Genomic DNA, 57,671 nt, shown 5'->3' on the forward strand with positions numbered 1-57,671 from the left:
AAAGATGGTCAAGCCGGGCGTTACAGTCGAGTTCACCGACTGACCTATCCTACCCGTTCCACCACCAAAAAATGCGCCCCAACGGGCGCATTTTTGTTTTGCGGACAATTTCTGCTAGGCGGCCGAGCGGATCAGCGGGCCAGTGCTGCGCGCCGGCTCCGGAAGCTTCACCGGGACCTTGCCCATGATCTCTTCAGCAAAACAGCGAGCGTTCTCCCGCGCCTTGTCGAGGTTGCTGACGCGAACGGGATCGAGGGAGTACAGCGTACCGCCGCAATCAAAGAGATCGCGGAAGGCCGACCGCTCGATGATCGCGGTATCGAGCACCGGAACCTGCCGCTCGCTCAGTAGTGACTTGACGATCGAGAGTGCCCGCGTCGTCACCATCGAGTTGACGCGCGTCAGCACGACCGAGTGCCCGATGCGGATACCGGCCTTCTCATCGAGATATTGCAACAGTTCGAGGACCTGCGCGCCTCCCCGGGCGTCCATGGCGCATCCCTGTATCGGGATCAGGACGTGGTCGGAAAGCCCAATCGCCGTCGCAAGCAGCGGGTTCCGCGCGCCCGGAAGATCGATGATGAAGTAGTCCGTATTGTGCTTGTTTTCCGAAATGTGCAGCGGCAGCGATGCCGACGTGACGAAATCGATCACCGAGATATTCGCCACGTGCCCGGACACCTCATGCCATCGCGTGATCCAATGCTGTGGATCGGCATCGAGGATTGTCACCCGATAGCCCTTCTGGGCAAGTTCGGTAGCGAGAAGAAGAACGGCTGTCGTCTTGCCGGCGCCGCCCTTGGTGTTTGCGAAAGTGATGACTGGCATGGTCGGTCCTCGAAGGGATGTGAGCCTCTCTATGGCTCTGTCGCGCACTCTCGGAAGCATTGTGCGGTTAACGCATCCTTTCCAATCATGGTTAATAACTTCTAAACGCAACACCTGAAATTGCGGCCGGCATTTCTTGCACTCGCGCGAATGGCCACGCGCTAGGACAAAAAAATCCCGGAAAGCAAGGCTTTCCGGGCCACTTCAGGTCCGCCATCTTCTCTAAGCTCAGAAGCAATCCTTAAAGAGCGCCTTGGTATTTTCGAGCGTCATCTTGACCGGATTACCGCCGGCGCTTGGATCTTCGATCGCCATTGCCGAAAGTTCATCGATTCGATCCGGCTTGATTCCCATCGCGGACAGGCTGTCGGGAACGCCGAGTTCGGAGCGGAGCTGCAGCACGTAGCTATAAAAGCCGTCGAAGCCTCCGGTGATGCCGAGATAGGCCGCTGCACGCGCGATCTTCTCCTCGATCGCCAAGCGGTTAAAGCGCAGCACAGCCGGCATCACCACAGCATTCGTCATGCCATGGTGGGTGTTGTAAACGGCGCCGATCGGGTGCGACAGCGCGTGGATGGCGCCGAGGCCCTTCTGGAAGGCGACCGCGCCCATGGCGGCAGCCGACATCATGTTGGCGCGGGCTTCGAGATCGGTGCCTTCTTTGTAGGCGCGCGGCAGGAATTCCTTGACGAGGCGCATGCCTTCCAGCGCGATGCCTGCTGACATCGGATGATAGAAGGGCGAGGAATAGGCTTCCAGGCAGTGCGCGAAAGCATCCATACCGGTACCGGCGGTGATGATCTTCGGCATGCCGACCGTCAGTTCGGGATCGGCAATAACGACGCCCGGCAGGAACTTCGGGTGGAAGATAATCTTCTTCACATGCGTTTCGGAATTGGTGATGACGCTGGCGCGACCGACTTCCGAGCCGGTGCCCGCCGTCGTCGGCACCGCCACGATCGGCGCGATGCCCTCGACGCTGGCGCGCGTCCACCAGTCACCGATATCCTCGAAGTCCCAGACGGGCCGCGTCTGGCCGGCCATGAATGCTACGCATTTGCCGAGATCGAGGCCAGAACCGCCGCCGAAGGCAACCACACCATCATGGCCCCCATTCTTGAAAGCCTTGACGCCGGCCTCGAGGTTCTTGTCGTTCGGGTTCGGATCAACGTCGGCGAAGATCGCGCGGCCTAGACCGGCGTCTTCGAGAATGTCGAGCGCCGTCTTGGTGATCGCCATCGACGCCAGGCCGCGATCGGTGATCAGCAACGGCTTCTTCATACCGAGGCTCTTGCAAGCGTCCGCCAGTTCCTTGATGCGCCCCCGGCCGAGCTTGAAGGCTGTCGGATAGCTCCAGTTAGCTGTGATGTTGCTGCTCATGCTGTGACTTTCTTCAGATGATAGGATTTCGGACGTGTCAGATTGTGGAAGCCGATGATCGACAGTGAGCCGCCACGGCCGGTTTCCTTGACGCCGGTCCAACACAGCGCCGGATCGAGATAGTCTGCGCGGTTCATGAACACAGTGCCGGTTTCGATCTCGCGACCAAGCCGCCCTGCCCGCTCGGGATCCTTCGTCCAAAGCGAAGCCGTCAGGCCGTACTGGCTGTCGTTCATCAGGGCGATCGCTTCGTCGTCGCTCTTCACCTTCATGATGCCGACGGCAGGGCCGAAGGTTTCTTCCCGCATGAATGCCATCGAGTGGTCGACGTTGACGAGGACTTGCGGGGCGAGATAGGCGCCGCCATCGTCCTGGGGAAACAGCTTCGGATCGACCAGCGCCTTGGCACCCTTGGAGACCGCATCGGCGATCTGCTCGCGCACGACCTTGGCGAAACGCTTGTTGGCCATCGGGCCGAGCGACGTTTCCCGATCAAGCGGATTTCCGAGCTTGTAGTTCGAGACCCATGCGACCGACTTCTCGACGAAGCCGTCATAGAGCGATTCATGCACATAGATGCGCTCGATACCGCAGCAGCACTGCCCGGAATTATAGGTCGCACCGTCCATCAGCGTATCGACGGCAGCGTCGAGGTCGGCGTCCTCCATGACGTAGCCCGGATCCTTGCCGCCAAGCTCGAGACCAAGACCGGTAAACGTGCCGGCCGCCGCCCGCTCCATCGAGCGACCGCCTTCGACCGAACCGGTGAAGTTGACGAAGTTGAAGCTACCAGCGGCAATCAGCGACGACGTCGTCTCGTGATCGAGGAACACGTTCTGGAAGACATCATCAGGAACGCCAGCCTCGACGAAGGCCTGCACCAGCCGCTCGCCGACCAGCAGCGTCTGCGACGCATGCTTCAGCACAACCGTATTGCCCGCCATCAGCGCTGGCGCGATCGTGTTGATCGCCGTCATGTATGGATAATTCCACGGCGCCACGACGAACACGACGCCATGCGCATCGCGCTCGATGCGGCGCTCGAACTTGTCGCTCTCTTCGACGACCAGCGGCGCCAACGCGTCGGCAGCGATCGATGCGACATAGTTGGAACGCTCGTTAAAGCCCTTGTACTCGCCGCCATAGCGGATCGGGCGACCCATCTGCCAGGCAAGCTCGGGTACGACGACGTCGGACATTTCATTGAGCCGTGCAACGCCCTTCAGCACAAGCTGAACACGATCTTCCAGCGGTCGCTTCGCCCAGGCCTTCTGCGCTTTGCGCGCACGCGCCACCGCCTCCTTCGCGGCTTCCAGCGAAAGCGCCGGACGCTCGGCGTAAACCGATCCGTCGACCGGTGAAATGCATTGGATCATTCCCATGATCTTCATCCTATGTTTTCGCGTGCCGAAACCGGCGGACACCCCAAACAATCTCCTCAGATGGAAATCGTGTGACGGGACGCCATCCGGCCTTGGCTACGCCTATTATGCTCTTTCGAAACCGCGCGCCACTTCCCAGTCGGTGATGCGACGATCGTACTCTTCCTGCTCCCACTCGGCAGCACGGGTATAGTGGTCGATGACGTCATCGCCGAAGGCACTGCGCAGCATCTTCGATTTCGTCATGGCAACCGTTGCCGCGCGCAGCGTGCGCGGGATCTCGCGGACGCGGCGAGCGCCGTAGGCGTCACCGACAAACGGCGCCTCGAGTTCCATCTTGTTCTCGATGCCATCGATGCCCGCGGCAAGCAGTGCCGCGAAGGCGAGATAGGGATTGAGGTCCGAGCCGCCGACGCGGCACTCGATGCGGATCGCCTTAGTCTCGTCGCCGCAAAGACGGTAACCGGCGGTGCGATTGTCCTTGCTCCAGATCGCCTTTGTCGGCGCGAATGTACCGGCCATGAAGCGCTTGTAGGAGTTGATGTAGGGCGCGAGGAAATAGGTGATCTCACTGGCGTGGGCGAGAAGGCCGGCAATGTAATTTTCCATCAACGGCGACATGCCGTATTTGCCCTTCTCGTCGGCAAAGAGCGGCGTCTTGCCGTCCGCGCTCCAGAGAGACTGGTGAATGTGCGACGAGCTGCCCGCGGCGTTGTAGTGCCATTTGGCAAGGAAGGTGATTGCTCTGCCCTTTGACCAGGCAATCTCCTTACAGCCATTCTTGATGATCGCATGGCGGTCGGCCATCGTTAGCGCGTCGGCATAGCGGACGTTGATCTCTTCCTGACCGGCGGATGCTTCGCCTTTCGAATTCTCGACAGGAATGCCGGCTCCCTGAAGCCCGGTGCGGATTGCCCGCATGACCTCTTCTTCCTTGGTCGTCTGGAAGATGTGGTAGTCCTCGTTATAGGCGCTGGCGAGCTTCAGGTTGCGATAGCCTGAGGCATGCGCCGACTCGTAGGTCTGGTCGAAGAGGAAGAATTCGAGCTCGGAGGCCATGAAAGCCTTCATGCCCATGTCTTCGAGGCGCTTGACCTGCTTCTTCAGGATGGCGCGCGGCGAATGCGGCACCTCTTCGTGCGTGTGGTGGTCGAGCAGATCGCAAAGCACGAGCGCCGTGCCTTCGAGCCACGGAATACGGCGCAGCGTTGAGAGATCCGGCTTCATCGTATAGTCGCCGTAGCCCTTCTCCCAACTCGTCGCCTTGTAGCCGGATACAGTTTCCATCTCCATGTCGGTAGCGACTAGATAGTTGCAGCTATGGGTTTCCTTCCATGCGCTCTCGAGGAAGTACTCGGCCTGGAAACGCTTGCCCATCAAGCGGCCCTGCATATCCACCTGGCATGCCAGAACCGTGTCGATGCGCCCGTCGGCAACATCCTGCTTGAGATCGTCGAGAGTATAGATGCTCATATTGAATCCGCCTGAACCTTGAACTGAAAAATCGGGGCAACGAAAGAGCATGCCGCGAACGGACGCGCCGTATCTCATGCGTTTTCGTTGAGCCGGGATACGGGGCCGCCAGAGCGGCCCCGCGGCTATAGAGGGAAGTCGAAACCTCAGGCCTCGCCGACGGCCTTTTCGGCAGCCGCAATCTCGGCCTGACGGCGCGCGACTTCGTCGCCAATCGGCGGCCCCTTGAAGCGGCGGCTTTCGAAGCCGAACCATACGATCGCAGTCAGCAAGAGGAAACCGACGGTAACGTAAAGCGCAGCGCCGTTCGGCGGCTGGATGCCTATGACGAAGATCAGGACCATCGCGATGATCGACAAGACTGCAAACAGCTTGAACATGCCTTCACCGAGGTTCCACGGACCCATCTTGTCCCACTTCGATGTGCCCCAAGCGACGAGGCCGAGCGTGATCGGGATCGCGAAGGAGAAGAAGAGGAAAATGACCGTGCACGAGACAACGATCGTGTAAACCGGCGTCTCACCGATCTTCATGAAGTCGAGTGAGGTGAACCAAACGAACAGTACCGACAGGATCGATCCCGTCCAGATGGCCGCGACCGGCGTGCGATGCTTCGGGCTGACCTTCGACAGCGCCTTTGAGGCCGGCAGACCGCCGTCACGCGAGAAGGCGAAGATCATGCGCGAAACCGACGTGACCGTTGCCAGACCGCACAGCCACTGGCTGACGAAGATGGCAAGGTAGAGCAGATCCTTGACGACGGGGTTTACCTGACTGTCCATTGCCCAGAAGAACACGTTCCAGCCCTGCTTTGCCGCATCGTCCATGTTCGGCAGCATCAGCACGAAGGCGCAAAGCATGATGTAGCCGAAGAGCGCAGACCACAAAACGGAAGAGACCATACCGCGCGGAACGGAATGAGCGGCCTTGACTGTTTCTTCCGACGTGTGCGCCGAAGCGTCGTAGCCGGTGATCGTGTAGATCGGCAGCAAAAGGCCGAGCAGGAATACCCAAGTGCCCGAAGTCGACGGCCAGACGTTGCCGCCCGCTTCGCCTGAATAGTTGGCGAAGGTGAAAAGGCGGGCCAAATCGTAGGACGGAGCAGCGAGCAAGCAGACTGCGGCAAGAGCGATTGCCGTTGCGAAGATCAGATAGCCCGAAAAGTCTGTGAGCTTCGCAGTCAGTCCGATCCCCATGTGGTTTACCAGCGCCTGAGCGCCGGTAATGACAACCAGGAAGAGGATGCGAACTGTCGTCGTATCCGTCAGACCGAAGTAGCTCGTCCCGAAGGAGCCCATGAAGAAGTAATAGGTACCGACGTTGATCGCGCCGAGAACCGTGACGAGACCGAGCAGGTTGAACCATGCGGTGAGCCAGCCGGTGAAGCGGTTGCCGAGGATTGAACCCCAGTGGTAGAGGCCGCCCGCGGTCGGATAGGCCGAGCTGATTTGCGCCATGGCCACGGCGAAGACCAGCGAGACGAAGCAACCGACCGGCCAGCCGATACCGATGGCCGCACCGCCGGCACCCGCCGTGGCTTGCGCCAGCGAGTTGATACCGCCGGAAAGAATGCAAATGATGGAAAACGAGACGGCAAAGTTCGAGAACGAGCTCATCCGCCGTTCCAGCTCCTGGGCATAGCCCATGGAATGCAGGATATGCATATCCTGCTTCTTGTCGTGATCCGTGTAGTCGGACATGACTTCCCCCTGTTTAGCGATCAGCCGCGGAATTGCGGATGATCATCCAGTGCCAAAGTGCCCGTGACGTTTTCGCCTACGGGCGATCGCAGTTAGACTGCTCCCTGGGGTCTTTTTCTTTGTTTTCAGGCGTCCAGGCTTTGCCGGAGAAGCCCTGTCAGATAGTCGGCCATGACCCCTTGACCGTCTTGATCTGAGATGAGGTCGTTGCGGACCTCGATCATTACATTGCGCAGCCCGTTCGAAAGCCCGTGCAGAACCAGCGTGTGCGTCACGCCATCCGCAGGGCCATAGGGCTCGTTGCGTTCGATTTTGTAGAGAGGCGAGCCGGTCAACGCCACGTTCAAAACGCTGTCGGCGAAACGGCTGTCTTCGTCATGCAATATACCAATTTCCACGGCCCGCATCTTGCCGTGGTACACCGGAGTGAAGCTATGGATCGTCGCGATCACCGTCTCCTGCCCCCTCGCCTTGCGATCGCGAATCAGTGCGCGAATGCCGTCGTGGAAAGGAATATACAACGCTTCGGTTCGCGCGAGGCGTTCTTCCGCATTGAGGTGGGCGTTGCCCGGTATTTCGTAGATTTCGCTCTTCTCGGGCATGGCGCCAGCTGACTCCGGCGGCCTGTTGCAATCGTAGATCAATCGCGAAAATCGCTGGTGGATGAGAGTGGCATCGAGGGCTCTGGAAATCCCGCGTGCAACGGCCAACGCGCCCGGATCCCATGCGATGTGGCTTTCCAACGCCTCGGCTGACAGACCGAGTGTCCCGTACCGCTCAGGAAGCAACCGGGACGCATGTTCGCAGATCACCAGTAACGAGCTCCTGCCGTTCGGCCGTTCGACCGCAACGCACTCGCCTTCCGCTTCGCTTAGGACCTTGAACTGAGCAGGCACCACAGCCGCATCCCGATCATTAATAAAAAATGTATAAGAAAAGAATTCTTCAGGTTCCGACGACTGTCAAGCGCGCCCTGAAAATTTCTTTTCATGACAGCAGTTGACATGGATTGTGACAGCGTTGTTAACTTTCAGTGGGAAAGTGGCACAAGACCAATCCCGGGGAGCAAGTTAGCGTGACCGCTGCGTCGAAGACAGTTTCGGACGTAATCCATTCGCATTTCGGCACGCTCACGCGGGCCGAAAAGCAATTGGCAGAGAGCCTATTGGACAACTACCCCGTCTCCGGACTGGGGAGCATCACGACGATTGCGGAGAACGCCGGTGTGTCGACACCGACAGTCGTGCGCATGGTTCAAAAGCTCGGTTTCAAGGGCTATCCCGATTTTCAGGCGCACTTGCACCAGGAAGTCGAAGCGACGATCTCAAACCCGATCACCAAACATGACCGCTGGGCCTCCAACGCGCCGGGCACACATATTCTCAACCGTTTCGCCGACGCCATCATGGGCAACCTGCGCCAGACACTGAGCGCGCTCGATACCGCAACCTTCGACAATGTTGCCTCGTTGTTGTCCGATCGCAAGCGCAGCCTCTACTTTGTCGGCGGACGCATCACCGGCGCGCTGGCCGAGTACTTCTTTACCCATATGCAGGTCATTCGGCCGAACACCGCGCTGCTGTCTTCCAACTCCAGCAGCTGGCCGCAATACGTACTCAACATGAATCCCGGCGACCTCCTGGTTATCTTCGATATCCGTCGCTACGAGCAGGAAATGGTCAGTCTCGCGACGGCCGCCCGCAAGAGCGGAGCCGAGATCGTCGTCTTCACAGATCAATGGGGGTCGCCAGCCGCCAAGCTCGCGCGTCACACGTTTCGTGTGCAGATCGAGGCGCCATCGGCATGGGACTCTTCCGTCGTCACTCTCTTCATCGTCGAGGCGCTGATCGAGGCCGTTCAAAGCTCGACCTGGGATGAGACGAAGGAACGCATGAAGACCCTGGAGGGTCTGTTCGAGCAAACCAGGCTCTTCCGCAAACTTAGTTAGGAGGGAAAATAAGACAGACAGATGACGTGAAGCATTTGAGCGAACAACGTGTCGTAAACGAAGCATCGCCGCCAACTGCCTGCTATACAAAGAAAAAAGAAGGTCATCAAACTGTCACGAAAGCTTCACGTTACGTCAGTAACAGCATCGTCGGACACTGAAACCCGAAGGAGAACAACAGTGATCTCTAATATTTCAAAAATGCTCTCGCTTTCTACTGCGATTGTCGTTGCTTCTACTGCAATCGCAGCTGCTGAACCAAGCGCTGAACTCATCGCTGCCGCCAAGAAGGAAGGCACGCTGACGACGATCGCGCTTCCGCACGACTGGTGCGGCTACGGCGACGTCATTGCCGGCTTCAAGGCCAAGTACGGCCTCGAGGTCAACGAGCTGAACCCGGACGCAGGCTCGGGCGATGAAATCGAAGCAATCAAGGCCAACAAAGGCAACACCGGCCCGCAGGCTCCTGACGTTGTCGACGTCGGCCTCTCCTTCGGTCCGTCGGCCAAGGCCGACGGCCTGATCCAGCCGTACAAGGTTTCCACTTGGGACTCCATTCCCGACAGCGCCAAGGATGCTGACGGCTTTTGGTACGGCGACTACTACGGCGTTCTCTCCTTCCTCGTGAACAAGGACCTCGTCAAGGAATCTCCGGCTGACTGGGCTGACCTGAAGAAGAGCGACTACGCCAACACTGTTGCTCTTGCTGGCGATCCGCGCACTGCAAACCAGGCCGTTCAGGGCGTATTCGCTTCCGGTCTTTCGGCGGCAGGTGGCGATGCTGCAAAGGCCGGCGAGGAAGGCCTGAAGTTCTTTGCCGAACTCAACAAGAGCGGGAACTTCGTTCCGGTCGTCGGCAAGGCCGCACCGTTTGCTCAGGGCTCGACGCCGATCATCGTCGCCTGGGACTACAATGCCCTTTCCTGGGGTCAAAGCCTGAAGGGCAATCCTCCGTTTGAAGTCGTCGTTCCGAAGACCGGCGTTGTTGCAGGCGTTTACGTCCAGGCGATCTCGGCCTTTGCTCCGCATCCGAACGCAGCAAAGCTCTGGATGGAATACCTCTACTCCGACGAAGGTCAGCTTGGCTGGCTGAAGGGCTATTGCCATCCGATCCGCTTCAACGATCTGGCAAAGAACAACAAGATCCCGAAGGACCTTCTTGACAAGCTCCCGCCGGCCGCCGCGTATGAGAAGGCAATCTTCCCGACGCTCGAGCAGCAGAAAGCGGCCAAGGAAACCATCACCAAGAACTGGGATTCCGTGGTCGGCGCCAACGTCAAGTAATGTTTGAAACTGCCTCTCCGCCGCGAGGCGGAGAGGCGTCCAGTCAGTTGCCCGATAAGGCCGTCCGTCTATGAGCAGTGTTTCAACCGCCGTCGTCAGCACCACGCCCCTGATAAACCGTGACAGAGTGATCGACTGGCTCGGCATCGCGCCATTCATGATCTTCGCGCTGATGTTCTTGATCATCCCGACGGTTTATCTGGTAGCGGGCGCTTTCCTTACGCCCGAAGGCGACCTGACCCTCCGGAACATTGCCGACCTGTTCACGCCGTCGATCCTCAGTGCCTACTGGATCAGTATCAAGGTGTCGGTGGCATCGGCCCTCGGTGGCGCGGTGATTGGCTTCTTTCTCGCCTGGGCAGTCGTGCTCGGCGGCCTACCGAACTGGGTTCGCTCAGGCCTCCTGACCTTCTCCGGTGTTGCCTCCAATTTCGCGGGCGTGCCCCTCGCCTTCGCCTTCCTCGCCACGCTCGGACGCACCGGTCTCGTAACCGTTTTGATGCGTGACTGGTTTGGCTTCAATCTCTATTCCACCGGCTTTAACCTGCTGAGCTTCTTCGGTCTCACCATCACCTATATGTACTTCCAGATCCCGCTGATGGTGCTGATCCTGACGCCGGCGCTCGACGGCATGAAGAAGGAATGGAAGGAAGCAGCATTGATCCTCGGCGCGACCAATGGCCAGTACTGGCGCATGGTCGCCTTCCCGATCCTCTGGCCGAGCCTGATGGGCACGACACTGCTTCTCTTCGCAAACGCCTTCGGTGCGATCGCCACCGCGTATGCCTTGACCGGTAGCTCGCTCAACATCGTGCCGATCTTGCTCTATGCGCAGATCCGCGGTGACGTGCTTCACAATGCCAACCTCGGCTACGCCCTTGCGCTTGGCATGATCGTCATCACCGGTCTGTCCAACCTCCTCTATATCCTGCTGCGCATGCGCGCCGAACGGTGGCAAAAATGAAGACATCACGCCTTGGAGCTTGGATCGCCATTGCGATCGGCGCGATCTACTTTGTCCTGCCGCTCATCGCCACCGTTGAATTCTCGCTGCGTATGCGCCGCGGCACGTACAGTTTCGACGCCTACGCTTCGGTTTTCTCCGATGCGCAATTTCGCGAGACCTTCGGCTATTCGATGCTGATGGCGTTGCTGACGATCGTTTTCGGCATGCTGCTCGTGGTTCCGACGGCCTATTGGGTGCGGCTGCGCTTGCCGCAGATCCGTCCTATCGTCGAGTTCATCACGCTGCTGCCGCTGGTTATCCCGGCAATCGTGATCGTGTTCGGTTACCTCAGAATGTATAATTCGTCGTCGATCCTCCCGCTCACCGGCTCGACCTCGGGTACGAATATCCTGCTCGTCCTGTCCTACATGACGCTGTCGTTGCCCTACATGTACCGCGCCGTCGACACCGCCATGCGCGCAATCGACGTCCGTACGCTCACCGAGGCCGCGGAAAGCCTCGGCGCAAGTTGGACGACGATCATGTTCAAGTGCATTTTCCCGAACGTCATGAGCGGCGTGCTCTCGGGCGCCTTCATCACACTTGCAATCGTCATGGGCGAATTCACCATGGCCGCGCTCCTCAATCGTCCGGCCTTCGGGCCATACCTCCAGCTGGTCGGCGCCAACCGCGCCTACGAGCCGTCGGCCTTGGCTGTCATCGCCTTCTCGATCACCTGGCTCAGCATGGGCCTCCTGCAACTCGTCTCCCGCTTCCACAAAGCCGCCCCGGCTAAGTCGTAAGGTATCTGGTTTTCATGGCTTTTCTCGAACTCGCAAACCTCAAGAAATCCTTCGGCAACACGCAGGTCGTGCATGACTTCAACATGCAGATCGAGAAGGGTGAATTTATCTCCTTCCTTGGCCCATCGGGCTGCGGCAAGACGACCGTTCTGCGCATGATCGCGGGCTTTGAAACGCCTTCGGGCGGCCGCATCGCGATCGGCGGCAAGGAGCAGAACAATCTGAAGCCCAACAAGCGCAATATCGGCATGGTCTTCCAGGCTTATGCGCTGTTTCCCAACATGACCGTTCACGACAATGTCGCCTTCGGCCTGAAAGTCGCCGGCACGCAACCCGCCGAGATTGATGCCCGCGTCAAGGAAATGCTCGGGCTGATCAAGCTCGACCATCTTGCCGACCGCTACCCCTATCAGCTCTCCGGTGGCCAGCAGCAGCGTGTTGCGCTTGCCCGCGCGCTTGCCGTGCGTCCGCAGGTCCTGTTGCTTGACGAACCACTGTCTGCTCTCGACGCCAAAATCCGCGTATCGCTTCGCGAGGAAATCCGCGCCATCCAGCAGAAGCTCGGCATCACCACCGTCTTCGTGACACACGATCAGGAAGAAGCTCTCTCGATCTCCGACCGCATCGTCGTCATGAACGCCGGCCGCGCCGACCAGATCGGCACGCCGTTCGAGATCTACAACACGCCGGCGACGCGCTTCGTCGCTTCCTTCGTCGGAACGCTCAACATGATCGAAGCGAAAGTCGTTGATCCGGCCGCCAACCGGATCCAGATCGGCGATCAGGGCGTGACCTTGAAGCAGTCGGTCGCCGCCTTCAACGCCGGTGATACCGTATCGCTGGCGCTCCGTCCGGAAGCCGGCTCACTGGCCGAGGGAACGCCGAGCGATACCAAGCTGACCGGCCAAGTCGTGTCCGCCCACTTCCTCGGCTCGGTCATCCGCACGCGCATGAACGTCGGCGGCAATGTCATTTCCTTCGACATGTTCAATAGCCCAGGCGTTGCCCCTCCGGCAGCCGGCGAAACAGTGACGCTTCGCTTCATGGCGGCTGATCTGCTCGTCATCCACGACTGATCGGGCACTCCGCGTCCACTTTTGCGGTTTTGCCACGCGCGTTTCCGGATTTCCGGCGCTGTATTTTACAGCGCCGGAAATTGCATGAACGACAGCTGAAACGCTTTCGTTCAGCAAAGTGAGCGTCATCTCCCCGCCAAGACGACGCCGGCACGCCCCCCCAAACAGGATGTTTCAATGATTACCTGCTACCTGCGATATACGATCGACCCATACAAGATCGGCGAATTCGAGGAATATGCGCGGCTCTGGATCCCGATCGTCAATCGAATGGGTGGCACCCATCACGGCTATTTCCTGCCGTCCGAGGGCGCCAACAACATTGCCGTCGCACTCTTTTCGTTCCCGAACCTCGCGGCCTACGAAGACTATCGCACGCGCATGGCAAGCGACCCGGAATGCCAGGCCGCGTTCGATCTCGACAAGCGGAACCGCAGCATCATCAGCTACGAGCGCAGTTTCATGCGCCCCGTTCTTGGCTGATCGGTAGAAATGGAAAGCCCCGCTCGATGGCGGGGCTTTTGGTTTGTGGCAGACTTAGCGGATCGCCTTGTCGTTCGCATCGAAGCGATGCATGTGGCTCGTGTCCGGCGTCGCATAGACGATCTCGTCGGGCTCGTACCTGTGCTCGCCGAAGAGCCGCGCGGTGATAAGACCGCACTGCTCGGATTCAAGATAGATGATCGTGTCCGCGCCGAGATGCTCGACGTGCACAACCTTCGCCCGCCAAGTGCCCTGCTCGCGCGAAAGGGTCAAATGCTCCGGGCGGACGCCAACGGTCTTTGCACCGCCATCGGCGACCTTGTCGCCCGGAATGAAGTTCATCATCGGCGAGCCGATGAAGCCCGCAACAAAGGTATTTGCCGGGCGGTTGTAGAGTTCCATCGGCGAGCCGACCTGCTCGATCGCACCGGCATTCAGCACCACGATCTTGTCGGCAAGCGTCATCGCCTCGACCTGGTCGTGGGTGACGTAGATCATGGTCGCCTTCAGGCTGCGGTGCAGCCGGGCGATCTCGAGACGCGTCTGGACGCGCAAGGCGGCATCGAGGTTCGACAGCGGCTCATCGAAGAGGAAGAGCGCGGGCTCGCGCACGATCGCACGACCAATGGCGACGCGCTGACGCTGACCACCGGAGAGTTCCGCCGGGCGCCGGGCGAGATAGGGTTCGAGCGACAGCATCGAGGATGCCTTGGTCACCCGCTTGTCGATCTCGTCCTTTGGCGTGCCTGCCTGCTTGAGGCCGAGGCCCATGTTGTCCTTGACCGTCAGGTGGGGATAGAGCGCGTAGGACTGGAACACCATCGCGATGCCGCGTTTGGCGGGAGGCGTCAACGTCTCCTCTTTGCCATTGATGAGTACGGCGCCAGAGGTGACGTCCTCCAGTCCGGCAATGCTGCGCAAAAGGGTTGACTTGCCGCAGCCCGAAGGTCCGACGAAAATGACGAACTCGCCGTCCTTGACCTCCAGGTCGATGCCCTTCAGCACCTCATGCGTGCCGTAGCTCTTGCGGATAGATTTGAGTTGAAGCGATCCCACTAGTCGTATTCCTTACAGTTTGACCGGCTCTTGGAGCTTGACGGCTTGGCCGGTACGCACGCTTTCGTCGGCGGCGAGGCAGATGCGCAGCGAAGCGACAGCGTCTGCCATGTGGCGGTTGAGGTCGATGTCCTCGCGAATGGCTTTCAGCATGAAGGCCTGTTCGCGGTCGCAGAGTTCCTGATGGCCTGGCTCGCCTGCCATCGTCATGTCCTGGTCCGGTCGGATGAACTTGCCGTCGGGTCCCGTTTCCGCAGTGTGCAGGCGAATAACCGAGGTTTTGGTATGAGCGTCGATATCGTCGGACCTGGCCTTCGGGTCCATGACGATCGAGACCGATCCCTTCGGCGACATGATGTCTTTCACGAAGAATGCCGTTTCCGAGATCATCGGCCCCCAGCCGGCCTCGTACCAGCCGACGGAGCCATCCTCGAACAGCACCTGAAGCTGCCCATAGTTGTACATGTCAGGCGCGATTTCGTCGGAGAGCCGCAGCCCCATCCCTCGTACCTCCACCGGCTTGGCATCGGTGATCTGGCACATGACATCGACATAGTGCACGCCGCAATCGACGATCGGCGACGTCGTCTCCATCAGCGATTTGTGCGTCTCCCACGTCGGACCACTGGACTGCTGATTGAGATTCATGCGGAAGACATACGGCCCACCGAGCTTGCGGGCCTCTTCGATCAGTCGCATCCAGGACGGATGGTGGCGAAGGATGTAGCCGATCACCAGCTTTCGCCCGGCCTTCTTCGCCGCCGCCACGACACGCTCCGCATCGGCAACGGTCGTCGCAAGCGGCTTCTCGACAAAGACGTCGCAACCGGCCTCGAAGGCAGCGACCGCATAGTCAGCATGCGTGTCGGAATAGGTGCAGACTGCGCAGAGATCCGGCTTCAACTCGGCAAGCGCTGCCTGGAAATCCGAGTAGATCTCGTAGCCCTGCAATTCCTCCGGCAGCTTTGGTTTGGACCGGTTGACCAGCCCGACAATTTCGAAGCCGGGATTGTTGTGATAGGCCAGCGCATGGCTGCGTCCCATATTGCCGAGGCCGGCGACGAGAACGCGGATTGGCTTGTCGGACGCACTCACTTGACCGCTCCCGAGGTGATACCGCGGATGAGCTGCCGCGAGAAGATGACGTAGAGAACGAGGATCGGCAGGATTGCCAGCGAAAGTGCCGCAAGCACTGCGTTCCAATTGGTCACGAACTGCCCGATGAAGATCTGCGAGCCGAGGGTGACGGTCTTCGTCGCCTCAGCCGGCGCCAGGATCAGCGGGAACCAGAGATCGTTCCAGATCGGGATCATCGTGAAGACGGCGACCGTGGCCATAGCCGGCCGCACCAGCGGCAGCACCAGCCGGAAGAAGATCGAATATTCCGAGAGCCCATCGATGCGGCCTGCATTCTTCAGGTCATCGGAGACGGTCCGCATGAATTCCGACAGGATGAAGATCGCAAGCGGAATGCCCTGCGCGGTATAGACGAGGATAAGCGCCGTCAGCGTGTTGACGAGGCCGGCTGCCACCATCCCCTGCAGGATGGCGACCGTGCCGAGGCGGATCGGGATCATGATACCGATCGCCATGTAGAGACCGGTTAGCGTGTTGCCCCTGAATTTGTATTCAGAGAGCGCGAAAGCCGCCATCGCGCCGAACAGCAGCACGAAGAAGATCGAAACGACCGTGACGATGAAGCTGTTCTGGAAATAGGTCGCGAAGTCACCCTGCCCCAGCACCGTTTGATAACCGACAAGGCTGAAGGTCGAAGGTGTCGGCACCTGCATCGGCGAGCGGAAGATCGCGTTGCGGTCCTTGAACGAGTTGATGATCGTCAGGAACACCGGGAAGATGGCAACCAGCGTATAGCCAATGAGCGCCAGGTGTACGAGACCGGTGCGGATGGGGGATGTGCGTGCTCTGTTGGACATGGCGCACTCCTCAGAACTGGTACCGGCGCATGCGCCGCTGGATGGCAAAAAGGTAGAACGACACGCCGGCGAGAATGATCAGGAACATGACTGTAGCGATTGTGGCGCCCATCGAGCGGTCGCCGAGCTGCAGCTGGAAACCGAAGAAGGTGCGATAGAGCAGAGTGCCCAAGATATCAGTCGACATATCGGGTCCGGCAAGCGCACCCTGCACGGTGTAGATCAGGTCGAAGGCATTGAAGTTGCCGACGAAAGTCAGGATCGAGATAATGCCGATGGCAGGCAGGATAAGGGGCAGCTTAATCTTCCAGAACTGTGCCCATCCGGTGATGCCGTCACACTCGGCGGCCTCGATCACCTCTTCCGGGATGCTGAGCAGCGCCGCGTAGATCAGCATCATCGGAATACCGATATATTGCCAGTTGGAGATCAGCGACACGGCAACCAGCGCCGGCCCCGACTGTCCGAGCCATGGAGCGAAGAACGACTTCATGCCGACGAGGCTCATCAGCCACGGAGCGACGCCCCAGATCGGCGACAGGATGAGCTTCCAGATGAAGCCGACAATCACGAAGGAGAGCAGCGTCGGCAGGAACATGGCCGTGCGGTAGAACGCCACGAAGCGAAGCCGCGGCGTCGACAGCAGCGCCGCCAACGCGATGCCGATCGGGTTCTGCACGCACATGTGAATGACGAAGAAGATGAAGTTGTTGACTAGCGCGTTCCAGAAGTCATGTGCCCAGCGGGCATCGCCGAACAACACCTTGTAGTTCGCAAAGCCGACGAAGGCAGGCACGCCATCAACGGTGTTGTAGAACGAAAGCCGCAGCGTTTCGATCAGCGGCAGGATCATGATCGCCGAATAGACGAGGAATGCCGGGAAAAGAAAGACGCCGATGTGCCAGCGCACGGGGCGCTTGATTGGAACGACATCGACAGCGGATAGGGCTTCGCTCATGGCTTTTGCCTGTTCTTCTTGGCTGCACCTGGCGCGGCGCATCTGACACGGCGGGCAGAACGCCCTTCCCTCTATTCGTCTCCCCGTCCCTTCGGGTTTCGAAGGAGGCGGGGAGAGGAAAAGCGGACACGAAATTGGCTTTGAGCCGGAGTGAGGGACGGCTGATGCCGTCCCTCACATCGCAATCACTTGCCCGGCTTGAACCAGCCATTCAGGCCGTCCTGCAGCTTCTTGGCGGCATCAGCCGGCGTAACAGTGCCGTTGATGACGTTTGCAGAAGCGACCCAGGTCTCGTTTTCGAGGTTCGGCGTACCGCGCGACAGGATCTGGTAGGTCGAGCGGATCGTCGACTTGAACGGGCCACGCCAGGAGACGAATTCCTGGGCCAGCGGATCGCTCATCTTCACCGGCGTCGAGTTCAGGCTGAAGAAGCCCGGCAGCGCGTTGGCGTAGATTTCGGCAAATTCCGGCGAAGCGACCCAGGTGAGGAACTTCTTGGCTTCCTCGGCATGGGTGCTCTTGGCGTTCAGGCTGACGCCAATATCCGGATGGTCGGAGATATAGCCTTGGTCACCGGCCTTCGGAACCGGCGGCGGGAACGCGCCCATCTTGAACTGGGCCTGACTGTTAAACAGCGAGATCTCCCAGGAACCGGCCGGATAGATCGCGGCGCGGCCGAGCGTGAAGAGGTTCTGGCTATCGGAATAGGTCTGGGCTTCGAAACCGTCGCCGAGATAAGGCTTCCACTTGGCGAGTTGCTCGAAAGGCTGGACCCATTCCGCATCGGTCAGCTTCTGCTTGCCGCCAACGAGTGCCAAGCGGCCATCTTCACCCTTCCAGTAGTTCGGGCCGATGTTCTGGTAGCCCATGGTCGCGGCTTCCCAGAGATCCTTCGTGCCCATGGCCATCGGGATATAGGTGCCGTCAGCCTTGATCTTGTCGAGGGCGGCGAAGAATTCTTCTTCAGTCTTAGGAACGGAGATGCCGAGCTTATCGAAGGCATCCTTGTTGTAGATGAAACCATGGATGACCGAGGCCATCGGCACGCAGAAGGTGGACTTGCCGTCATCTGTCGTCCAGGCAGCCTTGGCGACGGCCGAGAAGTTCTCGATGCCCGGCAGGCTCGTCAGATCGGCGATCTGTTTCTTGTTGAAGAGTTCGAGCGAGGCGTCGAACGGGCGGCAGGTGATGATGTCACCAGCGGAACCGGCATCCAGTTTGGCGTTCAGCGAGGCGTTGTATTCGGTCGGCGCGGTCGGCGAGAAAACGAGCTTGATGCCCGGGTTCTTGGCTTCGAATGCCGGGATGATCTTTTCCTGCCAGATCTGCAGGTCGTCGTTGCGCCAACTTTCAATCGTCAGCGTGACGTCGGCGGCATGAGCAAAGCCAACTGATGTCAGCAGGCTGGATGCCAGCAAGAAGCCTTTAAGTGCGGTGTTCTTCATTTCCCTCTCCTGTTTTATGCGCCGATGAAGCGCTGTTCCTGACCTGAAACAAGCGTTCGCGTGCGTGAGGTCACACGCAACGCCACTTTAAGGGCCGTCAACAACTGCCGGCCCGAAGCTCAACCGGCACGACAGGTCGCCCCGTCGGCCAGACAGCGTACCCGAACAAGAAACCGATCCGGCACAGCCATGAAAGGGAAAACTGATGGCGAGAACGGCTTGAAGGCGGCAGAGCCGCCACGGCCGAATCCGCATTTCATCGAGTGGCCCGGCTTATCTCTGTCCTGCCGGTTTATCGCTGCCCGATGCTCTGTTCCCTTTGAGTTGAATTAAGGCCAAAAAAATACCAATTGTCCAGCCAATTTTAACATCCAAGCAACAGAAATGCCGCATTAAAAATTTTATCATTTAAAATCAATAGCATAAAAAGATGAGCTTTTGCCACGCTTTGCACTTGGTAAATGGTATTTTTTTGGTATTGTAATGAAAACAAGGGAATGAGCGGATTTTTGGTGGTTCAATGACAGAACTTACGATCGGCATTGATGGCGGCGGTTCCAGCTGCCGTGCCGCAGTGACGGATGCGACAGGACGTGTCCTTGGTCGTGGCACGGCCGGCCCATCGAACATCCTGTCCGACCTCGACAATTCATTGCTCAACATCATTGCATCGGCCAAGAACGCGTTGAGCGACGCCGGCCTGCCCCCTGAAGCCGTTTCCAGCGTAGCAGCCGTCATCGGCGTCGCCGGCGCAAATGTCGGCGACTATGCCGAACGGATCGAGCGCTCCCTGCCCTTTGCCAGACGTCGTATCGTCACCGATGCGACCACCGCGCTCCAAGGCGCACTGGGCGATTCGGACGGCGTAATCGGCGCCTTCGGCACCGGCTCTGTCTACAATGCGCGCCGCAACGGAAAGCTTTACGGCATCGGCGGCTGGGGCTTCATTGTCGGCGATCAGGCAAGTGGCGCCCGTCTCGGCCGTGACCTGTTGGAACAGTCCTTGCTAGCGCATGACGGCGTGCGCCCCTCCTCGCCTGCGACCCAGACGGTCATGGCCGAGTATGGCGACGATCCCGAGCGTGTCGTGGAATTTGCCCATGTCTCCCGCCCCAATGACTTCGCTCGTTATGCGCCTGTCGTCTTTGAGGCTGCCGCTAAGGGCGACCCTGTTGCGACGGCGATCGTGCGGAACGCAGCGGCCTCGATCGGCGAGAGCCTTGATGCGCTGCTCTGGCCGGAGTGCGAGGCGATTTGCCTGTTGGGTGGATTGGCGAAAGCCTACCGTCCATGGCTTGCGGAACGTCACATTAGCCTGCTGCGAGAGCCCAGGGGAGATGTCCTGCAGGGCGCCATCGATCTCGCGGTGAAGTTTTTGCACGAGGAAGGAACAGGCGCGGCATGACCGACGATTTCGCAAGCCTCCTTTCCCCCGAGCGCCTTCAAGCCGGCGGTACTGGGCCGCTTTACGTCAAATTGCGCCGAACGCTGGAAGATGCCATTCGCACGGGCACGCTCAGCCATGGCGACGCTCTGCCGCCCGAGCGCGATATCGCCGAATTTGCAACGGTCAGCCGGGTGACAGTGCGCAAGGCAATCGATGAGCTTGTTGCCGACGGCCTGCTTGTCCGTCGCCATGGCTCCGGAACCTTTGTGACGAAGCCGGTGTCGAAGGTCGAGCAGCGCCTCTCGCAGCTCACCTCATTTACCGAGGATATGGCCCGTCGCGGCATGACCTCGCGCTCCGAATGGCTCCACAAGGGCATTCATACACCCTCGCCCGATGAAATGATGATTCTCGGCCTCGCAACCGATGTCAGAGTTTCACGCCTCAGCCGTCTGCGCATTGCCGACGATCAGCCGCTGGCAATTGAAAACGCCAGCGTCTCCGGCGAATTCCTTCCGGATCCCTTCGTCGTGACGACGTCGCTCTATGCGGAACTTGAGCGTCGCCAGGTCCGCCCGGTCCGCGCCGTGCAGCGGATTTCCGCGACAAACATGAAGGAGGCCGACGCCCATCTCCTCGGCGTCCCCGTCGGCGCCGCGGGGCTGTCGATCGAACGCATCTCCTATCTGGGCTCCGGCCGGGCGGTCGAGTTCACCCGCTCGCTCTATCGTGGCGACGCCTATGATTTTGTCGCCGAACTGACGATCGGTGCGCCGTGATGCCCGGTCGCATTGAAGGGACGGTCAAGGGCGTCTATTCAATATGCCCATGACGACTCGCATCACGATCCTCGACAGCATCTCCGATCCCGGAAATCCCGCAAAGCCGAACGACGACAGCTTCGGCTATAACGACGCCTGCGCCTTCGTCATCGACGGTGCAACGGGCCTCGGCGATCGCCAGTATATGGATGAGGCAGGCAGCGACGCCGCCTGGATCGCCCGGCATTTCGCCCGCGGCTTTCAGGATCAGATCACCCGTGAGTCCAGTGTCTCAGAGGTTGCGCACGACCTGTCTCTCGCAGCTCGCTCGGCGTTTCTGAGCCGCCACGAGACCGTGCCGCGTTACGCCTGGCCGTTGACCGCGTTCGCGATGCTGCATCAGACTGATGACGGTTTCCACTTCATAGGCCTCGGCGACTCCTGCCTTTTTCTACTGGAGGAAAATGGCTTCGCCACCATGCACATGGCAATTCCGGGCGCCTACCAGCATGAACAAAACCAGGCGCGAAAGCACATTGCGCGAACGGGCGGCATCACGAAGGAAGGTGGCGCGCTCGGCAATTCCGAGACCCTCGCCTTGTTGCGCCAGCACCGCGAGCGGCAGAATACGCCGGAGAGCGGGGTTTGGACCCTCGGCCTCGTACCGGAGGCCGCCGACCATCTGGTTTCCGAGCGGCTTGTTATCAGAGGCAGGGCGCACGCGATCATCTGCAGCGATGGCTTCTCGGACTTGGCGGTCCTCTACGCGGCCTATGATTCCGAAAGCCTCGTGCGCACCGCGCGCGAAAAGGGTCTGCGGTCGATGGTGGAGGAACTCAGGCGCTTCGAACGCGAGATCGATCCCGAAGGCCTGCGCTATCCGCGCTATAAGCAGAGCGACGACACCACGGCCCTACTCGTCCAATTGACGCCCAGCACCTGAGACGGTTTCCGATTCAGTTTCAGCGCCTTGCGACGACAAGCTGAATCAATCTGTCCAGTCCTTGAATCGAATCCTGAAGACCCAGCCGATCAGGCCGCGTCCTCGATGTCCTCGTCGCGCTTGCGCGGCACGTAGTTCAGAACCGGCCCAAGCCAACGCTCGACCTCGGCAACGTCCATGCCCTTACGGTTCGCGTAATCCTCGACCTGATCCCGCTCCACCTTGGCGACGCCGAAGTAGTAGGAGTCGGGGTGGCCGATGTAGATGCCGGAAACGGAAGAACCCGGCCACATCGCGTAGCTTTCGGTGAGCTGCACCCCTGCCGCCTTCTCGGCATCGAGCAGGCCGAACAACGTCTTCTTCTCGGTATGGTCGGGCTGTGCCGGATAGCCCGGCGCCGGGCGAATACCGGCATATTCCTCGGTGATGAGCTGCTCGTTGCTGAGATGCTCGTCCTTGGCGTAGCCCCAGTATTCGCGACGCACCTGTTCGTGCATACGCTCGGCGAAAGCTTCCGCGAAGCGGTCGGCCAGCGCCTTCACGAGGATCGACGAGTAGTCGTCGTTGGCGCGTTCGAAGCGTTCCGCGATCGCAACCTCCTCGATACCGGCCGTAACCACGAAGCCGCCGACATAGTCCTGAACGCCGCTCTCGACAGGCGCAACGAAGTCCGACAGCGCAACGTTCGGCCGACCGTCACGCTTCGACAGCTGCTGGCGCAGCGTGAAGAAGGTGGCAAGCTCTTCCTTGCGGCTATCGTCCTTGAACAGACGGATATCGTCGCCGACAGCGTTCGCCGGCCAGAAGCCGATGACGGCACGCGGGTGGAACCACTTCTCGTCGATGATCCTCGTCAGCATCGCCTGCGCATCGGCCCAAAGCGCACGCGCTGCCTCGCCCTGCTTCTCGTCCTCGAGAATAGCCGGGAACCGGCCTCGCAACTCCCAGGTCTGGAAGAACGGCGTCCAGTCGATGTACTTGGCGATGTCAGCCAGATCGTAGCCGTCGAAGACCTTGGTGCCGAGGAAGCTCGGCTTGGTCGGCTTGTAGGCCGCCCAATCGACCTGCTGCGCGTTCTCGCGGGCGCGGGCGAGCGGCAGACGCACCTTCTCGGCCTCGCTGCGCGCATGCGCCGCCGCCACCTTCGCGTATTCGGCGCGGATGTCAGCCACATAGTCGTCGCGACCCTCAGGTGACAGCAGCGAAGAAACGACGCCGACCGCACGGCTGGCATCCGTCACATAGACAGTCTGCCCCTTGTTATAGCCCGGATGGATCTTGACGGCCGTGTGGACACGGCTGGTCGTGGCACCTCCGATCAGCAGCGGCAGATCCAGTCCCTGGCGCTCCATTTCAGCAGCCACGTGCACCATCTCGTCGAGCGACGGCGTGATCAGGCCGGAAAGACCGATGACGTCGACCTTCTCGGCAACGGCGGTCTCGAGGATCTTCGTTGCCGGCACCATGACCCCGAGATCGATGATCTCGTAATTGTTGCAGGCGAGCACGACGCCGACGATGTTCTTGCCGATGTCGTGGACGTCGCCCTTCACGGTCGCCATCAGGATCTTGCCGGCAGCCTTCCGATCATCGCCACCGTTCTGGCGCTTCTCTTCCTCCATGTAAGGAAGGAGTACGGCAACCGCCTGCTTCATCACGCGGGCGGACTTGACGACCTGCGGCAGGAACATCTTGCCGGAACCGAAGAGATCGCCGACCACGTTCATGCCGGCCATCAGCGGGCCTTCGATGACGTGCAGCGGCCGTTCTGCCTGCTGGCGGGCTTCCTCGGTGTCGGCCTCGATATATTCGGTGATGCCGTTGACGAGCGCGTGCTCCAGCCGCTTAGCGACTGGCCATTCACGCCAGGCAAGATCCTGCACCTTCGCTTCGCGGGTGCCGGCGCCACGGAAGCGTTCGGCCACCTCAAGCAGCCGCTCTGTCGCATCGGCGCGGCGGTTCAGCACCACGTCTTCGCAGGCTTCGCGCAGCTCCGGATCGATCTGGTCGTAGACGGCGAGCTGGCCGGCGTTGACGATGCCCATGTCCATGCCCGCCTGGATGGCGTGGTAGAGGAACACGGCATGCATCGCCTCGCGCACCGGCTCGTTGCCGCGGAACGAGAAGGACAGGTTCGAGACGCCGCCCGAGATATGCACGAGCGGCATAGTCTTGCGGATCGTCCGCGTCGCCTCGATGAAGTCGACGCCGTAATTGTTGTGCTCTTCGATGCCGGTCGCGACCGCGAAGACGTTCGGATCGAAGATGATGTCTTCAGGCGGGAAGCCTGCCTTTTCGGTCAGGAGCTTGTAGGCACGGGCGCAGATCTCGACCTTGCGCTCGTAGCTGTCCGCCTGCCCCGTCTCGTCGAAGGCCATGACGACAACAGCAGCACCATAAGCATGCAGCAGCTTCGCCTGCGCCAGGAAGTTCTCTTCGCCTTCCTTGAGCGAGATCGAGTTGACGATCGGCTTGCCCTGGACGCGTTTCAGGCCGGACTCGATAATCGAGAACTTCGAACTATCGATCATGACAGGCACGCGCGCGATATCGGGCTCGGCAGCGATCAGGTTCAGGAACTCGACCATCGCCTTTTCGGAATCGATCAGGCCCTCGTCCATGTTGATGTCGATGATCTGCGCGCCGTTTTCCACCTGGTCGCGCGCGACATCGAGCGCTGCCGTGTAGTCGGCATTGGTGATCAGCTTTCGGAACTTCGCGGAGCCCGTGACGTTGGTGCGCTCGCCGACGTTGACGAAGGGAATGTCCCTGGTCAGCTCGAAAGGCTCGAGGCCCGACAGCGACATAAAGGGGCGATGCTCGGGGATCGGACGCGGCTTGTGCTTGGCCACGACCTCAGCAATCGCCTTGATGTGCTCCGGCGTCGAGCCGCAGCAGCCGCCGACGATGTTGACGAGGCCCTCGCGGGCAAACTCGTCGATCTGCGCCGCCATCAGTTCCGGCGTCTCATCATACTGGCCGAATTCGTTGGGCAGGCCGGCATTCGGATAGGCGCAGATGAAGGTGTCAGCAACGCCCGATAGCTCCTGCAGGTGCGGACGCATGGCGTTGGCGCCAAGCGCGCAGTTCAGACCGATCGTGAACGGATTGGCATGACGCACCGAGTTCCAGAAGGCCGACGGCGTTTGGCCGGACAGCGTGCGGCCGGAAAGATCGGTGATCGTGCCCGAGATCATGACAGGCAGGCGGACGCCCTTGGCCTCGAAGCGCTCTTCGCAGGCAAAAATCGCTGCCTTGGCGTTCAGCGTGTCGAAGATCGTCTCGATCAGGATGATATCGGCGCCGCCATCGATCAGGCCGTCGATCTGCTCCGCATAGGCTGTACGCAGGTCATCGAAGGTGACGGCGCGGAAGCCGGGATTGTTGACGTCGGGAGAGATCGACGCCGTACGGTTCGTCGGGCCGATCGCGCCCGCGACGAAGCGACGACGGCCATCCTCGCGCTCGGCGCGGATTGCGGCACGACGCACGATCTCGGCGCCTTCCTTGTTGAGCGCGTAGACTTCGCCTTCCATCGCGTAGTCGGCCTGCGCGATGCGTGTCGACGAGAACGTATTGGTCTCGAGAATGTCGGCGCCGGCCTTGGCGTATTTGTAATGGATCTCTTCGATCGCATCCGGCTGCGTCAGGATCAGAAGGTCGTTGTTGCCTTTCTGGTGGCAGGCACAACCGATGAAGCGGTCACCACGGAAATGGCCTTCATCGAAGCCCAGCCCCTGGATCTGCGTGCCCATGGCGCCATCAAGAACGAGGATGCGTTCGCTGGCGGCTTTCTTAAGCGCAGCAAACACTTCACTACCGTCGCGCTTTGCCCCTTCGGAACCAAACAGAGTATCAAACACGGGCGGACTCCTTGACGTCGTTGCAGACCAGTTGACCAAATCACATAAAGATATCTTTATGTCAATATATGCCTATCATGTGGCGCCTTTGCGGCGCTTGACAGATGACAGACTCGGGCGGCCCCTATATAGGCGGTTGCGAAGGCTTTTGTGCACGAAATCGGAGGAGTATCATGGTAGCTGCAAGCGGCGACGCCGCGCTCGGAAACTGGACCACCCGCACCTACCACCGCAACTGGCTTCTTGCACAGGCAAACGGGCTCTTCGATTTCTTCCAGCACAATTCCATCAACCCAAAGGGCGGTTTCTTCGATCTCGACGACACCGGCAAGCCGCTCAATGCCGCAGGCCAGGTCCGCCCGATCCATATCGCGTCGCGTGCCGTTCACTGCTTCGCGATCGGCACCCTTCTCGGCCGCCCCGGCGCCGCCGACGTCGTGGATCACGGCATGCAGTACATCTGGAAGCATCACCGCGACACCAAGAACGGTGGCTACTTCTGGTCTCTTGACGACAACGGCCCCGTCGATTCAAACAAGCAGGGCTACGGCCACGCCTTTGTGCTGCTCGCAGCCTCCTCCGCAAAAACAGTCGGCCATCCGCTTGCCGACGGCATGCTTGCCGACATCACCGACGTCCTGAACACGAAGTTCTGGGAAGCCGCGCACGGCGCCATCGCCGAAGAGTTCACCGCCGACTGGCAGCCCCTCGACAGCGGCAACTATCGCGGCCAGAACTCCAACATGCACCTGACCGAAGCGCTGATGGCTGCCTTCGAGGCAACCGGCAACCGCGACTATCTCGCCAAGGCCGAAAGCATTGCCGACCTCGTCATTCGTCGTGCCGCCGGCTCCGTCGGCTGGCGCGTGGCCGAACACTTCAGCACCGATTGGGTCCTCGACAAGGATTACTATCATCCGAACGAAATGTTCCGCCCGGCAGGTACCACCCCCGGTCATTGGCTGGAATGGGCGCGTCTCCTTCTTCAGCTCTGGGTGCTTGGCAACAAGAAGCATGACTGGATGCCGGATGCAGCCAAGAGCCTGTTCTCGCAGTCGATCGCCCTCGGTTGGGACGATAATAAGGGCGGCTTCTTCTATACGCTCGACTGGCAAGACAGGCCCGCCAAACGTAACAAACTGTGGTGGCCTGCTTGCGAGGGCGCCGGTGCCGCGCACTTCCTCAACGAACACCTGCCGAGTGACTACCATGAGGAACACTACCGCAAGATCTGGAACGTCATCGAACGCTCCTTCATCGATCACAAGAATGGCGGCTGGCATGAGGAACTGACGGAAGACCTGGTGCCTGCCCATACGATCTTCCCTGGCAGGGGCGACATCTACCACGCCCTGCAGGCGTGCCTGATCCCCCTCTTCCCGGCGAACGGAAGCCTGACCAAGGTCATTTCCGAAGCGGGCGGCAAGATCTGATTTAAAGCGCGCCACCTCAATGGCGCGCGGCCATCATTTCCAGTGGTATCGCGTCGGCGCCGTGACTAGAACGGCGGATGCGACGCACCGGCATAAACGACGACTGGTCGTTGGAATGGCTGTGCGATAGAAAACAAATCGGTGCGAGGTTTTTGTCTATGACGCGGATTCCAACGACCAATTGGGCAGCAAGTTTTCACTATCGCTTTCGCGACTGCCTATACCCGTCTTCCGTGGACGCGGTTTGCGAAATCGTGGCGCGTTCGCCAAAGATAAAAGCGGTGGGCTCGGGCCATTCGTTCAACGCAATCGCCGATGGCGAAGTGGCCCTGTCGCTTGCCGAGCTACCGATCAACCCTGTGATCGAAGGCGATGGAACACAGGTTTCCGTTGGCGGTCATTGCACCTATGGAGAGCTTGCACTTTTCCTCCATCGGAATCATCTCGCCGTTCATAATCTAGCCTCGTTGCCACATATTTCGATTGCCGGAGCAATTGCCACGGCAACGCATGGATCAGGCAACCGAAATGGCAACCTGGCGACAGCGGTTTCCGGGCTTGAAATTGTTTCAGGCGACGGTCGCCTCATAAAGGTAGTACGCGGTGATGCCGATTTCCCGGGAATGGCAGTACATCTGGGCGTGCTTGGCATCGTCACGCGCGTAACGCTTGATGTCCAGCCGGAATTTCAGGTCGCGCAGTATGTTTACGAAGGATTGGCCTGGGACAAGCTGTTGGCCAACCTCGATGAGATCATGGCCGCGGGCTACAGTGTCAGTGTGTTCACGCAATGGGGTCAACAAGCCGGATCGATTTGGGTCAAGAGAACCGCATCGGCCGATGAGTGGCCCACCGCCATCCACGGCGCAGCGCGCGCGATGGTCAACAGGCATCCCATCAGCGGATTGGATGCGCAAAATTCCACGGAACAGTTGGGGCAGCCTGGCCGATGGTCCGACAGGCTCCCGCACTTCAAGATGGGGTTCACGCCCAGCAACGGCGAGGAGATCCAGTCCGAGTTCCACATTCCGCGAGAATACGGAGCAGCCGCTGTCGACACGTTGCTGGCAATCCGTGAGAGGTTTGCGCATTTGGTGCAAGTAGCGGAATTCCGGACAGTCGCCGCCGATGAACTGTGGCTCAGCCCTCAATATCACCGAGACACGCTCTCGATCCATTTTACCTGGGTTCGGAATCAGGAAGCAGTCAACGCGGCCGTGGAGCACATTGAGCAAGCGCTCTTGCCCTTCGCGGCCTTGCCGCATTGGGGCAAGGTCTTCACCGGGCGCCACATCGGCGCCAAATATGAAAAGCTTCCCGAGTTTGCGCGCCTTCGAGACAGGATGGATCCGGAACGGACGTTCTCTAACCCATGGTTGGAAAACGCCATATTCGGTTCAAGTGCAAACTAGGCGACTTCCGCAAACGAGGTTGCCTACCTCGACAATCAGGCCAGACGCAGCGCGTCGAGATCCTTCGCCAGCATCAGTGCCAGTGCCTCAACCGCAAGGTTGTGGTCGTCGCGTTGCGGCAGCCCCGAGACTGTGACCGCGCCGATGCAGCCAGTGCCCTTCACATTGATCGGGAAGCTGCCGCCGTGAGGTGCATAATCGGCATCAGCGAGGCCGTTGTCGGCGACAGTCTTGCCCTTCTGCTTGAGATCGAGACCGATCGCGTAGCTGCTCTTGAAATAACGCAGCACCAGATTGCGCTTGCGCCGCACCCACTGGACGTTGTCGGGCGTGACGCCCGGGAGCGCAGCATAGAAGACCGGCATCGAATGCAGCGTAATATCGATCGCAATTCCGAGGCCACGTTCGGTTCCAAGCTCCTGCAGGAGCTTGCCGAGTTGCCATGCGGTCGTGAGATCGAAGGTATCGAAACTCAATACCTTTTCCTGTTCCGCGATCCGCTTGAGGTCTTCTTCGGGCATGGTCACGTGGGCTTCCTCTCCTGCAAGGCTTTTTTCTGAACAAATGCAAGCGGAGGGGAAAAGTAAAGCGGAATCGTGGCGATGCCACGGACCTTTACAACTTGGGTGTCAGCATTTCGAAGCGGTCGCGGATCGTCGAACAGGTATCACCGCCGAGACGCGCAATGGCGTCAATCTCTGCAGGATCGACGCGTAGCCTTTCCGGGTCTACGACGCCGTCGCGATAGTGCGCATAGACGATTTCGCCCATGATGATCTGCCGGGACTTGCCGAGCTCCAGCGTGAGGTGACGCCTGCACTCGAAGGCTGCCGGCGCTTCCGCGATCCACGGCGAGGCGACTTTCTGGCCGGGGACTGCTGTCAGACCGGCCTCCCTCAGTTCATCGACGCCGCGAGGATATTTCGAGCCGCAGACATGCATCGCCTCCGCGATGGCAAAGGACACGATGTTGACCGTGAAGACCTCGGTCATACGGATGTTGTGACCAGTGTCCTTAAAGGACATATCGGGATTATTCTCGACACCAAGCGCTAGGATCGGCGGATCGGCCGAGAGGCAGTTGAAGAAACTGAAGGGTGCGGCGTTGGTCCGGCCGTGTTCGTCCACTGTCGTCACCAACGCGATCGGCCGCGGAATGATCGTGCCGATCATTAGCTTATAGCGTTCGCGCTCGGAGAGCGTCTCAAAATCGAAGGACACAGTCATGGATCAGCCTGTCGCCCGGATCGGCGCAAAGGCGCTCATCGCGCCTGTAAACGGCTTGGCCAGCGGCGATGCGTAGGAACCGCGTTTGCTGGTCGATAATCCGAGCGAGACCAACGTCTCCGCCTGCTTAACCGCTGCAGCCACCCCGTCGACCACTGGCACGCCGTAGATATCCTGTAGATCGCGAGCGAGATCGGTCATGCCGGCGCAGCCAAGCACGATTGCCTCCGCGCCATCCTCTGACAGCGCCCGTTCGATCTCGGCGCGCAGCTTGCCAATAGCGCCCGAGGCGGGATCTTCGAGCTGAAGGACCGGTATGTCAGAGGCGCGCACCTTGACGCGTCCGCCCATGCCATAGCGTCGGACAAGATTGTCGATCAGCACGCGTGAGCGCTCCAGCGTCGTCACGACGGTAAACCTCTGCGCCAGAAAGCCGGCAGTGGCGACCGCAGATTCGCAAAGTCCAAGCACCGGTACGTCGGCAAGGCTGCGTGCTGCATCGAGCCCCGTATCGTCGAAGCAGGCGATGATGGCTGCATCATATGCGCCAGCCCGCTCCCTGAGTTCACTCAGCAGCCCGGGGACTGCGAGTGCCCCGTCATAGTGTCCCTCGATCGACGCTGGCCCCATGCGCGAGGTCGCGGCGACGATGTCGGTGCCGGAGGCCGCGACAGCGCGAGCCGCAACGGCTGCCTTCTCGGTCATGGACACTGTCGTATTGGGATTGACCAGAAGAATGCGCATTGGATCAGCTTATCTTTGCCTGACGCCGGCGCAGCATGAGCATGATGCCGAGCGCAACGAGAATGATGGTGAAGGAAAACAGCGTCGTCACCGTGCCAAGCGCATAGAGCACCGGCGTCGTGACATTCGTGGTCATGCCGTAGATTTCGAGCGGCAGCGTATTGTAGCTGCCCGACGTCATGAGCGTGCGAGCGAACTCGTCGTAAGAGAGCGTGAAGCCGAACAGCCCGACGCCGATCAGGCTCGGTGCGATCATAGGCAGCACGACATGCCGGAAGGTCTGCCATGAAGTCGCCCCGAGATCGCGCGCCGCCTCTTCGTAGGCCGGCGAGAAGCGATTGAAGACGGCAAACATGATCAGCACGCCAAATGGCAGCGTCCATGTCAGATGCGCGCCGAAGGCAGAGGAGTACCAGGCGGGCTTCAGGCCGCTTTGCTGGAAAACCACGCCGATCCCGAGCGAAATGATGATCGATGGCACCACGAGACTTGCGACCGTCGCATAGAAAAGCACGGTCGATCCGCGGAACCGGCGGCGAAACGCGAGACCCGCAAGCAGCGAGACGACGACGGTGACGACCATCACCATCAGGCCGAGCGAGAACGAACGGCGGAAGGAGGCACCGAAATCGCCCACCGCCTGCTTCTCGAACAGATTGAAAAACCAATGCAGCGAGACGCCGTTCAGCGGGAATGTCAGGCCGCCATCCGGGCCCTGGAAGGACAGGATCAGGATTGCCGAGAGCGGCCCGTACAGGAACAGCACGAAGACGAGGAAGAAGGCTGCGAGCACATAGAATTCGAAGGTACGCTTCTCGTGGTTCATCTCACAGCTCCTTGCGGATATCGACGACGCGCAGGATCGCGGCAACCATCATCAAGACGACCGCAAGCAGGACGACCGCATTGGCAGCCGCTGCCGGATACTGCAAGAGCGACATCTGGTTCTTCATCATCAACGCGACCGAGGCGCTCTGGCCACCGGACATGACCTGAACCGTCGAGAAGTCTGCCATGACGAGAGTGACGACGAAGATCGTCCCGATCGCCATGCCGGGCTTTGCCAGCGGCAGTACGACATTCCAGAGGATCTGCCAGCCGCTGGCGCCGGCGTCGCGCGCCGCCTCGAACAGCGAGCGATCGATACGCATCAGCGTGTTGAAGATCGGCGTGACCATGAACAGCGTGTAGAGATGCACCATCGCAAGAACGACGGCAAAATCGGAGTAGAGAAGCCATTCGATCGGCTGCGGCACGATGCCTATCTGCACCAGCGCGGAATTGACCAGACCGTTGCGACCGAGCACCGGGATCCAGGAGATCATGCGGATGATGTTGGAGGTCATGAACGGCACGGTGCAGACCAGAAACAGGATCATCTGCGTGGTCGTCCGGCGGATGTGAAAGGCGAGGAAGTAGGCGACCCAGAAACCGATGACGAGCGTCAGCCCCCAGACGATCACCGTGAATTTCAGTGTGTTGAGATAGGTTTTCCAAGTGACCCATGAACCGAGCGTGTCGGTGTAGTTCATGGTCAGAAAGGCCGGGTAGAGTCCGGCGAAGTCATAATCCCAGAAACTGACGACAGCGATCATGGCGATCGGCAGGATGAAGAAGAAGCCGAGAATGAGGATCAGCGGCGTTGCCTGCAGATAGGAGGCTGCCCAAGCCGGCCATCCAATTCGTCGACGGCTTATCTGTTCCGATTGTTGGTCGGTCTGCGAAGACGCGATCGTCGCCATGTTCCGGTCTCTCCGTTGTCGATGCCCTCCCCCCAAAGGAACTGGGGAGAGGGCCTGGCAGAAGCAGTTTGCCTTAGAGCCGGATGATTTTAGGTCCAGCCGACCTAAAATCTGAATCCGCCTCTAAATCATAAAGTTAGAGCGGGATTTCAGCCGAAAACCACCTACACTTTTCGGCATCCCCGCTCTAGGCCGCGATGAACTCGTTCCAGCGGCGAACCATGTAGCGATCCTCGTCCATGACGGAGTTCCAGCAAGCCACATGGCCCATGCGCTCTTCGAACGAGCCGCCGTCGCGAACCGCACCCGCCTTCTCCATGACCTTGCCTTCCGGCGAGAGGATATCGCCCTGCGCCGGCTTGCCTTCGATCCAGTAGCCCCATTCGTCTGATGTCATGAAGTTCTTGGCCGTATCCATGCAGGCGGAGTAGTAGCCTTGGCGGTTGAGATAGCCGCCGACCCAGCCGGACGTGTACCAGTTGATGTACTCGTAAGCCGCGTCGAGCTGTGCGCCCTTGAGGTGCGAGGCAAGGCCGAGACCGCCGCCCCACGAGCGATAGCCTTCCTTGAGCGGCTGATACTTGCAGGCGATGCCCTTGGAGCGGACGGCGGCGACGGCCGGCGACCACATGGACTGGATGACGACTTCGCCTGATGCCATCAGGTTGACCGACTCGTCGAAGCTCTTCCAGAAGGCGCGGAACTGGCCGTCCTGCTTCGCCTTGATCAGGAACTCGATCGTCTTGTCGATCTCTGCCTTGGTCATGTTGCCCTTGTCGGCGTACTTGATGTTGCCAAGCGCTTCCATGATCATCGCGGCGTCCATGATGCCGATCGACGGGATGTTGAGGATCGAGGTCTTGCCCTTGAACTTCGGATCCATGATATCGGCCCAGGTGGTGATATCGCGGCCGACGAGATCGGGGCGTATGCCGAGTGTATCGGCATTGTAGATCGTCGGCATCATGGTGAAGAGTTCGGTCTCGCCCTTGGCGAAGGTCTTGGCATCCGCGCTCTCGACATAGCCGACCGTGTGCGGCGCCGTGCCCTGGGCGATGACGCTGTCCGGCTTCAGCTTGCCGTTCTTGAACAGCGGTACGACCTTGTCGTAGTACTTCAGCTTCTTGACATCCATCGGCTGGATGACACCGGTCGGATAGACTTTCTTCAGGATCCAGTATTCGATATCGGCGATGTCGTAGCTATCAGGCTGCGTCACGGCGCGTTGGGCCGCGGCGTCGGAATCGGTCGCCGTCATCTCGAGCGTGATGCCGAGGTCCTTCTTGCACTGCTCGGCAATGGCGTTGATGTTCGAAACACCCGTGCCGAACTGGCGAAGCGTGATGTTCGACTGCGCCCAGATGGTCGGGAAGCCGGTGATCAGGCCGGAGCCGGCGGCCGCACCGAGGGCAGCAGCCCCGGTCTTGAGCAGGCTGCGGCGAGAGATCCCCGCTGCCGTCTTGGTCGTCTTCTTTTCAGTTGTCATGTCAGTTCCCCTTCTTTTTGCTGGTGAGGTTCATGCATGGCCAAGGAGGACCGCGTCCTCCAGAGCCCAACTCAGAGACACCGCATCGCCGACCGATACGGGTTTGGCGAAGTAGTCGCCGTCACTCGCGATGACCGTGAAGTCGTCACTGCCCGCGCCGGCCACGGTGATCTTCACCGAGGCGCCGCGATATTCGATGTTGGAGACGACGCCGTTGAAACCGAGCGTCTTATCGCTTGCCGCATCGAGCCGGACCCGGTCGGTGCGAACGCCGATGTCGACAGCTTCGCCGGCCATCTTGGTGTTACCCCGCACCGAGAAGGTCTGCCCCTCCGGCACCTCGAGCGTCGTGACGCCGTCTTCCGAGGAAACAACGCGACCGGACAGGACGTTATGATCACCCATGAAGCGGGCGACGAACGCTGTAGCAGGTTCCTCGAACACCTTGCGCGGCGTCGCTGCCTGCTCGATCTTGCCGTCGTTCATGATGACGATGATATCGGCGAGCGCCATCGCCTCTTCCTGGCTGTGCGTGACGTGGACGAAAGTAATGCCGAGCGTCTTTTGCAGCTTCTTGAGCTCAGCACGCATGCGTATCTTCAGGAAGGGATCAAGCGCCGACAACGGCTCGTCGAGCAGCAGCGCTTCAGGATCGGTGATCAGCGCGCGCGCCAGCGCCACGCGCTGCTGCTGGCCGCCGGAAAGCTGCGCCGGTCGCCGCGTCGCATAGGCGTCCATCTGCATCAGCTTCAGCATCTCCAACGCCTTGGCGCGACGCTCTTCCTTCTCGACACCCTTCATCTTCAGGCTGAAGGCGACATTGTCGACGAGGTCAAGATGCGGAAACAGCGCGTAAGACTGGAACATCATCGCCGTGCCGCGCCTGGCCGGCGGAAAGTCGGTGACAACAGTGTTGCCGAGCCGAATGTCACCTGAGGAAATGCTCTCGTGCCCGGCAATCATGCGCAGCGTCGACGTCTTGCCGCAGCCGGAAGGCCCGAGAAAGCAGCAGTAGGAACCGGCCGGTATCTTCAGGCTGATGGCGTGGACCGCCGTGGTGGCGCCATACATCTTCGAAACGGATACGATATCGATCTCTGCGGCTTTAGACATTGGTCTTCCTCTGTTTGAGAAAGACAATGCATCTGCCATGCCAGTTTCTATTGCCGCGCATCAAGCGGCGCCAAATCAAAGGCTTGCCGCCAAGATTGCGCCAGATATGAAAAATGAGGCGACATACGAATATGCACACAAAATAGGCTATCGTCTGCAATTCGTGCAGAATATCGTATACAATTTAGCCCAAACTTTGCGCACAAATTCCGTTTAACTTTTGCGCGAAACGCAGATATCATTTCCCGGTCAAAAGGTATCCGAGTTCATGAAATCCACCGCAACGGCCCTGCAAATCGCAGAGGATTCAGCCGAGACAGGCGCACAACAGATCCGCGACGCGATCCGCGACGCGATCGTGGAGCGGCGCCTTTCGCCGGGAACGAAATTATCGGAGAGCGATGTCGGCAATCTGTTCAATGTCAGCCGTACGCTCGCTCGCGCCGCCTTGCAGGCTCTCTCCTACGAGGGGCTGGTCAGCGTCGAAAAGAATCGCGGCGCGTTCGTCGCCTACCCCTCGCCCGAGGAAGCGCGCCAGATCTTTGCCGCGCGCCGTCTCGTCGAGCCCGGAATCTTGCGCGAGGCGGCAGCCAAGATTACGCCTTCGCAGATCCAGCACCTGAAGCAATTGCTGCTCGAAGAAGGCCGGTTGATGGGCGAGCGCGGCCAGACGGCGCGGCGCGCCGAGATCAAGGCATCAGGCGACTTTCACCTGACGCTTGCCGGCATATCCGGAAACGCCATCATGCAGCGCTTCATGGATGAACTGGTTGCCCGCTCGTCGCTGGTGATTGCTCTTTACGGCCAATCGACCATATCGAGTTGCGGTCATTCCGAGCATGGCGACATCGTCGCCGCAATCGAGCGTAACGATCTTGACGAGGCGTGCAGGCTGATGCTGCACCACATTGCCCACATCGAGGCCGATCTCGACCTGCGCGAACACAAGAGCGTCGGCCTCAAGGAAGCCTTCGAACTATAGCAAATTTTCACCTGGGAGCGGGATTGCGGCCATAGGACCGCAATCCAGGAAGTCAATTGCCGGAGCGACGCTCGGCTGTCTGTTCTGCAACGGCGACAATATCAGCCGTGCCATTTGCAAGCAGGCGCTTGCGCACGAGGACGCCCATGACACGGGCGGCAGTCGAGAAACTCATTTGGTCGAGCGGTCCTTCGCCTTCCCAGGGTTTGGTAAGCCGTTCGGTCACGGCTCCGACGATGTTCATCGGAACGATATCGTCGCATAGACGCATCGCTTCGAAGACCTGACTGATGGGTACAACGCGTCCTTCGAAGGTGACGATCGGTTCTGTGAGTTCCGTATCCCACTCTTCAAAGGCATAGAGGGCTTCTCGGAAGAGTTCCTGAAGGGTGAACGGGGCGTGTCCATTGTGAAGCGGCGGCAAGGCATTCGTCATGTCTGTCTCCTCTTTAGGGCTAGTGCCATTCCTCCTCTTCGGCCGGCAGCGACGTGGGAAACAGAACTCAGGGTTCCCTGCGGGCCGAAAACACGATCGATGTTATAGTGTAATATATGCGTGATAAAGCCTTTTATTGCCCGAAGGTTCCCCGGCGTTCGACAAAAACAAACAGGCCATTGATATTGCAGCGAATATCAATGGCCATTGGTCACGGATCAAACCCGTTGACGATCACTGAGCGATCGAAAATGTCACGTTGACCGTAACATTGTAGCTGGTTTCACCGCCCTGAACCGGCACGGCTGAGTCTGCCGCCTCCTTCATCATGGCAGCCCGTAAGACCGGTACCGGCTGCGCACGCGGCGACGTCTCGCTGATCTCGATCACGCGCCCGAGTTTGACATCGGCAGCCCCGGCCAGAGTCCTTGCCCTCTCGATGGCGTTGGCGACGGCTTTCTTTCGCGCCTCTTCCATCACCTTCTCCGGCTTGTCATTCGTGAACTGAATGTCTCCACCCTGGTTGACGCCGAGCGTGACAGCTTCGTCGAGGATGGCGCCGAGCCTGGACAAGTCGCGGACGCGCACGCTCAGCGAATTGCTGACCTGGTAAGCGATCAATTCCGGCGGCTTAGGCTGGCCATCGTTGGACTGCGGGTAGTTAAATTGCGGCTGCACCGCAAAACCTGAGGTCTGCAGATCCCGCTCCGCGATGCCTGCCTTTTTCAGCGCAGCAAGGACATCGCTCATTGCCTTGTTATTTTCATCGAGCGCCTCGCGCGCGGTCGTTGCCTGCTTCACGACGGAAAGGTTGAGCACCGCCATGTCGGGCGCGACACTCGCCTGCCCTTCGCCGCTGACGGAAATCACAGCCTCACGCGGCTGCGAATCGGCGGCCAGCGCCGGCAGCGCCATAGCAGCGGCAGTCGGAAAACCGAGCAGAAGGCTGAAGACGATTGTTCTGGTGTTCGGCAGCACGATGTTTCACTCCCTGATTGTGAAGTCTTAAGTGTCGTCTTGCCGATTGATTGTGAAGCTATTGCGGCAGTCCCTTGTGAGCGCTGGAGAATTGCGTTAGAGCGGAACCCGTTCCGGGGAACCATTGCGCCGGACACGGCAGCCAAACCGCTGCAGGGCCTGTAGCTCAATGGTTAGAGCCGGCGGCTCATAACCGCTTGGTTGGGGGTTCGAGTCCCTCCGGGCCCACCATAGACCATAAGTCTATGATTTTGAACGGAAATTTTTAGAAGAAAATTTCGTCGTACATGGCGAAATACACTGCTTTGTACACATGCGAGCCAGAACGAGAGGCTTGAGATGTATTTATGGAAACGCGAAAACGGATTCACGTTCCAGCAAAGAATTCCCGCTAGCGTCGAATCAAAATTCGGAAAATCGCTGATCCGCGTGAATCTCGGGCCTCTTTCCGCTGCTGATGCAAGGAAAAGGGCAATAATTCTGTCGGGTGCGGCCATTCAGTTGATGGACGATCCCGATATCACACGAGAAACCCTTGTTCACAGCCTTCGAGTGATTGCACCGGTAAAGATATGGCCGCGACCCGCATCACAACAGAGCTGCCAAAGCGAAGTTCATGACCAAGTCGCAAATACGTTGGAGGTCAGGTGACAGAGGCCGGTCGCCTATGTCGCCGATCGTACGATCGACAGTCACGTTCGCAATATCCGCGCCAAGTTTGCAGCAGTTGGCTGCCACGGCATCATCGCGACGGTTCATGGGATCGGCTTCAAGCTTGCTACAATCATCGAAGCGAACAACTGATGTCCAGCCTTGTTATCAAGCAGTCACGATTACAGTTAAGGACAATGGCGTAGGTATTCCAATCGGGAACCGGGATCTTATCTTTACGCCGTTTTTCTCCACTCGCCGTGAGCAAGGTGGTACTGGCATCGGCCTCGATATCGTCCGCTCCATGCTGGCGGCCCACGGAGGCACTATCCAGCTGGCCGATCCTCAAGGCGAAGGTGCAGTATTCGACATCGCCGTCCCAAGCGGATCGCGAGGCGTTGTAGCCGACCGTCAGCGAAACGGAACCGAGGCCCGACTTCTGAAGACCGGCCCAGTCGGCGAGGCCCCGCATGTTTTTCAGGGCGTCGGTATTGACGCCGGTTAGCGCGTTGTAGGTCTGGTAGCCGGCAAGTGCTGCCGGCGCCAGCGCGTAATTGCCGTTGGCGCCGCCGAGATCACTGGCGGCGGAAGCTATTCCCTGTCCGGCGCTAGCCAACCCGGAGGACACGTTGAGGCAGACGCCGGCGAAGAGCAGATTGACGTCACGGTCAGCGAGAACAGCCGGTCGCAGCAATGATAGATCATCGGAAGCGACCGCATGTTCAATGCGGCTTTCCTTTAAAGCGTGTTGTCTGTGCCTCGGTTCGGTCGATCGTCAGCTTTGGGTAATCGGGCGTCATGGTCGGTCAGGACCGTCACCCGTCGTCACGGCTTGGTTGGGCAGCCCTTTGCCAGACGAGATACCTGGTCTCGCGCCCCCGTGAGTTCAAAGCCGGTGCTATATTTCACATCGGCCTCGACGGCGTACATGGTCGCGAAATCAGCGCCAGATGTGAGGGCGGCAAGCAACTTCGGATGCTTTGAGAGAACAGTCGTTCGCCGATCGGGACTGTTCCCGTCGAGGCGGATTGTCTCTTTGTACCTGCCAATCTCGAAGCGCGCCGATCGCAGGCCCATGTCGCCAACCGTGGCATCGCCAATCTCGAAAACGAGACCGCTCTTGGCGTCGCAACGCACCATGTAACAAGCCTCATTGTCGGTCGCATCAACGGCAGAGCATGTTCCGACCGCTCCAGCATGCGAACCGGTAAGCTTGACCCATGGAGCGGGCGGCTCGACTTCCTGTGCGAGCGCAGACAATGCCGCAAGGCTCACGCCACCCCACCACATTGCCACACCAACCACGCCTGCGACTGACGGTCTGTTAAACTTCATCCTATCCTCGTTTTTCTACGACGTTGCGAGCCCAATAACGTCTCGCCGTGGACCCGGTTGTCAAGGTCGATTGACGGGAGACGCAGACCAGCAGGCGGATGGCGCCTATGATCGCCTCACTCGCTCTGGGAGCTGGTCGACCGATCGCGACAGGATCGACTTGCCTTAGTAATATTTCTCTTCTGCCGAGACGTTCATCTTGTTGGGGCTACTGAGGACTGACGGTCCGGTGCGATAGGCAAGCCGAAGCCCATCAACGACCGCCCTTTCCCCCAGTCACTTTCCCGGTCGCACCAGCGATCGTGCGATATCGACGATGTCGTCGGGCGAGGGAGTCGGGTCCTCCCTATTCCAGACAACCCCGAGCCCGATCCGAAAGTCGATCCCCCGCACCGCCTTCAGCTCGAAGGCGCGGTTCGGAAGATCTGCCGTGCATTCCGGGACAAAGCCGATGCCAAGCCCGGCCGAGATAAGCGGAGTCCAGATCCTAGAGGCCGCGTCTTTGCACGACACAAAGTCGCTCCACTATCTTTCGCCCTGAACGGAACGACCCACCGACCCCTCACGCTTCCAGCCATTCAGGCGTATAAAGCACTGAAAACACGAAGTTTGAGGCGTAAGGCGTTTATGGAACCTCACGGCTGGACCTGACCCATGCCGCTTATCAAGGAAGCCGAGAATGCAATGACGCCCTGGTCGCTGCGTCGGGTGCTGCCATGGACGGGGAGAGCCGAGAGGTCAGCCTACCCGTTGGTGATCCTCTCGAGCCCTCTCAGAGGACCCCGAAAGGTGCCCCTGCGTGTCCTTTTTTTGGCGGAAGGACAAGGCCAACTTAGGCAGAGGGTGCGCGCTTGAAAAGTTGGACCAAGGTCTGACCGTGAGGAGGGAGGCTGCAGGAGGGTTTGTCCGCGACATCCCAAAGCCTCCCTCATCCTTCGGGGCAGAAGGACAAGGTGCAGTTAGCGCATGCGGAGAGATTGTGTAGTTGGACCAAGGTCTGACGAGTTCACAACCATTTTGCGAATCGAGACCGATACGTCCCGGCACCCAATCACCCAGCGTACCGAAGACCATGAAAGCAAAAGAAAATCACAATCCGTGAGCTAGGACCTTTTGGCAGGCCGGGGACAACCGCGCCATATTCTCTCTAAGGCAGGCGATGCCGCGTCCGCCCCCAAGCGGAACGGCGCGGCAGTAGGATCGGAAGTCCGGCCCGCAGGCCTCGCGAGCAATGACCATCTCCTCCCGCGGCGAAAGCTGCGGTGCGGCCGTTGCTGCGGGCGCGGCAGCTTTAGGTGTGCCAGCATCCGGCGTTGCTGGCGCGTTCGACGCCCCTGAAGACGATTTCGGAGCGGCGGCGCTGCCGCTTCCGCCGAGCGCGCTGATTGCCTGCTTGCATCCCGACGACAGCGACGCTTCATGCTGCTGCAGGCAGGCAAGCGCCTCCTTGCCACCCGGCGTGACACCGGAGCAATCGGATATGAAATCGGTACGGCAAGCGGATTTTATTGCGTTGCGCTGCGCGTCGGTCGGCTGTTGTGCCAAGGCGCTCGCGAACAAGGCGACGACGCCGATCACGGACAAGCCAAGTCTCATTTTCCACATGCCATGTTTCAGGGATGCGATTTCCAGTGATGACGAGAAATTCTCCATAGTTCCTCTCCTGCGGAAATCACAGTGTCGACCATGTCGGCATCGTGAGGCTGCTCCTAACCCTCTCCTTCCGAGGGCGCTTCCTTGCTTTATCCACGGGGGGCGATCAAGCGCGACGCGCCTGTGCGCTTCCCGAGCCGAGGATAGCAATTCTCAATGCGGTATCATTTCCGTTCAGCGGTCTGTCGCCGCATCGCTTGACGTCTGCGCGCCCGGAATCGGCAGCGCACGGCGCTTCCGATATTCCTCGAAATGCTGCAGGATCACGTAGAAGGACGGCACCAGCAAAACCGCCAGGCACGTCGATGCGATCATGCCGCTGAAGACGGAAATACCGATCGATCGGCGGGCGTTGGCGCCAGCCCCCGTCGCCAGCACCAACGGCAACACGCCGAGGATGAAGGCGAACGAGGTCATCAGGATCGGGCGGAAACGCAGTCGCGCCGCAAGCACGGCGGCAGTTGCAATCTCCATGCCCTGCATGCGTTTTTCGCGTGCATATTCAACGATCAGGATGGCGTTCTTGGAGGAAAGCGCGATGAGCAGAATGAGACCGATCTGCGTGTAGAGATTGTTTGCGACCCCGAGCGCCGTCAGTGCGCCGACCGTCCCGAGCAGAGCAAGGGGAACGGCGAGAATAACGGCGAACGGCAATATCCAGCTTTCGTACTGTCCGGCCAAAACGAAATAGACCAGAAGAATGGCAAGACCAAAGACGTAGTAGATCTGCCCACCGACCGCCCTTTCCTGATAGGACAGCGCTGTCCACTCGAAGCCGGCGCCGGGCGGCAGTGTCTGATCGGCGATCTGCTCCATGACATCAAGCGCCTGCCCCGAGCTGAAGCCGGTGGCGGGGCCGCCGACGATCGTGGCGGTTGGATAGAGATTGTAGAGGCTGATCAGCGACGGACCTGGCGAGCTTTTAACGTCAATCACCGTACCAAGCGGGACCATGCTGCCATCGCCAGCCTTGACCTTTAGATTACGGATATCATCCGGCCGCACGCGAAAATCCGGAGTCGCTTGCACATAGACCTGGAAGGTCCGGCCGAACTTATTGAACTGGGTGACATAACTCGAACCGACATAACCTGAGAGAGCCGAGAACACCTGCCCAACCGTGACGCCGAGCGTTTCGGCCTTGATGCGGTCGACCGACACCTCAAGCTGCGGAGCGTCCGCGCGGAACGACGTCTGCAGCCGCTGAAGCGAGGATTGCGAATTTCCGTGCTCGACGATCGTATCGGCCAGCGTCTGTAACAGCGAGAAATCGAAGCTGCCGTCCTTGAGCAGCACCTGCATGGTAAAGCCGCTGGCATTGCCGATACCCTGGATCGCCGGTGGGACCACGACCAGAGTATTGGCCTGCATGACACTTTCCAGAGCACCGTTCAAATGCTTGTATATCGACAGCAGGTCCTGGCCTTTTTCCTTTCCGCGCACGTCCCAGTCCTTGAGAATGACATAGGCGACACCGGCATTCGGCAGGCTTGCGCTGTTGTCGAGGACCGAAATGCCGCTGATCGTCAGAACCTGGTCGACGCCCGGCGTCTGCTCCGCGATCGCGCTGACTTGCTGCATCACGGCATCGGTACGCTCCTTGGACGCACCATCAGGCAACTGCGCACTGATCAGCACGTAGCCTTGATCCTCGATCGGGAGGAAGGCCGTCGGAAGCCGGGTCAGCCCCCAAAAGGCGACGCCGATCAGCGCCAAGCCAACAAGCACTGCGACCACGCTGTTGCGCACGAGGCCGCCAACGAGCCTGGAGTAGCCGTTCTCGGCCGCATCATAGACTCGGTTGAAGCCGCGATAGAAGAAGTTGCGCTTTTCCGGCGGCACGGGCGGTCGCAGCCAAAGAGCACATTGCGTCGGCTTCAGCGTGATGGCGTTGATCGCGCTGATCAGCGCAGTCGCGGCGATGACAAGCGCAAATTGCCGGTAGAGCTGTCCTGTCAAGCCCGGCAGGAAGGCGGCCGGAATGAAGACGGCCATGAGAACCAGCGTAATACCGATGACGGGGCCGAGGAGCTCGTCCATCGCCTTCTCTGCCGCCTGTCTGCCGGGCATCCCCTCCTCAACGTGACGCGCAACCCCCTCGACGATGACGATCGCGTCATCAACGACGATGCCGATCGCAAGCACGATCGCAAACAGCGTCGACAGATTGACGGTGAAACCGAGGGCCGCCATCGCAGCAAATGCCCCGATAATCGTCACCGGAACGGTTGTCGCCGGCACGAGCATGGCCCGCCAATTCTGCAGGAAGAGCAGGATCACGATCAGGACCAGAACGCCGGCCTCGATCAGCGTCACGTAGACTTCGCGGATCGACGCCTTGACGAATTTCGTCGTATCAAACGGCATGCTGTATTCGAGGCCAGGCGGAAAGCTCTTCGAAAGCTCCGCCATCTTTGCCCTGACGGTTTCGGCCACCGCGATGGCATTCGCCTCCGGCAACTGGAAAATGCCGACACCGGTCGCCGGTCGCCGGTTCTGCAGGAAGGACTGGCTATAGGTCTGCGCCCCGAGCTCGACACGACCGATGTCGCGGACACGCGTGATCCTGCCGCCACCTGTGGAATCGACCTTGACGATGATGTCTTCGAAGTCAGGGGCGTCGTTCAGCCGGCCGCTGACGTTGAGCGTGTACTGGAAGTCCTGCCCGCTTGGCACCGGCGGCAATCCTACCTGCCCTGCGGTGACCTCCTGGCTCTGTTGCTGCACCGTATTGATGATGTCCTGCGGCGTCAGCCCCCGGGCTTGCAGGAGATCCGGGTCCATCCAGATCCGCATGGCATACTGGCCGGCGCCGAAGACGCTAACATTGCCGACGCCGGGAAGCCGTGCGAGTTCGTTCTGCAGGTTGATGACGGCATAGTTCGACAGGAACAGGCTGTCGTAACGGCTATCCGGCGAAGTCAGGCTGACGAAACCGAGGATAGATGTTGACTTCTTCTGTGTCGTCACGCCCTGCACCTGCACTGCCTGCGGCAGCGATGGCATCGCTATCGCAACGCGGTTCTGGACAAGGACCTGCGCCTGGTCGGGGTCCGTCCCGATGGCAAAGGTGACGGTCAGCGAATATGTGCCGTCGCTGGCGCTGGTTGACTGCATGTAGAGCATGTTTTCGACGCCGTTGACCTGCAGTTCTATCGGCAAGGCAACGGTATCGACGAGGGTCTTGGCGCTCGCGCCCGGATAGCGCGTCGTCACCTGTACGGTGGGCGGAACCACATTGGGATATTGAGCGACAGGCAATTGAAACAGCGCCACCGCGCCAATCAGGACGATGACCAGGGCAAGAACATTGGAGAGCACCGGCCGCTCGATGAAGAAGCGCGAGATCATCTGCTTCGCCTCCTGTATCGGGCCGGGTCTCGGTTCATGGGACTTTCGATCCGCTCGGATCCCCTGTTGCAGAGGCGGCGTCTATCGTGCCTTTCTCAGGCGTAACCTTCATATCGGGCACGGCCCGTTGGATCCCGGCCATGACGACCCAATCCCCTGCGTCGAGACCCGACTCGATGACCCGCATCGAGCCATTGCGCTGGCCTATCTTGACGAGCTTCTGTTCAATCACGTCGTCCTTCCCGAGCACCAGCACATAGCTGCCCTGTTGGTTGGTGCCAATCGCATCATCGCGGACGAGAAGCGCCTCGTCCTTGTGGGCAACCGGAACACGAACGCGGACGAAAAGGCCCGGCAGGAGTGCGTGGTCCTTGTTGTCGATAATACCCCGAACCGAAAGCGTGCCCGTCGAAGCATCGATCTGCGGCGCCACGTAGTCGAGGTGACCCTTGTGCGGATACCCCTCCTCATCGCCGAGCCCGATTTCCACCGGTATGCTCGGGAGGTCAGCCTGAGTCAGCTTACGCCCTGCCTTTGCGAGGCTCTGCTTGATCATCAGCACCTGCGCTTCACTGACGTTGAAATAGACATAGAGTGGGTCGGTCTGAACGATCGTGGCAAGCTTTGTCGGGCCGGACACGCCGACCAAGGCTCCGACATCAACGAGGTGGTCGGTCACCGTGCCGTCGAAGGGCGCCACCACCTCGGTATATCCGAGGTTGATGTTTGCGAGATCGAGGCTTGCCTGCGCGTTCAAAATGGCGGCGTTTGCTTCGTCAAGCGTCGCCTTGGCGCTGTCGACGGCCGTCTGCGTCGTTACTTCCTGCTTCATGAGATTAAGCTGCCGGTCGTATTCCTGCTTCGCCCCGACTTGCGACGCCTGCTGCGAGGCTAGTTGCGCCTGCGCCTGGTCGACCTGTGCCTTATAGGTGTCCCGCTGGATGCTGAAGAGCCGGTCGCCCTTCTTCATCGGCGTACCGTCCTTGTAGTCTATTGATTCCAGAAAGCCCTGCACGCGGGCTTCGATGTCGACAGCGTTGATCGCGTCAGTATTGCCCGTCAGCTCAAAATATTCAACCACCGGCTGCCGTAGCGGTTGCGCCACATTTACCTTTGGTGGCGGCGGCGGCACATACGCATTGCTGCCGCTGTCGCACGCCGATAAAGCGGCGACCACAGTCAAAATACCGATAAGATGCAGCCCTCGATACGAACTATCGCGCATTTTTCTGCCCCGATGCATGCACGAGCTTCGGATTTCATGCGTGCCCCTGGCGCATCCCACCACTCCATATGCCGGGGCAAAGTGTAGTATCAGACAATATTTCCGCATTTCCGCGAAAGGCAATAGTAGCGCAGGCGATAAATAGTTGGCGATACGGACCGAAATGTGTGACAAAAGATGAACTTGCAGTTACATTTCGGCCGCAAGAAAAAGAAACGTACAGTAGCCGCACCCCTGTCCAGAATCGGATCGCGGGGCTGAGCCGTTCGTTTTCCGCGTCCCAGCAAGCAGGCCTTCCAAAGGAGTAGCTTTGTCTACGGCTTTCTGACGATGGCAATGCCGCCGGCAACCTCAAGCTACGCTGTATTCACGGCGCACCCAATCTACCATTGTTAAAAAAAGAGGGCGTGACATGTCGAAATTCACAATGCCGGCCCCATTCAGCACTCCTTGCCGCGTACGCGATCACCGCCGGATTGATCTCCCCAACCTGCGCATGGGCGGACGATTCGAAAGAACTCCTGAAGGCGATGTCGGACTATCTGGCGGCGCAGAAGACCTTCTCCTTCGACTATGTCTCGTCGGTGGAGGCGGTGACGCCAGTCTTTGAAAAGCTACAATTCGTCAGCTCCGGCACCGCCACCGTCAGCCGACCAGACAAGATCCGGCTAACGCGGATCGGCGGCTTTGCCGACCTGGATGTGGGCTTCGACGGGACGAAACTGACGGTACATGGCAAGAATCTCGACGCGTACGCCCAGATCGATGCCAAAGGGACCCTAGATGAGCTTTTTGATCGACTACAAAACGCCGGCGCGGAAATCCCCGGCTCCGATCTCCTGCTTTCGAACAGCTTCGATGCGCTGATGGACGGAGTTACGGAAGCCAAGCATATCTCAAGCGCCGTCGTCGACGGTGTGGAATGCGAATATCTGACCTTCCGCAAGAACGACGTCGATTGGCAGATCTGGATCGAGGCCGGTTCGAAGCCAATACCGATACGCTACATCGTGACCAGCAAACATGTGGTGCAGGCACCACAATACATGCTTGAGGTCCGAAACTTCCGCACTGGCGAAGATGCGAAGCTGGCAAACTTCGCGATCAAAATTCCCGGAGACGCCAAGAAGGTTGACCTCAGTGAACTCGGTCAGATCGATGAACTACCAGCGCCAACAGAGCCGATGGGAGACGCACAATGAAAACTGTCGTACGGATTTTCGCCTTTGCGCTCGTAGTTGCGTTTACCTCCCTTGACGTCAACATGGAGGGAAGCGACCTGACCACCTTGACCGTCAGGGCGTCGACCCCCGCCGAGGCCGAAATTGGACGCCCCCTGACGCCGCTCTCCTATGCTGGCGCCGCCCGTCGAACGACACGCCGCGTTGTACGGAGGACAAATGTCTATGTCAGCACCCTTCCAGCTGGCTGCGTTTATGGAGCTTACCACGGGGGGTATTACTACCGCTGCGGATCACTCTATTATGCAAAGAGCGGCGCTACCTACGTTCAAGTGGTTATCGAATAACAGGCTCGGCCTGCTTTCTGGCAGCCGTCGGTGGAGCCGCCAAAAGGTTACCATCGCTTAAATCGGAACCTACCGACGGGAACGGCGTTTCCCGCTCACTGTGGACGAGAGAGCGACCTATAAACAGCAACTTGACGAAAAACCGGCGGCTGCGCCGGGCGAACTGCCGGTTGCCGGCGGGCTGGTCTTCATCGCGAACCTGGAGACTGGCATAACAAGGCGGGCCGTAAAGAACGGGTTTGTCTATTACGACGCCGAAGGCACGCGCATCAGCGACCGGGCGGAACTCGAGCGTATCTCAGCGCTCGCAATTCCACCCGCCTACACGGAGGTTCTCATCTCCGCCGACGCGAATTCGCACCTTCAGGCGACGGGCCGCGACGCGCGAGGCCGCAAGCAATATCGCTACCATTCCGAATGGACCGCGGAGAGAGAAAGAAGCAAGTTCGAACGGCTCGCCGATTTCGGATCGGCGCTGCCCGCGATCCGCAGGAAGGTAGACTCCGACCTCCGGCGACGGACACCCAACATCGATAAGGCACTCGCAACGATCGTTTGGCTGCTCGATAACCTTTACATCCGCGTCGGCAATGCGAGCTACGCTGCGGAGAATGCGTCCTTTGGCCTGACGACACTGCGCAACAAGCATGTGAAAATATCGGGCTCGAGCATTCACTTCCGCTTCAAGGGCAAGTCAGGGAAGGAATGGCGCCTGAGCCACAGCGACAGGCGCATCACCCGTGCCGTGCGCATGCTGCAGGAACTACCCGGCCAGCAACTTTTCCAGTACATCGATGACGATGGGATCTGCCACCCCATCCAGTCACAGGATGTCAACAGCTACATAAGACAAGCATCCGGAGCCGACTTCAGTTCCCGCCAATTCCGCACCTGGGGCGCAACCCAGATGGCCGCGACCGCCCTTGCTACGGTCGAACCACATGAAAGCCAACGAGGACGCACTCGGCAGATTAACATCGTCGTCGATGTAGTTGCCGCCCGGTTGGTCAACAGCCGCGCGGTGTGCCGCTCGTCCTACATCCATCCAAAGGTATTCGAAAGCTTCGAGACCGGCAAACTTGCCAAGCTCGCGAGTGCCCGGCCGAGCCGAAGTGCCAGATTGCTGCGCTGGATGGATCAGGATGAAATTGCCGTGCTGCGCTGGCTCAAGCGTCTTAATCTGCGCTGAGAGCGCTATCCCTCGGTATTTGCACGTTTTACGACGCTTGCCATGGAACCAAACTGTTGCTCGCGCCGTTATGGGGAATTACCGCAAAAGCGGCCAAGGGAGATGGCGCCAGAGCGCCAGGGCGCAAATGGCACGTCAGACCTATTGGAAGGGCTATCTCAAGCTGTCACTCGTCACCGCCGCGGTGTCGCTGACACCGGCGACGACTGATAGCAATCAGCTCCGATTTCACGTCCTGAACCGAAAGACAAAGAACCGCGTCGAAAGCCGCTACGTCGACAGCGTCACCCACAAGCCGATCGCCGACAAGGATCAAGCCCGAGGTTATCCGCGCGGCGAAGACGACTATGTCATTCTCGAAGACAAGGAACTCGATGAAGTCGGCCTGGAAAGCACGAAGACGATCGACATCGATACCTTCGTGCCGCGCGGCTCGATCGACTGGATCTGGTACGACAAACCACATTTTCTGACGCCGGAGGACAAGGTCGGCACGGAAGCCTTCTGCGTGATCCGTGAATCCATGAAGGCGAACGATGTCGTCGGCATCGCGCGGCTTGTTCTCTATCGGCGTGAGCGCGCGGTGCTCTTGGAACCGCAGGGCAAGGGCATCATTCTCTGGACGCTTCATTTCGGCGACGAAGTTCGCCCGCCGGCCGCAACCCTAGACAGCCACAGCAAGGTGGATGACACCGTGCTCTCCCTGATGAAAAAGCTCGTCAAGGATCGGACGGAGGATTGGCAGCCCGCCATGGTGCAGGATCCGATCCAGAAGCGCCTGAGAGCCATGATCCGTGCGAAGCAGAAGAGCCTTGTTAAAGCCGCACCGCCTTCATCCAAGCGGCCGGCATCCAAACCGACGGGCAATGTCGTCAACATCATGGATGCCCTGAAGAAGAGCCTCGCCAAGGAAACGGGACGACCGAAATCTCATTGAGAGACCGCAGCCGCTTCCGCTACTTTCGCTTCTCAAGGGGAACGGCGGCGGCGAAGAAATCCGCCCACGGATCGCTGCGCAAGGCATCGAGGCGAGCCGGAGCGTTGTCGACAGTGAAATAGGCGGCACCGATTTCCTCGGTCAGTTCGTTCCACTCAAGCGGCATCGAAACAGCTGCCCCCGGGCGTGCACGCGTCGAATAGGCGGCGACTGCCGTGTTGCCGCGGCCGTTGCGCAGATAGTCGATGAAGATCTTGCCGTTCCGCTTCGCCTTCGTGGCGGTCGCGAGATATTTGTCCGGATGATCCTTGGACATGCCATCGGCCAGAGCCTTGGCGAAGGCCTTGACCGGCGCCCAGCCGGCCTTCGGTTTCAGCGGCGTCACGACATGCAGCCCCTTGCCGCCGGAGGTTTTGACAAAGGCCGCGAGGCCCGCAGCTTCCAGACGCTCCTTCAGTTCGTAGGCCGCGGCAATCACCTCGGCCCAGCTAACGTCTTCGGCCGGGTCAAGGTCCATCGTGATCATGTCGGGCCGCTCCCAGCTCGCTGTCGTCGCACCCCAGGGATGGATCTCCAGCACGGCCGATTGGACGAGGGCCACCATCCCGTCGAAGTCGGTGATGCGCAGCAACTTCTCGCCACCCCTGTCCTTCGGATCGGTGATCTGCTCGATATGCGAGTTCATGCCCTTCCAGGCGTGCTTTTGAAAAAACCGCTGTCCGGCGATGCCGTCGGGACACCGCAACAGCGCTAACGGCCGCTTGGTCACATAGGGTTCGACGAAGCGCCATACTCGGGCATAGTAGCTGGCCAGGCCCTGTTTGGTGACCCCCTCCTCCGGCCAGTAGATGCGATCGGGATGGGTGAGCGCGACGCTGGATTGAGGCAGTTCCTGAGCAGTCGTCGTTGTTGCTTCGGGCATCACGTCCTCTGGCGCCTTGTCTTCTCTCAGCCCGCGAAACGCGGCATGCCGCAAATTGTTGTCCGCCGACCATGCCTGAAACTCAACCTCGGCAACGAGCTTTGGTTTGACGTAGACAAGCCCTCGACGCTCCTCTGCGGTGAGCTCATCGTCAAACGAACTCTCCGTCTGCTCCATCGCCGACAGTATCTCATAGAGCTCATGCGCGACATTGACGCTGAATCCCGTTCCGACCCGGCCAACATGCTCCAGCTTGCCATTGCGGTAAACGCCCATCGCCAGCGAGCCGATCGCATTATTCATCGCGGTCGAAGGCACATAGCCGCCGATCACCAGTTCCTGCCTCTGCAGGCATTTCGATTTGACCCAGTCGCCGGTACGCCCCGACACGTACTCGCTGTCAGCCAGTTTTGAAATAATCCCCTCGAGCCCGAGCTGGCGGGCATGATCCAGCACAACGGCACCCTTCTCGGTAAAATGCTCGCTGTAGCGAAGTCTCGCGTCGACATCGGCAAGCAGATCCGCGAGCAAGGCCTTGCGGCTGGTCAGCGACACCTGCTGCAGGTCGTATCCATCGAGATAGAGCAGATCGAAGGCATAGAACACGAAGCGATCGTGACGGGCTGTGCTGAGGTCGTTCTGCAAGGCCGAAAAGTCCGAAGCGCCGGTTTCGCGCTCGACGACGATTTCGCCGTCGAGGATCGCCAACTTTGCCGGCAGTGCGGCAAACGCCTCGACGATTTCCGGGCCAAACTTGCCGGTCCAGTCGAGCCCGCTGCGGGTCAGCAGGGTTGCCCTGCCCTTCTCAAGCCGAACCTGCAGCCGATATCCGTCGAACTTGATCTCGTGAATCCACCCTTCTCCTGACGGAGGCTTGGCCTTGAGCTTGGCAAGCTCAGGCTCGATGAAAACAGGCATCGCCGCCTTCTCGGCCCCCTTCGGCCACTCGTAACGTTTTGGCTTCGCTGGGCTTCCTGCAGACTTAGAAGAGACGGACTTTGGCGCTCCCTTGTGACGAGAGTTCCAGGTGGCGTCAGGGTGCTTCGCCACTTCCTCGATCTTGCGGCCGGTTTTCACCGATTCAGGCCGCTGCTTGAGAATGTCGCCCTTGTGGGTAGCCTCCGCATCCTCTGCCTTGATGAGCAACCAGTTTTCCTGTCGCTCGCCCGGCTTGCCATGCATGCGAACCAGATGCCAGCGGCCGCTCAGTTTCTCGCCGTCGAGGTCGAATTCGAGATGGCCCTTCTTGTAGCCCTTGTGGGGATCGCCATTCGGCGTCCATGTGCCACGATCCCAGACCAGCACCGTGCCGCCGCCATACTGGCCCTTCGGGATAATGCCTTCGAAGTCGCCATAGTCCAGTGGATGGTCCTCGACATGGACGGCAAGCCGCTTCTCATCGGGATTGAGGCTCGGGCCACGCGTGACGGCCCAGCTCTTCAGCACCCCGTCGAGCTCGAGCCGGAAGTCATAGTGGAGCCTTGTCGCGTCGTGCTTTTGAATGACGAAGCTAAGCGCGGCTTGTGCTGGAGGCTTGCCGCCACGCCGGCTCCCCCGCGGCTCCGGCGTTACCTTAAAATTGCGTTTGGCTTGATAGGCCTCCAGAGCCATCGTCAGCTGGCCTTCGTCTGCCCGCTATCGGCCCGCGCTGCCTTTCCGGCTCGCGGCTTAGCGCTCAGTTTGGCGCTCTGGCGCAGGGCATCCATGAGATCGATGACCTTGCCCTGCGGCTTTGGCTTCGCCTTCGGCAGCTCCCTGCCCTCGATCTTCGCCTTCACCAGCTCCGAGAGCGCCGTCTCGTATCGATCCTCGTATTCCTGCGGATTGAAGGTCCCCTTCTTCGTGCCAATGATGTGGCCGGCCAGTTCGAGCATTTCCTTGTCGAACTTCATCTCAGGAATGTCCTTGAAGACCGTGTCCGGCTTGCGGACCTCGTAGTCGAAGCTGAGCGTCGTCGCGATGATATAGTCGTCCTGCGGCCGGATCAGAACCGTACGATTGCGGCGGAAGAGCACCGCTTCCGCGATCGCGGCAACCTTCTGATCGCGCATCGCACGGGCGATCAGCCCGAGTGCATCTTCGTCATCCTCGCTGACGGGCGCCAAGTAGTAAGGCTTGTCGAAATAGAGCTTGTTGATTTCGCTGTAGGGCACGAAATTCTGGACGTTCAGAACCTTGTCGCTCTCCGGCATGACGCCGGCGATCTCATCACCCTCGATGACGATGTATTCGCCGTTGTCCAGCTGATATCCCTTCACCTGGTCATCACGCTCAACGGCCTTGCCGGTCTCGCTATCGACGAACTGCCGCTCGACCCGATGGCCGGTCTTCCGATTGATGATGTTGAATGAGATGCGCTCCGAGGTCGAAACCGCCGTGTATAGTCCCACGCTGCAGACAAGGTCCCCAACCTTGAGATGGCCTTTCCAGCTTGCCCGCGCTGCCATGACATTCCCCTCAGTTGTTGTTTTGCAATTTGCGCTTCCGCCGCTCATCAATGGCTATGATCTTCTCGACGGATGCGATGTCGTCACCCGTGACGACTGGCACCGGGTCGGCAGCGATCGCCCCGAGGACTTCCTTCGACAGTCCCCCATTGCGAATGACCCATTCCAGCGTCTCGCGAGTCTGACGCTCGGCCTTAAGCTGAGCATAGAGCGCAATGATCAGCCTGTCCCGGGCATCCACCTGCTTGCTCTTGCGATCAATTTTCCGGATCTGAGGCACCTGATCACCCGCCTGCGTCGACAACGAAGGGATTCAATGGATTTGAGGCGAAAAAGTTCCGGCGCTCGGCTGCGGGCGCCAGATTTTTTCCTTGCCTGCGGCCCGATGGGGCCAAACAGGAACCGCCGACACCCTTTCGGCGCTGCCCTTAGTGTTTTACGGATCCGGTCGGGATACTGGAACCAGTGACCGAAACTGGATCGCTCGCTGGAAATGTTCCTTCCAGTCCTTCGTCCAGCTGTTCGTCCATTGCGGTCTGATCGCCGGCAGCACGAGCGCTTGGCCGCGCTTTCAATCGGTCGGCGCTCGCCCCATCCGTATCGGCTGTCGCCATCTCCGCCATGACAACCTGGGCTCGCTCGATCGCGTTTCTTGAGTTGAGGGATTGCTTCTCGTCATTGCGCAACTGGACGGAAACGATCTCCCCTCCATCGCCCACGAATTCAATTGTGAAACCGAGTTTGCCACCCTTTTCGGGAATGACCTGCGTGCCGACGACCTGCATGACGCTCTCCTTCAGCTCTTCTTCCCAAGGAAACGAGTGGCCGCAACCGAATGTTCCGAGGCATGTCGACGACGCGATAGGCAAAAAAAAGCCACCGCTACTCACGGTGGCTGGGAGTTTGAAGGTCATAACCTCCAGAGGGAACAGTTGCCCATCGACCGGGAGGATGGTCGACATGCGTGAGCAACTGTCGTCAATATGCGATTTTGCCGCCGCCCGCTCAATCAACCAGGCACCGAAATTCCACAGACGCGGAAATCATCTTTCCATCGTTTCGGAAAAACGCGCGATATTTGACCCACAGCCACGCCAGGAAAGCAGCATCCGCATCGATGACATCAGGACGTGGACTGCCTGGCCGGGCCCGTCGATTCGCGCAAAATCAGTTCGACGGGCCACAATTCGTGGATCTCCAATGGCGACCGTCCCGACAGCAGTTGCAGCACAAGATCGGCACATCGCGTTCCAGCCGCGCGCATGGATGACCGCGTTGCCGAAAGCGACGGCACCATGTTGTCTGCCGTCAGATACGGAAAGACGTCGTCATGGGCGATAACAGAGACGTCCCGGCCAATTTGAAGCCCCAGCGACCGGGCCGCGCGGTAAACGCCGAGTGCCGTCATCATCGAACCGGCAACAAAGGCCGTCGGCGGGTTGGGCTGCTCGAGGAATGATCGCGCGAAGCGGAAGCCAAGCTCGTCGGTGAAGTTGCCGCTCGCCATCAGCTGCGGATCAGGCTCAATGCCGTGACTTTGAAGAGCCTTGCGAAAGCCGCTATCGCGATGAAGCGCATAGGTCGCGCCCGGCCGGCCGTTGATCATGGCAATTCGCCGATGACCGAGATCGATCAGATGTGACGTCGCGCGCTTGATCGCGGTTTCGTTGTCGATATCAAGCCAGGCGTGCGGAACATCGATGGCCGACCGGCCATGGACAAGAAACGGCATGCCGAGTTCGTGGAGCAGCGCAATGCGCTCATCATTGGGTTTGGGCGAGTGGACGATGATCGCATCGACGCGCCGGCTTTCCACAAGTCGGCGGTAAAGCTGCATCTCGTCTTCCTGGTTCGGATCCGCCATCGGGATGACGAGAATGTCCGTCTCCTCCGCCACTAGCCGCTCCGCCATGCCGGCCATGAATTCAGCAAAATGGAATTCGCCGGCACGCCCCATCACCACGCCGATCGCGCCGGCCCTGCCCGTCTTCAGCCGCACGGCGTTGACGTTCGGGCTGTAGCCCAGCCTGACGGCGGCTTCCGCGACGCGGGCACGCGTGGTCTCGCTCACCTCGGGATAGCCACTCAGCGCACGACTGACTGTCGTTGGAGACAAGCCGACCTGTTTCGCGAACTCTTTAAGCTTCATTCAACATTGCGTCTTTCGTGCTCGTCTATCTGGCTGATCGCCGCCAGGTGCTGATCTTTCTTATGACCTAAGCATAGCAGCTTACAAACAGCCAAACCGTTTTCAATTTTAGATATTCCCCGAGGAGATTTTTGACCTTTTTCCCACAACCGAACCGAGGAGCATCCCTATGATTTTGCTTTGTTATCAATATGTGATCGCGGTTGTACGACTTTGACACGAGTGCCCGCTTGACTCAATATCGACCTTCTGACAGTTTTTTCCAGCCAAACCGTTTTCAATTTTTCCAATGTTTGGTTCTTTTGGGAGGAAGATATGAAGTTTCGTTTCACAGCGGTCGCCGTCGCGGCCGCGCTGATTGGTGTCGCACAGCCCTCGTTCGCTGCAAATATCAGCATTTCCGCAAGCTCGACCGGCAAGAACCTCGACCTGTTCCGCAAGCAGCTCGATGCGTTCGAGAAGGCAACCGGCAATAAGGTCAGCATCGTGACCATGCCGTCCTCTTCGACGGAGCAGTTCTCGCAGTATCGCCTGTGGCTCGCCGCCGGCAACAAGGACGTCGACGTCTATCAGACCGACGTTATCTGGGCTCCGCAGCTCGCCGACCAGTTCGTTGACCTGAAGGGTGCCGCGAAGGATGTCGTCGGCGATTTCTTCCCGTCGATCATCGCCTCGCAGACCGTGAATGGTCGCCTCGTCGCCATGCCGCTCTACACGGATGCGCCGGCGCTCTTCTATCGCAAAGACCTGCTCGACAAGTACGGCAAGCAACCGCCGAAGACCTGGGACGAGATGGCCGCGACCGCCAAGGAGATCCAGGAAAAGGAACGCGCCGTCGGCCAGAAGGATCTCTGGGGCTATGTCTTCCAGGGCAACGCCTATGAGGGCCTGACCTGCAACGCGCTCGAATGGGTGAAGTCGTCGGGTGGTGGCCAGATCATCGAGCCGGACGGCACAATCTCGGTCAACAACGAGAATGCCGCGGCAGCACTTGACCGCGCCAAGGGATGGATCGGAACGATCTCGCCCTCCGGCGTCCTCGCCTACCAGGAAGAAGAGTCCCGCGGCGTCTGGCAGACCGGCAATGCCGTCTTCATGCGCAACTGGCCCTATGCCTACTCCCTCGGCAATGGCGCGGACAGTGCCGTCAAGGGCAAGTTCGACGTAACGACGCTTCCGGTTGCCAAGGAGGGCGACTCGCCATCCTCGACGCTCGGCGGCTGGAACCTTGCGGTCTCCAAGTACTCGCAGAACCAGGACGCCGCGATTGCCCTCGTCAAGTTCCTGACGTCCAAGGAAAGCCAGAAGCAGCGCGCCATTGAGCTCTCCAACCTGCCGACGCTTGTGGCGCTCTACGATGACAAGGACATCGCCGCCGCACAGCCGTTCATGCCGAACTGGAAGCCGATCTTCCAGAACGCCGTTCCGCGTCCGTCGGCGTCCGCCAAGGTCAAGTACAACGAGGTCTCCTCGAAGTTCTGGACCGCCGTTCACAACTCGCTTTCAGGCAACGGCACGTCTGCGGAAAACCTCGAGCTTCTCGAAGCCGACCTGACATCGCTGAAGGGCGATAACTGGTGATCGACAGCATCGGCAGCGGCGGACGTTCCGCCGCTGCCTTTTTTCTGAAGACGCCACCGTCAATCGCCTCAAGAAGCGGGTACCTCATGACTGAAGCCGCAGTTTCCTCAAGCGTCGGATCGCGAGCGCGCGCCGTCAAGACCTCGTCGGACCTGCGCTCCGAGCGCATCCGTTCCGCCTGGGTATTCCTGGCCCCCACCCTGTTCATTCTGGCCGTCGTTGCTGGATGGCCTCTTTTCAGAACGATCTATTTCAGCTTCACGAACGCATCGCTGACCAATCTCGGCGGCGCTGAATTCGTCGGCTTCAAGAACTACCTCTCATGGATCACGCTGAAGAGCGGGCGAACTGTCTATAGCGGCCTGCTTGCGGACCCGAACTGGTGGAAAGCGGTCGGGAACACGATGAAATTCGCCTTCCTGTCCGTGACCATCGAAACCATTCTCGGCCTCGTCGTCGCGCTGGTGCTCAACGCAAACTTCCCCGGCCGCGGCATCGTGCGCGCCGCCATCCTCATTCCCTGGGCGATCCCGACCATCGTGTCCGCCAAGATGTGGGCCTGGATGCTCAACGACCAGTTCGGCATCCTGAACGACATCCTGCTCGGTATGGGCCTGATCACCCAGAAAATCGCCTGGACCGCAAATCCCGAGACGGCAATGGTCGCGGTGCTGATCGTCGACATCTGGAAGACCACGCCTTTCATGGCGCTTCTGATCCTCGCCGGGCTGCAGATGGTGCCTGCCGATATCTACGAGGCGGCCAAAATCGACGGCATCAACCCGATCAAGGTGTTCTGGCGGCTGACGCTGCCGCTGGTCCGCCCGGCCATCATGGTCGCCGTGATTTTCCGCATGCTCGACGCCCTGCGCATCTTCGACCTGATTTACGTGCTGACACCGAACAACGCGCAGACCAAAACCATGTCGGTCATGGCACGCGAGAACCTCTTCGACTTCGACAAGTTCGCCTACGGGGCGACAGCCTCGACGGTGCTCTTCCTGATCATCGCGACGATCACCGTGCTCTACATGTGGCTCGGTCGCGTCAAACTCGGTGGGAGCGAACGCTGATGCTGCTGACCCTGACAAAGAACACGCTCTTCTATCTGCTCGTCACCGTCATCGTCATCATCGCCGTCTTTCCGTTCTACTATGCGATCCTGACGAGTTTCAAAGCCGGTACCGCCCTCTTCGAGGTCAATTACTGGCCGACCTCGATCTCGCTCACCAACTACACGACGGTCCTGACCACGGGCAGCTTCATCCGCAGCCTCGGCAACTCCCTGCTCGTCGCCATCCTCGTGGTCGCAGCCTCGCTGCTACTGGCCGTCACGGCATCCTACGCGCTTGCCCGCGTCAATTTCCGCGGCCGCGCGCTACTGATGCTGACGATCCTGTCGGTCTCGATGTTCCCGCAGATCGCCGTGCTCGCCGGCCTGTTCGAGCTGATCCGCTGGATCGGCATCTTCAACACGCCGTTCGCGCTGATCTTCTCCTA

At 59.6% G+C, this 57,671-nt stretch carries 49 protein-coding genes, 1 tRNA gene and 4 pseudogenes (2 of these 54 only partly in view); 23 read left to right on the plus strand and 31 right to left on the minus strand.

Annotated features, from left to right (window positions below):
- Positions 1-43 carry the end of a L,D-transpeptidase gene (locus ATY79_RS07950; protein ID WP_088691927.1) on the plus strand. 1,292 nt of this gene lie to the left of the window's left edge, so the window shows 43 of its 1,335 coding nt (coding positions 1,293-1,335); the start codon falls outside the window, past its left edge; it ends in the stop codon at positions 41-43.
- Between the two features lie 71 nt (positions 44-114).
- Here the strand turns inward: ATY79_RS07950 and ATY79_RS07955 are convergent, their stop codons facing one another.
- The 6 genes from ATY79_RS07955 to ATY79_RS07980 all read right to left on the minus strand — a co-directional run bounded on the left by ATY79_RS07955 (position 115) and on the right by ATY79_RS07980 (position 7,662).
- Positions 115-828 carry a ParA family protein gene (locus ATY79_RS07955; protein WP_088691926.1) on the minus strand — a complete coding sequence of 238 codons (714 nt, stop codon included), beginning with the start codon at positions 826-828 and terminating at the stop codon, positions 115-117.
- A 228-nt stretch (positions 829-1,056) separates the two neighbouring features.
- Positions 1,057-2,208 (minus strand): iron-containing alcohol dehydrogenase, encoded by a 1,152-nt coding sequence (locus ATY79_RS07960; protein ID WP_088691925.1) that lies wholly within the window; start codon positions 2,206-2,208, stop codon positions 1,057-1,059.
- Entirely contained in the window at positions 2,205-3,590 is a 1,386-nt protein-coding gene (locus ATY79_RS07965; RefSeq protein WP_088692055.1) for an aldehyde dehydrogenase family protein, read from the minus strand. Before ATY79_RS07965 ends, ATY79_RS07960 begins: the two co-directional genes overlap by 4 nt.
- A 105-nt stretch (positions 3,591-3,695) precedes the next feature.
- Positions 3,696-5,063, minus strand: coding sequence for a glutamine synthetase family protein (locus ATY79_RS07970; RefSeq protein ID WP_088692054.1), 1,368 nt, complete (start codon positions 5,061-5,063; stop codon positions 3,696-3,698).
- Between the two features lie 146 nt (positions 5,064-5,209).
- Positions 5,210-6,763: an amino acid permease gene (locus ATY79_RS07975; protein WP_088691924.1), complete on the minus strand. Its 1,554-nt coding sequence runs from the start codon at positions 6,761-6,763 to the stop codon at positions 5,210-5,212.
- Between the two features lie 125 nt (positions 6,764-6,888).
- Complete coding sequence (locus ATY79_RS07980) at positions 6,889-7,662, minus strand: N-formylglutamate amidohydrolase (RefSeq protein WP_088691923.1); 774 nt, start codon at positions 7,660-7,662, stop codon at positions 6,889-6,891.
- A 176-nt stretch (positions 7,663-7,838) separates the two neighbouring features.
- Between ATY79_RS07980 and ATY79_RS07985 the strand changes: the two genes are divergently transcribed.
- The 6 genes from ATY79_RS07985 (at position 7,839) to ATY79_RS08010 (ending at position 13,303) form a co-directional block, all read left to right on the plus strand.
- Entirely contained in the window at positions 7,839-8,711 is an 873-nt protein-coding gene (locus ATY79_RS07985; RefSeq protein WP_088691922.1) for a MurR/RpiR family transcriptional regulator, read from the plus strand.
- A 180-nt stretch (positions 8,712-8,891) separates the two neighbouring features.
- Positions 8,892-9,995: an ABC transporter substrate-binding protein gene (locus ATY79_RS07990; protein ID WP_088691921.1), complete on the plus strand. Its 1,104-nt coding sequence runs from the start codon at positions 8,892-8,894 to the stop codon at positions 9,993-9,995.
- 70 nt (positions 9,996-10,065) lie between these two features.
- On the plus strand, positions 10,066-10,959 hold the full coding sequence (locus ATY79_RS07995) for an ABC transporter permease subunit (RefSeq protein WP_088691920.1): 894 nt from the start codon (positions 10,066-10,068) through the stop codon (positions 10,957-10,959).
- Positions 10,956-11,744 (plus strand): ABC transporter permease, encoded by a 789-nt coding sequence (locus ATY79_RS08000; RefSeq protein WP_088691919.1) that lies wholly within the window; start codon positions 10,956-10,958, stop codon positions 11,742-11,744. The genes ATY79_RS07995 and ATY79_RS08000 overlap by 4 nt, the downstream gene beginning before the upstream one ends.
- A 14-nt stretch (positions 11,745-11,758) precedes the next feature.
- On the plus strand, positions 11,759-12,820 hold the full coding sequence (locus tag ATY79_RS08005) for an ABC transporter ATP-binding protein (RefSeq protein WP_088691918.1): 1,062 nt from the start codon (positions 11,759-11,761) through the stop codon (positions 12,818-12,820).
- 177 nt (positions 12,821-12,997) lie between these two features.
- Entirely contained in the window at positions 12,998-13,303 is a 306-nt protein-coding gene (locus ATY79_RS08010; RefSeq protein ID WP_088691917.1) for an NIPSNAP family protein, read from the plus strand.
- A 54-nt stretch (positions 13,304-13,357) separates the two neighbouring features.
- On the opposite strand, the gene ATY79_RS08015 is transcribed toward ATY79_RS08010, so the two are convergent.
- The 5 genes from ATY79_RS08015 to ATY79_RS08035 all read right to left on the minus strand — a co-directional run bounded on the left by ATY79_RS08015 (position 13,358) and on the right by ATY79_RS08035 (position 18,696).
- A complete protein-coding gene (locus tag ATY79_RS08015) occupies positions 13,358-14,359 on the minus strand; it encodes an ATP-binding cassette domain-containing protein (protein WP_088691916.1) in 1,002 nt (333 codons plus the stop codon).
- A gap of 12 nt (positions 14,360-14,371) precedes the next feature.
- Positions 14,372-15,454: a Gfo/Idh/MocA family oxidoreductase gene (locus ATY79_RS08020; RefSeq protein WP_088691915.1), complete on the minus strand. Its 1,083-nt coding sequence runs from the start codon at positions 15,452-15,454 to the stop codon at positions 14,372-14,374.
- Positions 15,451-16,293 (minus strand): carbohydrate ABC transporter permease, encoded by an 843-nt coding sequence (locus tag ATY79_RS08025; protein ID WP_088691914.1) that lies wholly within the window; start codon positions 16,291-16,293, stop codon positions 15,451-15,453. The genes ATY79_RS08020 and ATY79_RS08025 overlap by 4 nt, the downstream gene beginning before the upstream one ends.
- Positions 16,294-16,303: 10 nt before the next feature.
- Positions 16,304-17,251 carry a sugar ABC transporter permease gene (locus ATY79_RS08030; RefSeq protein WP_088691913.1) on the minus strand — a complete coding sequence of 316 codons (948 nt, stop codon included), beginning with the start codon at positions 17,249-17,251 and terminating at the stop codon, positions 16,304-16,306.
- A gap of 185 nt (positions 17,252-17,436) precedes the next feature.
- Entirely contained in the window at positions 17,437-18,696 is a 1,260-nt protein-coding gene (locus tag ATY79_RS08035) for an ABC transporter substrate-binding protein (RefSeq protein WP_088691912.1), read from the minus strand.
- Between the two features lie 520 nt (positions 18,697-19,216).
- Between ATY79_RS08035 and ATY79_RS08040 the strand changes: the two genes are divergently transcribed.
- The 3 genes from ATY79_RS08040 to ATY79_RS08050 are packed head-to-tail and all read left to right on the plus strand — an operon-like array spanning position 19,217 to position 21,787.
- On the plus strand, positions 19,217-20,101 hold the full coding sequence (locus tag ATY79_RS08040) for an N-acetylglucosamine kinase (RefSeq protein WP_088691911.1): 885 nt from the start codon (positions 19,217-19,219) through the stop codon (positions 20,099-20,101).
- Positions 20,098-20,862 carry a GntR family transcriptional regulator gene (locus ATY79_RS08045; protein WP_007802416.1) on the plus strand — a complete coding sequence of 255 codons (765 nt, stop codon included), beginning with the start codon at positions 20,098-20,100 and terminating at the stop codon, positions 20,860-20,862. The genes ATY79_RS08040 and ATY79_RS08045 overlap by 4 nt, the downstream gene beginning before the upstream one ends.
- Positions 20,863-20,911: 49 nt before the next feature.
- Positions 20,912-21,787: a hypothetical protein gene (locus ATY79_RS08050; RefSeq protein WP_088703419.1), complete on the plus strand. Its 876-nt coding sequence runs from the start codon at positions 20,912-20,914 to the stop codon at positions 21,785-21,787.
- Between the two features lie 89 nt (positions 21,788-21,876).
- Here the strand turns inward: ATY79_RS08050 and metH are convergent, their stop codons facing one another.
- On the minus strand, positions 21,877-25,650 hold the full coding sequence (gene metH, locus ATY79_RS08055) for a methionine synthase (protein WP_088691909.1): 3,774 nt from the start codon (positions 25,648-25,650) through the stop codon (positions 21,877-21,879).
- A gap of 173 nt (positions 25,651-25,823) precedes the next feature.
- Between metH and ATY79_RS08060 the strand changes: the two genes are divergently transcribed.
- Both ATY79_RS08060 and ATY79_RS08065 read left to right on the plus strand, forming a co-directional pair.
- The gene (locus ATY79_RS08060; protein ID WP_088703420.1) at positions 25,824-27,083 is read left to right on the plus strand and encodes an AGE family epimerase/isomerase; all 1,260 of its coding nucleotides are present in this window, start codon (positions 25,824-25,826) and stop codon (positions 27,081-27,083) included.
- A 158-nt stretch (positions 27,084-27,241) separates the two neighbouring features.
- Complete coding sequence (locus ATY79_RS08065) at positions 27,242-28,495, plus strand: D-arabinono-1,4-lactone oxidase (protein ID WP_088703421.1); 1,254 nt, start codon at positions 27,242-27,244, stop codon at positions 28,493-28,495.
- A 35-nt stretch (positions 28,496-28,530) separates the two neighbouring features.
- On the opposite strand, the gene ATY79_RS08070 is transcribed toward ATY79_RS08065, so the two are convergent.
- From ATY79_RS08070 to ATY79_RS08100, 7 genes are all read right to left on the minus strand, one after another.
- The gene (locus ATY79_RS08070; RefSeq protein WP_088691906.1) at positions 28,531-29,022 is read right to left on the minus strand and encodes a heme-degrading domain-containing protein; all 492 of its coding nucleotides are present in this window, start codon (positions 29,020-29,022) and stop codon (positions 28,531-28,533) included.
- 88 nt (positions 29,023-29,110) lie between these two features.
- On the minus strand, positions 29,111-29,722 hold the full coding sequence (locus ATY79_RS08075) for a flavin reductase family protein (protein ID WP_088703422.1): 612 nt from the start codon (positions 29,720-29,722) through the stop codon (positions 29,111-29,113).
- A 3-nt stretch (positions 29,723-29,725) separates the two neighbouring features.
- Positions 29,726-30,466, minus strand: a complete 741-nt coding sequence (locus ATY79_RS08080; RefSeq protein WP_088691904.1) for an aspartate/glutamate racemase family protein — start codon at positions 30,464-30,466, stop codon at positions 29,726-29,728.
- A gap of 4 nt (positions 30,467-30,470) precedes the next feature.
- Positions 30,471-31,292: an ABC transporter permease gene (locus ATY79_RS08085; protein ID WP_088691903.1), complete on the minus strand. Its 822-nt coding sequence runs from the start codon at positions 31,290-31,292 to the stop codon at positions 30,471-30,473.
- 1 nt (position 31,293) lies between these two features.
- Positions 31,294-32,208 carry an ABC transporter permease gene (locus ATY79_RS08090; protein WP_088703423.1) on the minus strand — a complete coding sequence of 305 codons (915 nt, stop codon included), beginning with the start codon at positions 32,206-32,208 and terminating at the stop codon, positions 31,294-31,296.
- 187 nt (positions 32,209-32,395) lie between these two features.
- Positions 32,396-33,694 carry a PotD/PotF family extracellular solute-binding protein gene (locus tag ATY79_RS08095; protein WP_088691901.1) on the minus strand — a complete coding sequence of 433 codons (1,299 nt, stop codon included), beginning with the start codon at positions 33,692-33,694 and terminating at the stop codon, positions 32,396-32,398.
- Between the two features lie 30 nt (positions 33,695-33,724).
- The gene (locus tag ATY79_RS08100) at positions 33,725-34,807 is read right to left on the minus strand and encodes an ABC transporter ATP-binding protein (protein WP_088691900.1); all 1,083 of its coding nucleotides are present in this window, start codon (positions 34,805-34,807) and stop codon (positions 33,725-33,727) included.
- A gap of 268 nt (positions 34,808-35,075) precedes the next feature.
- Here ATY79_RS08100 and ATY79_RS08105 point away from each other — a divergent pair, with 268 nt between their 5' ends.
- Positions 35,076-35,789 carry a GntR family transcriptional regulator gene (locus ATY79_RS08105; RefSeq protein WP_088691898.1) on the plus strand — a complete coding sequence of 238 codons (714 nt, stop codon included), beginning with the start codon at positions 35,076-35,078 and terminating at the stop codon, positions 35,787-35,789.
- A 52-nt stretch (positions 35,790-35,841) separates the two neighbouring features.
- On the opposite strand, the gene ATY79_RS08110 is transcribed toward ATY79_RS08105, so the two are convergent.
- Positions 35,842-36,225, minus strand: a complete 384-nt coding sequence (locus tag ATY79_RS08110; RefSeq protein ID WP_088691897.1) for a hypothetical protein — start codon at positions 36,223-36,225, stop codon at positions 35,842-35,844.
- A gap of 234 nt (positions 36,226-36,459) precedes the next feature.
- Positions 36,460-37,203 (minus strand): SIMPL domain-containing protein, encoded by a 744-nt coding sequence (locus ATY79_RS08115; protein ID WP_088691896.1) that lies wholly within the window; start codon positions 37,201-37,203, stop codon positions 36,460-36,462.
- Between the two features lie 155 nt (positions 37,204-37,358).
- Here ATY79_RS08115 and ATY79_RS08120 point away from each other — a divergent pair.
- The 3 genes and pseudogenes from ATY79_RS08120 to ATY79_RS31335 form a co-directional block, all read left to right on the plus strand.
- A tRNA-Ile gene (locus ATY79_RS08120) sits at positions 37,359-37,434 on the plus strand.
- 438 nt (positions 37,435-37,872) lie between these two features.
- Positions 37,873-38,007, plus strand: a pseudogene (locus tag ATY79_RS08125) (winged helix-turn-helix domain-containing protein); the annotation flags it as partial.
- A 28-nt stretch (positions 38,008-38,035) separates the two neighbouring features.
- Positions 38,036-38,191 (plus strand): annotated as a pseudogene (locus ATY79_RS31335) (ATP-binding protein); the annotation flags it as partial.
- Between the two features lie 488 nt (positions 38,192-38,679).
- Here the strand turns inward: ATY79_RS31335 and ATY79_RS08135 are convergent.
- The 5 genes and pseudogenes from ATY79_RS08135 to ATY79_RS08155 all read right to left on the minus strand — a co-directional run bounded on the left by ATY79_RS08135 (position 38,680) and on the right by ATY79_RS08155 (position 45,418).
- On the minus strand, positions 38,680-39,189 hold the full coding sequence (locus tag ATY79_RS08135) for a hypothetical protein (RefSeq protein WP_088703425.1): 510 nt from the start codon (positions 39,187-39,189) through the stop codon (positions 38,680-38,682).
- Between the two features lie 276 nt (positions 39,190-39,465).
- Positions 39,466-39,663: pseudogene (locus ATY79_RS08140) on the minus strand (LysR family transcriptional regulator); the annotation flags it as partial.
- A 615-nt stretch (positions 39,664-40,278) separates the two neighbouring features.
- A pseudogene (locus ATY79_RS08145) lies at positions 40,279-40,731 on the minus strand (hypothetical protein); the annotation flags it as partial.
- A 285-nt stretch (positions 40,732-41,016) separates the two neighbouring features.
- Positions 41,017-44,193, minus strand: a complete 3,177-nt coding sequence (locus tag ATY79_RS08150; protein WP_088691892.1) for a multidrug efflux RND transporter permease subunit — start codon at positions 44,191-44,193, stop codon at positions 41,017-41,019.
- Positions 44,194-44,227: 34 nt separating this feature from the next.
- Entirely contained in the window at positions 44,228-45,418 is a 1,191-nt protein-coding gene (locus tag ATY79_RS08155; protein WP_088691891.1) for an efflux RND transporter periplasmic adaptor subunit, read from the minus strand.
- Between the two features lie 464 nt (positions 45,419-45,882).
- On the opposite strand from ATY79_RS08155, the gene ATY79_RS08160 reads away from it, so the two are divergent.
- The 4 genes from ATY79_RS08160 to ATY79_RS08175 all read left to right on the plus strand — a co-directional run bounded on the left by ATY79_RS08160 (position 45,883) and on the right by ATY79_RS08175 (position 49,072).
- Positions 45,883-46,620 carry a DUF2092 domain-containing protein gene (locus tag ATY79_RS08160; RefSeq protein WP_088703438.1) on the plus strand — a complete coding sequence of 246 codons (738 nt, stop codon included), beginning with the start codon at positions 45,883-45,885 and terminating at the stop codon, positions 46,618-46,620.
- Positions 46,617-46,946: a hypothetical protein gene (locus ATY79_RS08165; RefSeq protein ID WP_088691890.1), complete on the plus strand. Its 330-nt coding sequence runs from the start codon at positions 46,617-46,619 to the stop codon at positions 46,944-46,946. The genes ATY79_RS08160 and ATY79_RS08165 overlap by 4 nt, the downstream gene beginning before the upstream one ends.
- A 181-nt stretch (positions 46,947-47,127) precedes the next feature.
- Complete coding sequence (locus tag ATY79_RS08170) at positions 47,128-48,135, plus strand: DNA topoisomerase IB (RefSeq protein WP_245306781.1); 1,008 nt, start codon at positions 47,128-47,130, stop codon at positions 48,133-48,135.
- A 127-nt stretch (positions 48,136-48,262) separates the two neighbouring features.
- A complete protein-coding gene (locus tag ATY79_RS08175; protein WP_088703427.1) occupies positions 48,263-49,072 on the plus strand; it encodes a Ku protein in 810 nt (269 codons plus the stop codon).
- A 19-nt stretch (positions 49,073-49,091) separates the two neighbouring features.
- Here ATY79_RS08175 and ligD read toward each other — a convergent pair whose 3' ends face one another.
- The 5 genes from ligD to ATY79_RS08200 all read right to left on the minus strand — a co-directional run bounded on the left by ligD (position 49,092) and on the right by ATY79_RS08200 (position 54,590).
- The gene (gene ligD / locus ATY79_RS08180) at positions 49,092-51,605 is read right to left on the minus strand and encodes a DNA ligase D (protein WP_088703428.1); all 2,514 of its coding nucleotides are present in this window, start codon (positions 51,603-51,605) and stop codon (positions 49,092-49,094) included.
- Between the two features lie 2 nt (positions 51,606-51,607).
- Positions 51,608-52,441: a Ku protein gene (locus ATY79_RS08185; protein ID WP_088691886.1), complete on the minus strand. Its 834-nt coding sequence runs from the start codon at positions 52,439-52,441 to the stop codon at positions 51,608-51,610.
- 10 nt (positions 52,442-52,451) lie between these two features.
- Entirely contained in the window at positions 52,452-52,721 is a 270-nt protein-coding gene (locus tag ATY79_RS08190) for a hypothetical protein (RefSeq protein ID WP_189637974.1), read from the minus strand.
- A 148-nt stretch (positions 52,722-52,869) separates the two neighbouring features.
- The gene (locus ATY79_RS08195; RefSeq protein ID WP_189637975.1) at positions 52,870-53,226 is read right to left on the minus strand and encodes a hypothetical protein; all 357 of its coding nucleotides are present in this window, start codon (positions 53,224-53,226) and stop codon (positions 52,870-52,872) included.
- A gap of 338 nt (positions 53,227-53,564) precedes the next feature.
- A complete protein-coding gene (locus ATY79_RS08200; protein WP_088703431.1) occupies positions 53,565-54,590 on the minus strand; it encodes a substrate-binding domain-containing protein in 1,026 nt (341 codons plus the stop codon).
- 315 nt (positions 54,591-54,905) lie between these two features.
- On the opposite strand from ATY79_RS08200, the gene ATY79_RS08205 reads away from it, so the two are divergent.
- The 3 genes from ATY79_RS08205 to ATY79_RS08215 all read left to right on the plus strand — a co-directional run.
- On the plus strand, positions 54,906-56,171 hold the full coding sequence (locus tag ATY79_RS08205) for an ABC transporter substrate-binding protein (protein WP_088703432.1): 1,266 nt from the start codon (positions 54,906-54,908) through the stop codon (positions 56,169-56,171).
- A gap of 86 nt (positions 56,172-56,257) precedes the next feature.
- Positions 56,258-57,244, plus strand: a complete 987-nt coding sequence (locus ATY79_RS08210) for a sugar ABC transporter permease (RefSeq protein WP_088703439.1) — start codon at positions 56,258-56,260, stop codon at positions 57,242-57,244.
- Positions 57,244-57,671, plus strand: the 5' portion of a protein-coding gene (locus tag ATY79_RS08215) for a carbohydrate ABC transporter permease (RefSeq protein ID WP_088691881.1). Its footprint extends 403 nt past the window's final position; only the first 428 of its 831 coding nucleotides appear in the window; it begins with the start codon at positions 57,244-57,246; the stop codon falls past the right edge of the window. Before ATY79_RS08210 ends, ATY79_RS08215 begins: the two co-directional genes overlap by 1 nt.

It is taken from the genome of Rhizobium sp. R693 (genome assembly GCF_002211315.1).
Classification (GTDB): domain Bacteria; phylum Pseudomonadota; class Alphaproteobacteria; order Rhizobiales; family Rhizobiaceae; genus Rhizobium.

Coding starts and splice junctions, on each gene's coding strand:
- ATY79_RS07955 (WP_088691926.1), bottom strand. CDS start 828: ATGCCAGTCATCACTTTCGCAAACACCAAGGGCGGCGCCGGCAAGACG.
- ATY79_RS07960 (WP_088691925.1), bottom strand. CDS start 2,208: ATGAGCAGCAACATCACAGCTAACTGGAGCTATCCGACAGCCTTCAAG.
- ATY79_RS07965 (WP_088692055.1), bottom strand. CDS start 3,590: ATGGGAATGATCCAATGCATTTCACCGGTCGACGGATCGGTTTACGCC.
- ATY79_RS07970 (WP_088692054.1), bottom strand. CDS start 5,063: ATGAGCATCTATACTCTCGACGATCTCAAGCAGGATGTTGCCGACGGG.
- ATY79_RS07975 (WP_088691924.1), bottom strand. CDS start 6,763: ATGTCCGACTACACGGATCACGACAAGAAGCAGGATATGCATATCCTG.
- ATY79_RS07995 (WP_088691920.1), top strand. CDS start 10,066: ATGAGCAGTGTTTCAACCGCCGTCGTCAGCACCACGCCCCTGATAAAC.
- ATY79_RS08000 (WP_088691919.1), top strand. CDS start 10,956: ATGAAGACATCACGCCTTGGAGCTTGGATCGCCATTGCGATCGGCGCG.
- ATY79_RS08005 (WP_088691918.1), top strand. CDS start 11,759: ATGGCTTTTCTCGAACTCGCAAACCTCAAGAAATCCTTCGGCAACACG.
- ATY79_RS08010 (WP_088691917.1), top strand. CDS start 12,998: ATGATTACCTGCTACCTGCGATATACGATCGACCCATACAAGATCGGC.
- ATY79_RS08025 (WP_088691914.1), bottom strand. CDS start 16,293: ATGTCCAACAGAGCACGCACATCCCCCATCCGCACCGGTCTCGTACAC.
- ATY79_RS08030 (WP_088691913.1), bottom strand. CDS start 17,251: ATGAGCGAAGCCCTATCCGCTGTCGATGTCGTTCCAATCAAGCGCCCC.
- ATY79_RS08035 (WP_088691912.1), bottom strand. CDS start 18,696: ATGAAGAACACCGCACTTAAAGGCTTCTTGCTGGCATCCAGCCTGCTG.
- ATY79_RS08040 (WP_088691911.1), top strand. CDS start 19,217: ATGACAGAACTTACGATCGGCATTGATGGCGGCGGTTCCAGCTGCCGT.
- ATY79_RS08045 (WP_007802416.1), top strand. CDS start 20,098: ATGACCGACGATTTCGCAAGCCTCCTTTCCCCCGAGCGCCTTCAAGCC.
- ATY79_RS08050 (WP_088703419.1), top strand. CDS start 20,912: ATGACGACTCGCATCACGATCCTCGACAGCATCTCCGATCCCGGAAAT.
- ATY79_RS08060 (WP_088703420.1), top strand. CDS start 25,824: ATGGTAGCTGCAAGCGGCGACGCCGCGCTCGGAAACTGGACCACCCGC.
- ATY79_RS08065 (WP_088703421.1), top strand. CDS start 27,242: ATGACGCGGATTCCAACGACCAATTGGGCAGCAAGTTTTCACTATCGC.
- ATY79_RS08075 (WP_088703422.1), bottom strand. CDS start 29,722: ATGACTGTGTCCTTCGATTTTGAGACGCTCTCCGAGCGCGAACGCTAT.
- ATY79_RS08080 (WP_088691904.1), bottom strand. CDS start 30,466: ATGCGCATTCTTCTGGTCAATCCCAATACGACAGTGTCCATGACCGAG.
- ATY79_RS08085 (WP_088691903.1), bottom strand. CDS start 31,292: ATGAACCACGAGAAGCGTACCTTCGAATTCTATGTGCTCGCAGCCTTC.
- ATY79_RS08090 (WP_088703423.1), bottom strand. CDS start 32,208: ATGGCGACGATCGCGTCTTCGCAGACCGACCAACAATCGGAACAGATA.
- ATY79_RS08095 (WP_088691901.1), bottom strand. CDS start 33,694: ATGACAACTGAAAAGAAGACGACCAAGACGGCAGCGGGGATCTCTCGC.
- ATY79_RS08100 (WP_088691900.1), bottom strand. CDS start 34,807: ATGTCTAAAGCCGCAGAGATCGATATCGTATCCGTTTCGAAGATGTAT.
- ATY79_RS08105 (WP_088691898.1), top strand. CDS start 35,076: ATGAAATCCACCGCAACGGCCCTGCAAATCGCAGAGGATTCAGCCGAG.
- ATY79_RS08110 (WP_088691897.1), bottom strand. CDS start 36,225: ATGACGAATGCCTTGCCGCCGCTTCACAATGGACACGCCCCGTTCACC.
- ATY79_RS08135 (WP_088703425.1), bottom strand. CDS start 39,189: ATGAAGTTTAACAGACCGTCAGTCGCAGGCGTGGTTGGTGTGGCAATG.
- ATY79_RS08150 (WP_088691892.1), bottom strand. CDS start 44,193: ATGATCTCGCGCTTCTTCATCGAGCGGCCGGTGCTCTCCAATGTTCTT.
- ATY79_RS08155 (WP_088691891.1), bottom strand. CDS start 45,418: ATGCGCGATAGTTCGTATCGAGGGCTGCATCTTATCGGTATTTTGACT.
- ATY79_RS08165 (WP_088691890.1), top strand. CDS start 46,617: ATGAAAACTGTCGTACGGATTTTCGCCTTTGCGCTCGTAGTTGCGTTT.
- ATY79_RS08175 (WP_088703427.1), top strand. CDS start 48,263: ATGGCACGTCAGACCTATTGGAAGGGCTATCTCAAGCTGTCACTCGTC.
- ligD (WP_088703428.1), bottom strand. CDS start 51,605: ATGGCTCTGGAGGCCTATCAAGCCAAACGCAATTTTAAGGTAACGCCG.
- ATY79_RS08185 (WP_088691886.1), bottom strand. CDS start 52,441: ATGGCAGCGCGGGCAAGCTGGAAAGGCCATCTCAAGGTTGGGGACCTT.
- ATY79_RS08195 (WP_189637975.1), bottom strand. CDS start 53,226: ATGCAGGTCGTCGGCACGCAGGTCATTCCCGAAAAGGGTGGCAAACTC.
- ATY79_RS08200 (WP_088703431.1), bottom strand. CDS start 54,590: ATGAAGCTTAAAGAGTTCGCGAAACAGGTCGGCTTGTCTCCAACGACA.
- ATY79_RS08205 (WP_088703432.1), top strand. CDS start 54,906: ATGAAGTTTCGTTTCACAGCGGTCGCCGTCGCGGCCGCGCTGATTGGT.
- ATY79_RS08210 (WP_088703439.1), top strand. CDS start 56,258: ATGACTGAAGCCGCAGTTTCCTCAAGCGTCGGATCGCGAGCGCGCGCC.